The sequence below is a fragment of the Pseudoalteromonas sp. 20-MNA-CIBAN-0454 genome (assembly GCF_040308685.1).
Classification (GTDB): domain Bacteria; phylum Pseudomonadota; class Gammaproteobacteria; order Enterobacterales; family Alteromonadaceae; genus Pseudoalteromonas; species Pseudoalteromonas nigrifaciens.
In genome coordinates, this window is sequence record NZ_JBEOOB010000034.1 from 1 (window position 1) to 42,977 (window position 42,977).

At 39.7% G+C, this 42,977-nt stretch carries 37 protein-coding genes; 18 read left to right on the forward strand and 19 right to left on the reverse strand.

What is annotated here, in order from left to right; all coding sequences use genetic code 11:
- Positions 1–83 precede the first annotated feature (83 nt).
- From AAEZ22_RS14785 to AAEZ22_RS14795, 3 genes are all read right to left on the reverse strand, one after another.
- Positions 84–608 carry a hypothetical protein gene (locus AAEZ22_RS14785; protein ID WP_179807791.1) on the reverse strand — a complete coding sequence of 175 codons (525 nt, stop codon included), beginning with the start codon at positions 606–608 and terminating at the stop codon, positions 84–86.
- A gap of 308 nt (positions 609–916) precedes the next feature.
- Positions 917–1,057: a hypothetical protein gene (locus AAEZ22_RS14790; protein WP_179807792.1), complete on the reverse strand. Its 141-nt coding sequence runs from the start codon at positions 1,055–1,057 to the stop codon at positions 917–919.
- 55 nt (positions 1,058–1,112) lie between these two features.
- On the reverse strand, positions 1,113–1,652 hold the full coding sequence (locus tag AAEZ22_RS14795) for a hypothetical protein (protein WP_275942347.1): 540 nt from the start codon (positions 1,650–1,652) through the stop codon (positions 1,113–1,115).
- Here AAEZ22_RS14795 and AAEZ22_RS14800 point away from each other — a divergent pair.
- The 4 genes from AAEZ22_RS14800 to AAEZ22_RS14815 all read left to right on the forward strand — a co-directional run bounded on the left by AAEZ22_RS14800 (position 1,613) and on the right by AAEZ22_RS14815 (position 2,937).
- The gene (locus AAEZ22_RS14800; protein WP_275942346.1) at positions 1,613–1,714 is read left to right on the forward strand and encodes an ATP-binding protein; all 102 of its coding nucleotides are present in this window, start codon (positions 1,613–1,615) and stop codon (positions 1,712–1,714) included. The genes AAEZ22_RS14795 and AAEZ22_RS14800 overlap by 40 nt on opposite strands.
- A 107-nt stretch (positions 1,715–1,821) precedes the next feature.
- Positions 1,822–2,025 carry a hypothetical protein gene (locus AAEZ22_RS14805; RefSeq protein WP_179807794.1) on the forward strand — a complete coding sequence of 68 codons (204 nt, stop codon included), beginning with the start codon at positions 1,822–1,824 and terminating at the stop codon, positions 2,023–2,025.
- A gap of 78 nt (positions 2,026–2,103) precedes the next feature.
- Positions 2,104–2,472 carry a hypothetical protein gene (locus tag AAEZ22_RS14810; RefSeq protein WP_086993876.1) on the forward strand — a complete coding sequence of 123 codons (369 nt, stop codon included), beginning with the start codon at positions 2,104–2,106 and terminating at the stop codon, positions 2,470–2,472.
- A 105-nt stretch (positions 2,473–2,577) separates the two neighbouring features.
- Positions 2,578–2,937, forward strand: coding sequence for a hypothetical protein (locus AAEZ22_RS14815; RefSeq protein WP_226898090.1), 360 nt, complete (start codon positions 2,578–2,580; stop codon positions 2,935–2,937).
- Positions 2,938–3,506: 569 nt separating this feature from the next.
- On the opposite strand, the gene deoD is transcribed toward AAEZ22_RS14815, so the two are convergent.
- Positions 3,507–4,208, reverse strand: coding sequence for a purine-nucleoside phosphorylase (gene deoD / locus AAEZ22_RS14820; RefSeq protein ID WP_179807795.1), 702 nt, complete (start codon positions 4,206–4,208; stop codon positions 3,507–3,509).
- 13 nt (positions 4,209–4,221) lie between these two features.
- A complete protein-coding gene (locus tag AAEZ22_RS14825; RefSeq protein WP_179807796.1) occupies positions 4,222–5,439 on the reverse strand; it encodes a phosphopentomutase in 1,218 nt (405 codons plus the stop codon).
- Between the two features lie 191 nt (positions 5,440–5,630).
- On the opposite strand from AAEZ22_RS14825, the gene udk reads away from it, so the two are divergent.
- Positions 5,631–6,260: a uridine kinase gene (udk, locus tag AAEZ22_RS14830; protein ID WP_011329721.1), complete on the forward strand. Its 630-nt coding sequence runs from the start codon at positions 5,631–5,633 to the stop codon at positions 6,258–6,260.
- A gap of 17 nt (positions 6,261–6,277) precedes the next feature.
- The gene (locus tag AAEZ22_RS14835) at positions 6,278–7,501 is read left to right on the forward strand and encodes a NupC/NupG family nucleoside CNT transporter (RefSeq protein WP_058374678.1); all 1,224 of its coding nucleotides are present in this window, start codon (positions 6,278–6,280) and stop codon (positions 7,499–7,501) included.
- Positions 7,502–8,488: 987 nt separating this feature from the next.
- On the opposite strand, the gene AAEZ22_RS14840 is transcribed toward AAEZ22_RS14835, so the two are convergent.
- From AAEZ22_RS14840 to AAEZ22_RS14875, 8 genes are all read right to left on the reverse strand, one after another.
- Positions 8,489–8,698 (reverse strand): cold-shock protein, encoded by a 210-nt coding sequence (locus AAEZ22_RS14840; protein ID WP_002959120.1) that lies wholly within the window; start codon positions 8,696–8,698, stop codon positions 8,489–8,491.
- A 256-nt stretch (positions 8,699–8,954) separates the two neighbouring features.
- Positions 8,955–9,479, reverse strand: coding sequence for a GGDEF domain-containing protein (locus AAEZ22_RS14845; protein WP_427570343.1), 525 nt, complete (start codon positions 9,477–9,479; stop codon positions 8,955–8,957).
- A 42-nt stretch (positions 9,480–9,521) separates the two neighbouring features.
- Entirely contained in the window at positions 9,522–11,039 is a 1,518-nt protein-coding gene (locus AAEZ22_RS14850; RefSeq protein ID WP_089369036.1) for an RNA-guided endonuclease InsQ/TnpB family protein, read from the reverse strand.
- Between the two features lie 827 nt (positions 11,040–11,866).
- Positions 11,867–12,919 carry a hemin-degrading factor gene (locus AAEZ22_RS14855; RefSeq protein WP_350546309.1) on the reverse strand — a complete coding sequence of 351 codons (1,053 nt, stop codon included), beginning with the start codon at positions 12,917–12,919 and terminating at the stop codon, positions 11,867–11,869.
- 45 nt (positions 12,920–12,964) lie between these two features.
- On the reverse strand, positions 12,965–15,052 hold the full coding sequence (locus AAEZ22_RS14860) for a TonB-dependent receptor domain-containing protein (RefSeq protein ID WP_350546306.1): 2,088 nt from the start codon (positions 15,050–15,052) through the stop codon (positions 12,965–12,967).
- Positions 15,053–15,198: 146 nt separating this feature from the next.
- Positions 15,199–15,612: a biopolymer transporter ExbD gene (locus tag AAEZ22_RS14865; RefSeq protein ID WP_011329713.1), complete on the reverse strand. Its 414-nt coding sequence runs from the start codon at positions 15,610–15,612 to the stop codon at positions 15,199–15,201.
- On the reverse strand, positions 15,605–16,156 hold the full coding sequence (locus tag AAEZ22_RS14870) for a MotA/TolQ/ExbB proton channel family protein (protein ID WP_011329712.1): 552 nt from the start codon (positions 16,154–16,156) through the stop codon (positions 15,605–15,607). The genes AAEZ22_RS14865 and AAEZ22_RS14870 overlap by 8 nt, the downstream gene beginning before the upstream one ends.
- Positions 16,157–16,170: 14 nt before the next feature.
- Positions 16,171–16,923 carry an energy transducer TonB gene (locus tag AAEZ22_RS14875; RefSeq protein ID WP_350546303.1) on the reverse strand — a complete coding sequence of 251 codons (753 nt, stop codon included), beginning with the start codon at positions 16,921–16,923 and terminating at the stop codon, positions 16,171–16,173.
- A 67-nt stretch (positions 16,924–16,990) separates the two neighbouring features.
- Between AAEZ22_RS14875 and AAEZ22_RS14880 the strand changes: the two genes are divergently transcribed.
- The 6 genes from AAEZ22_RS14880 to AAEZ22_RS14905 all read left to right on the forward strand — a co-directional run bounded on the left by AAEZ22_RS14880 (position 16,991) and on the right by AAEZ22_RS14905 (position 24,662).
- The gene (locus tag AAEZ22_RS14880; RefSeq protein ID WP_197182369.1) at positions 16,991–17,845 is read left to right on the forward strand and encodes a heme/hemin ABC transporter substrate-binding protein; all 855 of its coding nucleotides are present in this window, start codon (positions 16,991–16,993) and stop codon (positions 17,843–17,845) included.
- 68 nt (positions 17,846–17,913) lie between these two features.
- The gene (locus AAEZ22_RS14885; RefSeq protein ID WP_197182370.1) at positions 17,914–18,969 is read left to right on the forward strand and encodes a FecCD family ABC transporter permease; all 1,056 of its coding nucleotides are present in this window, start codon (positions 17,914–17,916) and stop codon (positions 18,967–18,969) included.
- Positions 18,970–19,755: a heme ABC transporter ATP-binding protein gene (locus AAEZ22_RS14890; protein WP_089369029.1), complete on the forward strand. Its 786-nt coding sequence runs from the start codon at positions 18,970–18,972 to the stop codon at positions 19,753–19,755. It begins immediately after the preceding gene.
- 196 nt (positions 19,756–19,951) lie between these two features.
- Positions 19,952–21,751: a glycoside hydrolase family 3 protein gene (locus AAEZ22_RS14895; protein ID WP_197182371.1), complete on the forward strand. Its 1,800-nt coding sequence runs from the start codon at positions 19,952–19,954 to the stop codon at positions 21,749–21,751.
- An 11-nt stretch (positions 21,752–21,762) separates the two neighbouring features.
- Positions 21,763–22,491, forward strand: a complete 729-nt coding sequence (locus AAEZ22_RS14900) for a 5-oxoprolinase subunit PxpA (protein ID WP_182684203.1) — start codon at positions 21,763–21,765, stop codon at positions 22,489–22,491.
- A gap of 152 nt (positions 22,492–22,643) precedes the next feature.
- Complete coding sequence (locus tag AAEZ22_RS14905) at positions 22,644–24,662, forward strand: S9 family peptidase (RefSeq protein ID WP_179807805.1); 2,019 nt, start codon at positions 22,644–22,646, stop codon at positions 24,660–24,662.
- A 1,094-nt stretch (positions 24,663–25,756) separates the two neighbouring features.
- Here AAEZ22_RS14905 and AAEZ22_RS14910 read toward each other — a convergent pair.
- Entirely contained in the window at positions 25,757–27,358 is a 1,602-nt protein-coding gene (locus tag AAEZ22_RS14910) for an isocitrate lyase (RefSeq protein WP_011329704.1), read from the reverse strand.
- 238 nt (positions 27,359–27,596) lie between these two features.
- Between AAEZ22_RS14910 and AAEZ22_RS14915 the strand changes: the two genes are divergently transcribed.
- Positions 27,597–29,780, forward strand: coding sequence for a malate synthase G (locus tag AAEZ22_RS14915; protein WP_197182372.1), 2,184 nt, complete (start codon positions 27,597–27,599; stop codon positions 29,778–29,780).
- A gap of 224 nt (positions 29,781–30,004) precedes the next feature.
- On the opposite strand, the gene AAEZ22_RS14920 is transcribed toward AAEZ22_RS14915, so the two are convergent.
- The 4 genes from AAEZ22_RS14920 to AAEZ22_RS14935 all read right to left on the reverse strand — a co-directional run bounded on the left by AAEZ22_RS14920 (position 30,005) and on the right by AAEZ22_RS14935 (position 34,848).
- Positions 30,005–30,730, reverse strand: coding sequence for a YebC/PmpR family DNA-binding transcriptional regulator (locus AAEZ22_RS14920; RefSeq protein WP_011329702.1), 726 nt, complete (start codon positions 30,728–30,730; stop codon positions 30,005–30,007).
- Positions 30,731–30,861: 131 nt separating this feature from the next.
- Positions 30,862–31,473: an HAD family hydrolase gene (locus tag AAEZ22_RS14925; RefSeq protein WP_011329701.1), complete on the reverse strand. Its 612-nt coding sequence runs from the start codon at positions 31,471–31,473 to the stop codon at positions 30,862–30,864.
- Positions 31,474–31,903: 430 nt separating this feature from the next.
- On the reverse strand, positions 31,904–32,398 hold the full coding sequence (locus tag AAEZ22_RS14930) for a DUF6702 family protein (protein WP_086995497.1): 495 nt from the start codon (positions 32,396–32,398) through the stop codon (positions 31,904–31,906).
- Positions 32,398–34,848 (reverse strand): M1 family metallopeptidase, encoded by a 2,451-nt coding sequence (locus tag AAEZ22_RS14935; RefSeq protein WP_197182373.1) that lies wholly within the window; start codon positions 34,846–34,848, stop codon positions 32,398–32,400. Before AAEZ22_RS14935 ends, AAEZ22_RS14930 begins: the two co-directional genes overlap by 1 nt.
- 471 nt (positions 34,849–35,319) lie before the next feature.
- Here AAEZ22_RS14935 and AAEZ22_RS14940 point away from each other — a divergent pair, with 471 nt between their 5' ends.
- From AAEZ22_RS14940 to AAEZ22_RS14955, 4 genes are all read left to right on the forward strand, one after another.
- Positions 35,320–35,562: a hypothetical protein gene (locus tag AAEZ22_RS14940; protein ID WP_011329698.1), complete on the forward strand. Its 243-nt coding sequence runs from the start codon at positions 35,320–35,322 to the stop codon at positions 35,560–35,562.
- Positions 35,563–35,654: 92 nt separating this feature from the next.
- A complete protein-coding gene (locus AAEZ22_RS14945; protein ID WP_338411798.1) occupies positions 35,655–36,902 on the forward strand; it encodes an exonuclease SbcCD subunit D C-terminal domain-containing protein in 1,248 nt (415 codons plus the stop codon).
- Entirely contained in the window at positions 36,899–40,552 is a 3,654-nt protein-coding gene (locus AAEZ22_RS14950) for an AAA family ATPase (protein WP_197182375.1), read from the forward strand. The genes AAEZ22_RS14945 and AAEZ22_RS14950 overlap by 4 nt, the downstream gene beginning before the upstream one ends.
- Positions 40,553–40,625: 73 nt before the next feature.
- A complete protein-coding gene (locus AAEZ22_RS14955) occupies positions 40,626–41,285 on the forward strand; it encodes a class I SAM-dependent methyltransferase (RefSeq protein WP_086995509.1) in 660 nt (219 codons plus the stop codon).
- Positions 41,286–41,388: 103 nt separating this feature from the next.
- Here the strand turns inward: AAEZ22_RS14955 and AAEZ22_RS14960 are convergent, their stop codons facing one another.
- On the reverse strand, positions 41,389–41,841 hold the full coding sequence (locus AAEZ22_RS14960; RefSeq protein ID WP_011329694.1) for an Lrp/AsnC family transcriptional regulator: 453 nt from the start codon (positions 41,839–41,841) through the stop codon (positions 41,389–41,391).
- A 104-nt stretch (positions 41,842–41,945) separates the two neighbouring features.
- Here AAEZ22_RS14960 and AAEZ22_RS14965 point away from each other — a divergent pair, with 104 nt between their 5' ends.
- On the forward strand, positions 41,946–42,590 hold the full coding sequence (locus AAEZ22_RS14965) for a LysE family translocator (protein WP_011329693.1): 645 nt from the start codon (positions 41,946–41,948) through the stop codon (positions 42,588–42,590).
- The last annotated feature ends 387 nt before the right edge of the window (positions 42,591–42,977 follow it).

Sequence of the window (42,977 nt, forward strand, 5' to 3'; positions counted from 1 at the left end):
GTGATGATGATTTTACCGACCTAATGCCGTGGAATGTGCAGCTAGACTTCGATTATAGCTAAGCGCACTGCTTAAATTCGCGCTTACTTAATAACCAGCCAATCTTTTGAGAGTTTTATAAACATTTCTTTTTCATTCATATTAATAATGAATTCATAATAACGTTTAGAAGACGAAGCACTTTCGTCACTTTCCATAAATGAATACAGCCTAGCATTAATTTTTTTGTTTTTTGATTCGAACTCTACTCTTCTTAACTTTAAATCATCGCCATAAGCGATATAAACTGGTTTTAGAGTGTAGTTTGCTAAGCTGCTCTTACTGCCCTTTAGATTTATGTTTATAACTTCTACGCCCGTGTAAGGGATTTTCCGGCTCAAATCCCCAAATGTATCTATAACCCCGGTTTCATATTCAGCATCTATTTCTTTATCTGACTCAGCATTTTGGATAATAGCTTGTAGTGTACTTTTTTGGAGGTTGTTTAATTCAAACGATTCCACACGCTTGCTTTGAGAGTATTTATTAACGTGAAGATCAGAATTTTGAGCCTTCGCCTGGAAGCTAATCCCGCAGAGTAAAATTAAAGTGAGAGAAACTTTGCTCATAAATTATATCCTTATATTAGATGTAATTTCAATTCAACAATAACGACTTCCGATTAAAAAGCAAACAGTCTTTAACTGCTATATTTTTGCATGTTGTTTAGAAATAAATGAAGTAGGAAGCGACAGCTTGTAAGCGAGGCACATTAATAATTTTATTTTTATCACAATGTGAAGTAAGGTGAATACTACGGAATGCAATAAGTTTGGATATGAGCATGCAAAAGCACCAACGATTATAAGCCTACACCACATATCACTAGTTCCTAAAGGCAAAGGCTCTTGGTTTATGCAAACCGCAAGCCTTTTTTCTATGTATTACTTTTCGCTATTTTAATAAAGCTGACTTGATCGACATCACCAAAATCATCTTCATCGTAATCATTTTGCCACGCTTCAATATGCTCATCACTAATAACACACTCTTCAATATCCATGACTGAAATTGGCATTTCAGCAACAGCGATCAATTAGCATAATTGTCAATATACGCGCAGAATTGAGCGCTTACAAATAGGGGGCATGCCAGTGGTGATCGCTGAATAATTGCAATTCAGAAAAGTCTTTCGGGCCCCCATGAATGATCACTGCTACAGGAGCTTGGGACAGGTTTGACTGGTTTTTGCTGAAACGCAGTACGCCTTGCAACGATAAGCCGTCTTCAGAGAACCAATTGAATCTTTTAGCTAGGCCAAAATCAAGGCCTGTGAGTTGCGTATGATTACCCGAAGCATTGATCATTTTTTGCTTATTGAGATTAAAGCAAAAGACATCGGGGAAATGTTTGGCACTTTGACCTATGAAAACAAGCGCGTTATCTGTAAGTTCTGCATCTATTCTGCTACTGAGCCCATTGATATCGAGCAATGTGATATGGTGTCTATCGAGCCACCCTAACTTTGCTGTGAGTCCATCGACAAAACGAATGTAAGCGCACTGCTTAAATGCGCGCTTACACATCAAACAAATCATTTGAGCAATGGGATGAACTATTTGAAGATTCAACAATGACTGTCGCGGCAATCGATCGTTTGGTTCATCATGCAACGATTATTCATTGCGAAGGTGACAGTTACCAGCGCAAAACAGCGCTCAATAAGAGCAAATGAAATTCGGTGTCAACCGGCCAAGTTAATTGACGCTAGATAACTTTTAAACGCTACGCTAAAATTGTGGTTCGTGCACCCCCTAAATTGGGTGCAAAAAGGAGCGAAAAATGACGCCGAAAAAAGATGATATTACGCAATTATGCGATGCAATTAATTCGGATTTAGAGAGTGAAAAAACACGTCAATTTTATGCTGATTTAGAGGGAGACGAACTAGCGCCAGCAGACAAAAAAGAGGCCCTCGAAAAGTGGCTCGCTGAAGGGAATAATTTAGAGCTTCCTGTGTGGGTATCGAAGAAAAAACAGTCGTGAAGTGCAACGTTATTTCACACTGTCAAATGCTCACTATTTGTTCTAAACTTTAGTCTATATACACAAGGAGAAAGCGCTATGCAGGTATCTAATAATTTTATGGATGTATTTTTTGGTTATAACGGTAGAGTTGGCGATGTTAAGGGAGCAAAAGAAGGTATTGCAGAGTTTGAGCAACGAGCTAAAAATGCTGAATCTCCAGAAGAAAGAGAACGATATGCTCAAGCAGCTGAGCAATTAAAAACAGAAATCCTTCCTAAAATGCAACAAGAAATGGAGCAGTTAGGAAAGCAATTAGGATTAAATTCAGGTCGGATAGGACAGGTAATAGAAATAGATAAAGAGAATAATTCTGTACCTAATTTAGCTGTTAAAAAGAATGATAGTGGTGTACTGTCCTTTATGACTTCTTACGAATCAGGAAGTTATTATCACAACAAAATATAAAGGATTAGTTTATGTTAAAAAAAATATTGTTTACATCAGCTTTAGTTATAAGCTCTTCTGCAGTAGCAAATATAAAAGTTAATGTTGAGAATGACTCTAAAGATTATGATGTCACATTTACGAGTAAAGACGTTCAAACATCCACGTTATTCACCAGAGCCATTAGAAACTCTTAGTGCTAATTCAGCTGACCGATTTTATGTATTTAGTAATTACCCTGATGTAGTTCGCTTAGTAGATTTTGAATATAAATTTAGTGATAGTTCAGTAGCTCCTCGTTGTCACTTTCGCTTTGTTATCATGAAAGATTATCGAAGTGGTAAAATGTTACCTCAAAAAGTAATTGCTGAGAATGAGGGTGGATCATATAGAGATAAGGCTATTTGCTCAGGTAAATTAGATTCTTTTAACCTTAACACTGGAGAAGCTGAAGTTACTTTTTCTATAAATCGTAGAAAATATTAATTTTAGATTTTACAAGTCCATTTTTAATTGGGCACTTTTTTTAAATTCAAATGAGAGGGCTGCGACTGAGCGGCCTTTTTTTATTGTTTCAAAGTAAGCGCACTGCTTAAATGCGCGCTTACGTTATTCCTCTAAAAGCGCAGCGCCTCATACCCTCTTTGTGAATAAAATGGGCTTAAATGTTTTTGCAAAAAGAGAAGACAATGAGAGTAAATGAGTAGACATAAAACACATTGTTCTTGGCTTTGTTATTTTTTTAAAAGCGCAGCGTCTCATACTCTCTTTGTGAATAAATGGGCTTAGATGTTTTTGTATAAAGAGCAGAAGGTGTGAAAGTATACAAACAGGTTTTAGCGCATTACGCCAGTAAGTTGCTTGGCTGCAAAATAATATCTGGCTTAAACTTAATTTGTAGATGCAGAGCTAACTCACGTTAAAAACTAAAGTTTAAGCATAAAAAAAGCCGCATAAATGCGGCTTTGGGGTTTAGTCTCACTTCACTTTGGGCGTGTCTCCAAAATTTAGTGAATACGTTACCAAGGAACTGTTTTACTTAAATAGCCAATTACTTAGATAGACTCTAAAGCAATTTTAACCATTTCGTTAAATGTGCTTTGACGCTCGTCAGCAGGAGTTGCTTCGCCAGTGATCACATGATCACTTACTGTGAATAGCGCCATTGCTTTTGCGCCATATTCGGCTGCAACGCCATATAAACCGGCTGTTTCCATATCAACAGCAAGCACACCTAATCTATCTAAATCTTTATAAAAGGTGTCGTCGGCTTGATAAAATGTATCGGTAGTAAATACGTTACCTACTTTTGCTTTAATACCAAGATCTTTTGCAGCATTTACGCCGTTTAAAAGCAGGTCAAAGTCAGCAATTGCTGCAAAATCAGTACCGCGTACACGGGCACGATTTACATTTGAATCGGTACATGCACCTTGTGCAAAAATAACATCGCGTATTTTAACGTCGCTACCAATACCGCCACACGTGCCAATACGAATCAGGTTTTTAACCCCAAAAGTAACAATTAGCTCACGCGCATACAAAGACATTGATGGAATGCCCATGCCCGATCCCATAATGCTTACAGGCTTACCTTTGTAAGTGCCTGTAAAGCCAAGCATGTTACGTACACTGGTTACTTGTTTTGCGTCATCTAAAAAGTTTTCAGCAATATATTTTGCACGTAGCGGATCGCCTGGCATTAATACTGTTTCGGCGAAATCACCTACGTTTGCATTGATATGCGGAGTACTCATTAATCTTTCCTTTTTATTTAGATGTAGTTAGCTTATCTATAAAGCCATCACCGTATTCAAGCGCAGGTAAGTTAAACCATTGTGCTAAGGTTTGACCTATGTCTGCAAAACTATTGCGCTCACCAAGTGGGGTGTCGGTCATACCCGGTTGGTAAGCAATTACTGGTACGTATTCACGGGTGTGCTCAGAACCTGGAAAGGTTGGATCGCAGCCATGATCGGCAGTAATAATTAGTAAATCATCGGCTTTTAGTGCGTTTAATATAGTTGGTAAATAATCGTCAAACTCTTTTAACGCTTTTGCATACCCAACAGGATTACGACGATGACCAAACATTTCGTCAAAGTCGACCAAGTTAGTAAATATTAAGCTGTGATCGGGCGCACTTTGCATTAATTCGTTGGTTTTTTTCAGCAAGTTTATTAACCCTGGTGCTTTATGCTTTTGGGTAATACCTTGATGCGCGTATATGTCTGAAATTTTGCCAATACTTATTACTTCGCCACCGTCTTTTGCTAGTACGTCTAGCAATGTAGGGGCTGGCGGTAATACCGAGTAGTCACGGCGATTGCTGGTACGGGCAAAATCTTGATTATTTGAACCCAAAAATGGCCGCGCAATCACTCGTCCTATATTCATTTCATCTAGTAGCGACCGTGCAGTTTCGCAAACCTGATAAAGCTTTTCTAGGCCGAATGACTCTTCATGCGCGGCTATTTGAAACACGCTGTCAGCTGAGGTGTAACAGATAGGTTTACCTGTTTTAACGTGCTCTTCACCTAGCTGCTCTAAAATAGTGGTTCCTGATGCATGGCAGTTGCCTAATATGCCTGGGATACCGGTACGAGCAATAAGCTCGTCAATAAATTCTTGTGGGAAGCTTGGCTGAGTTTTAGGAAAATAACCCCAATCAAATAAAACGGGTACTCCCGCCATTTCCCAATGGCCTGATGGCGTATCTTTACCGCTCGAAAGCTCTTTAGCGTATCCCCATGCACCTTGCGATGCTGAACGATTTGACACTAAACAAGGCTCTTTACCGGCCGCTTCGCAGGCATCTATTAACCCTAACTTTGATAAGTTAGGTAGCGATAATGCTGTGCCTGTTTCGTCATAATATGCTTTTAGCAGATGTGCTAAAGTATTCGCGCCAATATCACCAAATTTATCTGCATCTGGTGCTGCGCCAATTCCTAAACTGTCTGCCATTAGGATAATTGCTCTTGCCATTGTGACCTCCCGTTATTCAATATGGTTACTTTATCTGCTCTTCGATTTTTACGCACAGGACATAAGTCCTGTTTCATATAACCTAAACATTATAAATTTACGCCCTTAAGCGAAGCAAAAGAGATTAATCGTGTCTTTTTTGCTATTGTGATCTACCAACAATATATCTTCCTGTGTGGGTGAGAACTTTAGTGACACGAACTATTATAGCCATTGCTGGCGCATCAGCGTCGGGTAAATCTCTTTTTAGCCAAACAATTTACAATGAATTGGTTAATGAACTTGAACCAGGCGCTATCGCCATTATCGAAGAGGATGCTTATTATAAGGATCAGTCGCATTTACCGTTTGCACATCGTACGCAAACTAACTACGACCATCCTGATGCATTTGAATATAAGCTAATGCATGAGCATTTAACACAACTTCGTAACGGCCACGCTGTAGAAGTACCTATTTATGATTATGCACAACATACTCGCAGCGAAACAACGCGGTATGTAACTGCAGCTAAAATATTAATCGTAGAAGGCATTTTACTACTTAGCGATAAAGCGCTTAATAAAGAATTTGATATTAAGGTGTTTATAGACACTCCCTTAGACATTTGCTTAATGCGTAGAATGCAACGCGATATGGAGCAAAGGGGCAGAACATTACAATCTGTTGTTGAACAATACCAAGCAACTGTTAGACCGATGTTTTATCAATTTATAGAACCGTCAAAGCATAATGCAGATCTAGTTGTCACTCGAGGCGGCATGAATCGCGTTGCGATTGATATAATAAAAAGTAAAATTAAACATATTCTTCAAGAATAGTAACGGGAAACATTTGTATGACAACTTTTATGAGCGTAGTTGGCATGTTTGTGCTGCTAGCTATTGCGTTTGCGGCGTCAACTAATCGCAAAGCAATAAAGCTTAGAACGGTAGGTATCGCATTTGCGATGCAAGTAATTATTGGTGGTTTTGTATTATTTTTTGATGCAGGCAAAAATGCATTAGCAAGTGTATCTTCCGCTGTTTCATCGGTTATTGGTTTTGCTAACGACGGTATAAGCTTTTTGTTTGGACCTTTAGCATCGCAAGATACATTAGGGTTTATTTTTGCTATTCAAGTACTGCCGGTAATTGTGTTTTTCTCTGCGTTAGTGGCCGTGTTATATCATTTAGGCATTATGGCGTGGGTTATTAAGATTTTAGGTGGCGGCTTGCAAAAGCTGTTAAAAACCTCACGTACTGAATCGTTATCGGCCACTGCTAATATTTTTGTTGGCCAAACAGAAGCACCGTTAATTGTTAAACCTTTTATTGCCACTATGACCAAGTCGGAATTATTTGCCGTAATGGTAGGTGGTTTAGCAACGGTAGCAGGCTCTGTTATGGCCGGCTACGTAATTATTGGTATTGACCTTAAGTATTTAATAGCAGCTAGCTTTATGGCGGCTCCTGGTGGCTTTTTAATGGCCAAAATGATTGTGCCAGAAACCGAAACGCCTAAAGACAATTTAGCTGACTTAGATTTAGATGATGAAAAGCCCGTTAACGTTATTGATGCAGCCGCATCGGGTGCTGCAAGTGGTATGCACTTGGCACTAAACGTAGGTGCAATGCTACTTGCTTTTGTAGCATTAATTGCATTGTTAAACGGTTTATTAGGCGGTATTGGCGGCTGGTTTGACTACCCGACATTAACGCTGCAAGAAATTTTAGGTTATGTATTTGCGCCTGTTGCATGGTTACTTGGTGTGCCATGGAATGAAGCAATACTAGCCGGTAGCTTTATTGGTCAAAAGTTAGTAGTGAATGAATTTGTTGCTTACTTAGACTTTATAAATTATCGCGATACGTTAAGTGCGCACACTCAAGCAATTGTTACTTTTGCACTGTGTGGCTTTGCTAACTTATCATCGATAGCCATTTTACTAGGTGGATTAGGCGGTATGGCGCCTAGTCGGCGAAAGGATATCGCTCGCTTAGGGCTCAGAGCAGTGTTAGCAGGATCTATGGCTAACCTTATGAGCGCCGCAATTGCTGGATTTTTCCTCTCGCTAGCTTAGAAACTTAATGAGATGAACCACTGTTGCAAAACAATAGGATAGTGCTTTAAGGGGTTAAAGCTCTATCTGACTTGAACGATACTTCATCAAGGGCCGCAAGGCCCTTTTATCGTTTTGGGCTTGTGAAGAGGTTTATAAATGAGCTTAAAGGCTAATCTTTGAATAATATAATAAAATGAAAAACCACCTGCCAACCACCACCTTTAAACACTAAAATGGTATTCACCACAGATCAACACCAGATAACAGTCCCCTGCCATAAGCGCAATGTAAAGCAGTAAAAAGCGTGCGAGGTAAACTCCCTGCGGCTCTCCTATAACCATTAACTTGGGTGGGATTATAACTACTCGCTAATAATTAAGAAGTTGATAGTTGACTGGCAGACAGCTCAAGCCTGAGTGCTGTCCCTTTTCGTATTTACGGCTAAAGCTAAACATTGAGTTTGCTTAGTTACTCTATTGAGCTTGCATCAAACACCTGACGCCTAAAACCTGAAATATAAAACCTGTTTTTACCTCATGCTGGCATTTCATCTGTAGGGTTTAAATCACTACTTTGTGATCTCATCACCTTTTACAAATACGTTTTTCGTACTACGAGCATGTGGCAGGTAACAAGCTACTCGCCCAGGGTAAGTTTATACCCAGCACCAAAAGCACAGTAAAAAGCGCGAGGTAAACTCCCGCCAGCTTTTGCAGCCATTAATTTGGCTGGCGTTCTAACTGCTCACTGATTGGTTAATTGATAGTTGATTGATAGCTCAAGCCTGAGCGCTGCCTTTTGCATTTACGGCTAAAGCTATACACATTGAGCCTGGCACCTGTATTTTATATAAAGTTGCATTCAAAAAATCGGCACAGAGTTTGGTTAGTTAAGTTTAATGCGTTGAAATACAATACTGAGGGGGGAGTTACCGAGGAATATCAAATTTTAGGCACAAAAAAAGCGCCTTAAGCGCTTTTTTTTCATTTTACTTAAAAAGTAAAATTATACAGCTGTGATGTTATCAGCTTGTGGACCTTTTTGACCTTGTGAAAGAGTGAACTCTACACGTTGGCCTTCAGCTAAAGTTTTGAAACCTTCGCTTTTGATTGCTGAGAAATGTGCGAAAACGTCTGGGCCATTTTCTTGCTCGATGAAACCAAAACCTTTAGACTCATTAAACCACTTAACTGTACCTGATACGATGTTAGACATTGTAATATCCTGATATAAAAATAAAAAATATGCTCATGTGAGCGGGTGTAGCAAAAAATGAGATGGTACTTTAAAAACTTCAGGACGGTACTACAAGTATTACTTATACAACATCGAAATGGAGATTTATAGATTACATGCTTTCTTTCTAGCTGCGGCCCACTATATAGAAATTTTAATTTGTGTCAAGTTTATTATTTAAATAATTTTAAAATATTAAACCTTATTTAAGTTAAGGGCCTTGCAGTTACTCTATTTAATTAGCAATAACACTACGATTACGGCCATGCTCTTTTGCATAGTACAGTGCGTTATCGGCTTTTTTAAATACTTGATCAATATTTGTGCCGTGCTCTGGGTAACTAGCAATACCTATTGATATGGTTATATAACCAATGGTATCTATATATGACGACTCAACTGCAAGGCGCAGCCTTTCTGCTATTTTAAATGCACCTTCACTGTTTTGATTAGGTATTACAAGCACAAATTCTTCGCCGCCAATGCGCGCAACAATATCATCTTTGCGAGCAACACTTTGAATAAGCTTGGTTAATGCTTTGAGTGCTTCATCGCCTTTGTCGTGGCCATATGTATCATTTACGCGTTTAAAAAAGTCGATGTCTATTTCTAAAATGGTAAATAACGTTTGTTCGTGGATTAGTTTATCAAGCCATGCTTTTAAACTTCTGCGATTATGAATCCCCGTTAGAGGATCTGTTTGTGCATCGTGGCGTAACTGCCCTATTTGCAGCTGTAAAATACTTTCGCCTTTTAGCATTGCTGTTCTGAATTGCTGACTATGAACTACTCGTAGCTAAAACTATCGAGTTTCCAAGACGCCAGTAACACTGGCGTCCATTGTTGTAAGAGAGTTTCTTTGTACAAGGCTTGCCGTCGATGACGGTCTTACGTCAGCTTGCGTGCGTGAGCACACAAGGGACACATCAGTTGATGCAGTCTCTAACTCCCCTGATTTTTCAGTTGAGGCCAGTTCGCTCCCCAACGGCGGTGTTACCGCCTTTTTACGTACTGCTGTTTTCTTACGAGTTTTTGCTTTCTGGGCAAACGTAGACTCTTGTATGTAAGGTACAGCTCGTTGCGCTACGACAATGCTGGCATTGTCGTCCGCATGAAAAGTTCCGCAGCCATTTAAACAAATTAATGTATCTTGCTGAGGTCTTATCGTATTTTTTTCACCGCACATATGGCACGTCTGCGACGTGCCTGCGGGGCTCACTTCGACTACGGCCTTACCGTAGTCGTTCGCTTTATACTTGATGAAGTCACCAAGCTTTCCTAAAGCGACATTTAATAATGAGCGATTTAAACTGCTCTTGGCATTCGCGTTGTTACGCGCATAGCCACGGCCATGCTTGCCGCGCTTTGGTTTAGCACGCTTGGTCATGTTTTTGAGTTTTAAGTCTTCCAAAGCGATTATAGACTTCGCCGAAAGCACGACCTCTTTCGAGGTCTGGTGCAAAAAGTCGTGCCTAATTCGCGCAGTCTTGGCGTCGAAGTTAGCTATCTTATCTGCTAGCTTTTGCTGCTCATTAGACTCAACACGTCTAGTGTTTTTGTTATTGTTTTGGCGCTTTTTACGCGCCAAAATACGCTGATACCGAGCCTTCTTTTGCACTAATCGCTTTAGCCTTTCAGTCGTCTCAGGGCTATAGGCTTTGCGCAAACCGTCGCTTGTTGCAATAGGCAGCTTAACGCCACGGTCGATACCTGTGATTTGGGATAGTAATTCGTCATCACTGAGGCTTTGTGCAACAAAGCCTTTCAACAGTTCCTCATTCGTTGCAGACTCAACACCGTCGTTATACGACCCTGAGAGGTAGAAGCGTCTACCTTGGCGCGATATACGGAACTGCTTTGCGAGCTGGTCGGGTTCGTAGTCGAGCTTTATAGAAAACATACGTGCGGGCTTCTTCGAAGCCTTCTCGTAGAATGTCAGAAGTGCCCGACCTTCGTTTAGCGGCTCAAGGATGAACATTTCCTTTGTTACTACACAGCTACGCTTGCGATTACGCCCTTTGGGCTTAGGAAACTTCCGAAGCCCACTTCGGCACGCATTAATATCACTAAATAACATACTTGCAGCGTTTCGAAGTATTTGTGGTGGTATTTCTTTTAAGAAGGAAAGCTCAGGTTTAGCCTTAATACCTGCATACTTCTGATCAATATCCGAGCCTTTGTCGGCTCGGATAAGTTCGAGGCTTTCCTCAATTCTCTGATTACGCATGACATTCGATCCACCAATCCACCGCGCAAAATGAGTAGCTGCTTTACTACTCATTTTGTAAGTTATTTCGATATTAAAGCCACGAATTGCCATTAATTAAATGCCTTGAACAGTCACTAAACACAGAATATTATAGCGCTATACAAAAAACAATCATGAGTTTAATATGCACGAATGGAGAACTGGCAGGAACTGCGTTTATAAGAACCAAGTACACCTAGCATTCGTTGCAAAATACCGCTGTGACGTGTTCGCTCGCAGCGTAAGCCACCCTCTGAACTAGCTGTAAAATAGAGTAAAGCTGTAGCAAAACACAACCACTAAAACCGCAGGGCTTAACTCGTAGCTAAAGCCGACGAGAATGCACCCTGCAAATGTTCAAGAAAGCTATCTGTTGCTGAAGCAAGCTTATTAGCATAAGCGTAATTACTGTGTAACGTGTAGTTGATTAACTGCTCTTTTTGCACTTGGTAAGTAGCATAAAAACTACTTACTAAGGTGCAAATAGAGGCAAGTAAAACAAGTAATAGTATAAGAAACCTGAGGTTTAATGTTGGTAATAGTTTGTGAAACACTCTGTCTATACCTCACGTACAACTTGCATGCATAATATATTCAATACATTTTATACTACCTGCTTTAAAACCAAGAATCTAACCAACTTTAATAATGTGAAGTACTAATTAACCTAAGCTTTGGATAACAAAACTATCTCAAGTAGCTATTTACAACGCTAACTGCGTTGAATTTACTTGCAATAGGCCAGCTATTGACGCGTAAACTCGCTAAAAGCCTCTGGCTAGAGAAAATAAATTTAAATATAAGTATGATTCAATACGTTAATAAATCTCTTAACCAGAGTTCCGGTTAATTATTGCCTACCTATCGGTAGACAATAATTATAAATGTGTTTTATCAAGTTAACTTTTATAACTGTCGCTCAATTTATTACACAGTGCTATCCACTGCTTCGGTTGCTCTTTACCTTCAACTCTTCGGCCAAATAAGGTCATAACTGTGTTGCTGCTCTCATCAAAAAACTCTATTGAGTGCACCACAGTATTACCGTTATCTGTTGGCTTTTTAACGACAAAAGCACGCGCTAAATCTTCACTTTTAATATGTAAATTAAAGTCTTCATCAAGTACGTTATACCAAGGGCCTACTTGCTTTAAGTTATTGAGTGTTCCTGAGTATATTTGCACCGCGGCGTTGTTATTTACAAAAATCATTACCTCGCTTTGCTGCTCTTTTAACGTGCTAAATATTAACGGTAAGCTTGCGGTTGGTATTTCTTGTGCCCAATTGGGCTGTGCAAGTTCAAGTGCTTGTATTCTGCCTACTTTAAACTCGGTTAATAATGCTGGAAAATGATGCACATCTTGCAAGTTTTCCCATGCGGTTAAAAAGCCCGCTACATTTATATTTTCTTGCGGTGTGGTCTCAAGCTCTTGGGTTTTGATTGGCTCTACCACTAATGTAGTGCTTTGCTCTGGGTCGCTATATTTACTAATTAGCGCCTGATACGCAGTTAAATTAGTTTTATCGGTATTAAATATTTTATGAACAGCTCGGCCATGTTTATCAAAGCACTGAATGCTCACCATGTTATTTAACTTAACAGCAAATACACTGGCCCATTGCGATAAAAACAACCTTAAATCTATGCCTCCTGGGTTAATTGCTATTCCCATTTTTTTATTATTACGCTGTGAAGTATATAGTTTTTCGTAACAGCCTTTAATTTCACTCACTGCAACGCCGTTGCGTGTAAGTGCCATTACATGCTCTAGTTTTTTTAACCCTTTGAGAATGTTTTCGATTTGATTAATATTTAATTTAATTGCTTGCTGCCCTACTTGAGAGGCAATAAGTTGTGCTTCTGTGGTGCCAAGTTGTACGGCGGCATCTACACTGCGAATATTGGGCTGCGCTACTTTTAATGTTTGATATTGGTTAACTAAGGTATTCATAATTTACTCCTAAAAGGTAATGGCCTAAGTGACCATTACGGCAACTTAAAATTTAAAACTAATTTGCGTTTTAATATTACGGCCAACACCATAGTCGCCAATGGCGCCTGTAGTACCCGCTATAACTTGGTATTCTTTATCAAATAAATTATCTATTGCTAAGCGGGCATTCCAGCTGTCGTTAATATCCCAACTGGCGTTTATACCTGCTAAAACATAACTTTTATGTTGCTGCTCAATGCCTGATACAAGTACAGTGCGATCATTAACATGTTGAATATTAAAGCCTGTTTTTAGCACGTCGTTAAAAAAGTTTAACCCGCTACTTAGTGCAAATTTATCTGCTGGTAAATACCAAAGTGGTTCATTGTTTTGGTTTTCACCTGATATTCGACTATAAGAAAAGTTGGCATAACCTAAGGTATGTGCATAATTAATTTCAAACTCAATGCCGTCTCGTTGGTTTTCGCCACTATTGTTATAACGCGCTGCGGGTTCGGGATTAGTGGCTATATTGGTGTTTGATTGAATTTCGTCATCTATTTTTACTTTAAAATAAATAACACGGGCAGTTAAAGCATCTCTGTTTGTAAATATGTTTTGGTTTTGGTAACTCGCACCTATTTCTTTATTGGTGCTGTTTTCTACTTTAAGTTCGAGTGCCGGATCACGGCCACCATATTGATCATAAAGCTCATCTATTAATGGGGCTCTAAATCCTTGCTGATAACTTGAAAAAACAGCTAGCTGGTTATTAATTTGATAGTGAGCGGTTAATGCAGGCACTACTTGAGAGTGATCAACATCGGTATCTAAATTATTAAATGAGTTGGCAAAGCTAGAGGTTGCTGTGGTTTTATACTTTTCATAACGTAGCCCTGTGGTAAGCGTTAATGCCTGCCAAGTAAATTCGTCTTGTAGGTAAACGCCTATGCGTTTTTGAGTGCCTCCGGGCTGTGATGTTATTTCGTTTTGTATTGCTTGCTCTGCATAATCAATACATTGATAAGTTTGCATGTCTAAATTAAGGCATGGATAACTTAACTTGGTTCCCACTCGATCTTTTTCAGAATACTGCATGCCATAGGTTAAAGCATGCTGTTTAATTAAAGATGTATTCGCAATATCAAGTGTGGTTATGTTGTATTCGTAGTTAGACTCTAAGCCAATAAAATCTTTTAAAGTGCCTGAACCATCACTTTCAATAACCTGACTTTGGGTGCGCCCTAAGCGCGCTGTTAAATTTACATAAGGATTATTGGCGGGGTTAAGCTCATAGCTTAAATTAGTAACCGACTGTTCTATTTCTCTATATACCGTACCCCATGCGCCAGGATCGGTAGTATTAAACTCGGTGCGCTGATTGTCTTCACTTTTTGTATACGACAATCCAATTAAGGAGTCTTCGTTTAAGTAGTACTCTGCTTTTAAAAGCAGCGACTCGGCCTCAATACCCGAATTATCGAGCGTTTCACCATTTGATAACTTAAAGTCGCCACTACTGCGTTTTACATACGAAGTAAGTATATCTAATGAGTCGGTAGGGCGTGCATAAGCATATACGGTACCGTTATTTTCATTATTATTGCCATGGTGACCTAGCTTAACTTTAACGCCACCTTGCTCACCCGGTGCTAAAAAGTCGCTGGCATCTTTAAGTTCCATTTCTACCACACCACCTAAAGCACCACCGCCATGCAAAACAGTACTTGGTCCACGTTTAACATTTACAGAGCGATAAAGTTCAGGATCTGAAAAAAAACTCCCCATTCGATACTTTTCAAATGTTTGAATTGCACCATCTACGCTTATTAACACATCTTCTGCGTCACTAAAACCACGCACATTAAACTTTTGCCCCATATTACGTGGGCCACCGGTTGCAGTAACGTTAGGAATACTAATAAGGCTGTCGAATACGCTACTAGCAAGTACTTGCTCTATTTGTTCTGCGTTAATAACATTAACGGCTTGAGCTGAATTTAATGCAGACTTTGCGGTACGGGTTGCCGTTACGGTTACTGCATCAAGTGCTGTAACCGGCATATTAGTGTGGTTAGGGTTTTCAAGATCAGCTGCCATTAAGGGCGAAGACAGAGTGGCAAGGCAAGCTGCCAGTTTGGTAATACGCATTATTTACTCCATTTAATAATTATATTTTGTTTACTCTTTTGCTCTACTTATATTGAATGCAAAAAAGTTACATAGCGCTTTGGGTTAGCCCCTACTGCCTAAAGCACTTTGACTATAACAAAATAAACACCAAATGATAATAGTTATCAATCGCTTTTAACTAAAATATTTGCAACTTGATACTTTTCAGCAGAAAGTTTAGCTAATAGCTTTACTAATTCGCCGCTAGGTACTTGCTGATCAACCGCTAAATACAGAGGTAAGCTTTTTTTACTGTTTTTTAAGGCGTTAATCGCTTCATTTAACGAAGTAAATGATTCTTTTTCGAGGGCGTATTGAAGCTTATTATGCTCTAACCGAATACTAAGCACCTGTACATCTGCTTGTTGTACCGGTGTGCTGGTGTTTTTACCTGTATCGGGAAGCGTTACATCAAGCATATTTAACTTAACCGCTGCTGTAAGTAATAAAAAAACCAATAAAATAAATAACACATCAAGCAAAGCGGTTAAGTCTGGCACTAATTGCGCCGCTGTATTACGCGGTGGCAAGCTAAGCATAAGGTGAGTCACTATAGGTAAACTTATAATTTAAATGATTGATGATTCTTGTAAAATCATTTTGTAACCCTTCTAGTATGGTGTTTAATAAGCCGCTAACTAATAAACATGGAATAGCAATAACTAATCCAGCCATGGTTGAATACATAGCTTCCCACAAGCCATCAGCTAGTAAAGCAGGCGTAACCGCTTGATTAGTTTCGGCAATGCGTTTAAACATAACGACCAACCCCCACACAGTACCAAGTAACCCCATTAAAGGGCTTAAAGAGGCCAATAAACTCAATATGTTTAGCCGTTTTCGCCAATCAATTAAGCAGTCTTGTAAATACAATTGGCACCATTGAAGACGTTGCTCACTGTGCAGCAACTGCTTAGCTTGCAGCGTAATTGCAAATTGACTTGTACCTAGTTTATGTTGCTTTAATTGCCACTTAGCAATAATTAAAATAGTGCTGCGCTCCAGCACAATAGCCAAAGCTATAATTGACACCAATAGTAATGGCCAAGCCATAATACCTACCGCATTAAAAGTTGACTGCATGTTATTACTCTTTGTTATACGTTTAACGAAAACCGAATTGGCACGCTAAATCGTGCTTTTATCGGGTGGTTATTTTTAACAACAGGATGAAACTGCCACTGCGCTACATTATTTAAAGCAGCTTTGTCGAGCTCAGTAAATCCGCTGCTTTTTAACACAGTTAATTTTGCTATATGCCCCTGCTTATTCAACTCAATTTGCAATAACGTAACCCCTTCGTAACCTCTTTTTTTAGCCCGTAACGGATACGTTAACATTGGCTTAGGGGCTTTAAATAAAGGTAATTCAGTTACGGTAACTAATTGATTAGTAGCAGAGTGTTGGTTACTTAGTTTTGTTGTACTAGAACTGGGCGCAGCAGGCTTTATTTTATTTTTGTTTGCTGGGGCGTTTTTTACAGACTTTTTATGCTCAGTATTTTTAGCTGTGTTAACCGGTTTGGCTTTAGCTGGTTTTTTTGGCGGGTTATCTATTATTTTTTTTATATTTTCAGATGTTTTTTTTACTACTTTAAGGTGCTGCTTGGTGCCCGAAAACTCAGTACTAACATTATCGTTTTTAACTACAGACGTTGTTAGTTTTGGCTCAGCTGGTATTTTTTTAGCTACTTTACTGGCGTTAACCTGGGTTGAGTTAATAATATTAATTGCCACACGATCGGCTTTTTGCCCCTGCGAAAATGTCATAGCTTTAGGGGAGACAGGTTGCATAAACAACCCAATATAATGAGCAACTGCTGACAGTAATATAAAAATAGTAAACTTCATAGCTTTTAAATCTAAATGATAACTGTTATTGTTCGTGTTTATTGATAGTATCAACATTGGATTTGTTATGAAACCCCTATACACATATTTAATTACGCTTACCCTGTTAACATTTGCTTGTAGCAGTAATTCAGCTCCATTCTCGGCACAAAGAATTGTTGTTTCGGGAGGCTCAATAACTGAAATTATTTATGCCTTTAATGAGCAGCATCGTATTGTAGGTGTAGACAGCACCAGTGTATTTCCAAGTGCTGCGACTAAAAAACCGCAGATAGGGTACGTACGAAAAATAAGTACAGAGGGGATATTATCGCTCAGCCCAGATTTACTCTTAGGCGAAGCCGACACAGGACCTCAAAAGGTAGTAGAGCAGCTAAAAAGTACGGGAATAAACATGACCATACTTACACAAGAAGATAACTTTTTAGGTATTGAAGCTAAAATAAAACACATTGCACGTTTACTCAATGTACCTAAAAAGGGAGAGCAACTTGCAAATAGTTTGGCAATAGACAGAGCTGCTTTAAACACTGTTTTACAACAAAGTACTTATAAGCCGAGAGTACTTTTTATTCTTAATGTACGCAGCGGGCAACCTATTGTAGCCGGGGCAAATACCTCTGCAAATGAATTAATAAATGCCGCTGGAGCAATTAATATTGCAGCAGAGCACATACAAAATTGGAAACCGCTTTCAACTGAAGCGGCCCTTGCTCTTAATCCAGACGCAATTATTACTATGGGACGACACGGCGACACCCCTATGGAAAACGTCTCAAAACTAGCACATTTTAAGTTCTCTAATGCAGTTAAAAATAAGCAAGTATATAGCTTTGATGGCAGTTATTTATTAGGCATGGGCCCACGTACACCACAAGCGGTAGTTGAGCTTGCAAGTGTTTTACACCCTAATGCTAAATAACCTACAGCGTATAAGTTTCGCTTTGCTAAAACCTCTCAACCTAACATTGAGCTAAGTGAGTAATAACTATGCTGGCATTAGGAAGTACGCTATTAACCGAACAAAAACAGCGAAAAATGGCCATTCCCTGTTTATTTTTAGCCTGTGTTTTTATGTTTTTTATTGCACTAAGTAAAGGGGGCGTAAATTTAAGCTTAAGTGAAATAGTCGCAATAATTAACCAGCTTGAAACTGATAGCTTAAAAAACGCTATTATTTGGCAAATACGCTTACCACGCATAGTGTTAGCCATGGTGGTAGGTGCAGGGTTAGCCGCGTGTGGCTGTGCTATGCAGGCAATTTTTAGAAACCCATTAGCCGATCCGGGTTTAATTGGTGTGTCGAGTGGTGCAGCACTTGGCGCTGTAGCCACTATAGTATTAGGCAGTAGTTTATTTGCTAACTTTAGCAGTACCTTGGGCGTTTATGCGGTACCGGTTGGCGCATTTATTGGCTGTATTAGTGTATGTGTATTTATTTATAGATTAAGCGCTCACAGTGGTCAGTTTACAATTATTAGCTTATTACTAGCTGGTATTGCTGTTAATGCCATTGTGGGATCGCTCATTGGTGGGCTTACATTAATTAGTAACGAGCAACAACTGCGCGATTTAACATTTTGGAGTATGGGTTCTTTAGCCGGTAATCACTTTGCAATGATGCTGCCCTCTTTATGTATTATTGTTTTGAGTGTGGTTTTATTACTACGCCTAGCAAAACCTCTTAATTTATATTTACTAGGCGAAGCGCAAGCTAAACACTTAGGTATTAATGTAACGCGGCTTAAAAAGCAGGTATTTATTTGCACGGCATTGTGCACCGGAGCAGCTGTCTCTATTACCGGTATTATTGGTTTTGTTGGTTTTATTGTGCCGCATATTGTAAGGCTTGTTTTAGGGCCCGATCATCGTTACTTAATGCCAACAAGTATTTTAGGCGGCGCGCTGCTATTAAGCTTTGCTGATTTATTTGCACGCACTGTAATGCTCCCTGCAGAGTTACCTATTGGCTTAATAACCAGTGCTATTGGTGGCCCTTTCTTTTTAATTATGTTGCTAAAAACTTATCAGCAACGGAGCTTATAAATGCTGTGCGCTAATAATGTATCGGCCCAAATTGGGCAAAAAAAACTACTCAAGCATATTAACTTTTATGTAAAACCTAACGAGTTAGTGGTAATTATAGGCCCTAATGGGGCGGGTAAATCGTCGTTATTAAAAGCTTTATGCGGCGATATAAAAATTAATAATGGCGATATTACGCTTAATGACCGCTTGCTTAGCGACTACTCAATAGCAAGTTTGGCTACATTACGCGCTGTGCTTACGCAAAATTACGAACTCGACTTTCCATTTAGCGTAGCTGAAGTGGTTGATATGGCGCACTTTGCCCATCAAGCAGACTATAGTAAACAGCAGCTTATGCATTTTTCAGAGCAAGTAATGCAAGCACTTAGTGTAACGCACTTAAAAACCCATACCTTTACACAACTCTCTGGCGGAGAAAAACAACGCGTACAACTTGCGCGGGTATTATGCCAAATTCAGCCTAGCCTAGTTGCCAATAAAACACCTTACTTACTAATTGACGAGCCCACCTCTAGCTTAGATATTTTTCATCAATACGATGTAATGGCTCAAGCTAAAAGTATTGCTAGCCAAGGCGCAGGAGTAGTTGCCGTGATCCACGATCTATCGCTTGCTGCCAGTTTTGCAGATCGAATTTACATGCTTAATAATGGCGAGGTAGCAGCATGTGGTACACCAAAAGAAGTGCTTACCCCTGCGCTACTTAAACGGGTATATAATATTAACGCCAGGCTTGAAAATAACACCAGCGAGGCTATGCCACACATTCAAATGTGTTACTAAAATACTTAACTAATATCAGCGTTTATTCAGCTTTAAAAATCAATAAGACTTAAACGCACCGCTATTGCGTATCGGCTTTGCAGTTGCACTAAAAAATAGATAAGCTGCATGCACTTATCTATTTTATTTAGCTTTGGAGTGTGTTTTGCTAAATAAGTATGCTGTATCGTCTATTGCTTTTTTAATCGGGTGTTTAATGCCATTACAATCTTCTATAGCTCAACCTGCGCTTACGCTTGAACAACAACTTGGCCAAAAGCTATTACTCGACTTTCGCTATTTTTGTCACCAAGGTGCAAGCAAACAGTGCCGAACGCCAATGACTCAATTACCCAATGAACTGGCAAACGCCATTAGTAAATACAATATTGGCGGGGTGATTTTATTTTCTGAAAATACCCAATCTATTGAACAAATAATTACCCTTAACCAACAATTACAACATGCTGCAAGTAAATCGAGTTCAGCATTACCTTTGTTTATTTCGGTTGATCAAGAAGGCGGCCGTGTTGCACGCCTACCGCGCGATGTAGCAACCTCGTTTACCGGTAATATGTCGATTGGTGCTACTTTTGAAAAACACGACAATTATTTTGCCGCGCAAACCTCTAAAGTAATGGCCACCGAGCTAAGTGCTTTGGGTATTAACGTTAATTATGCGCCTTCAATCGACGTAAATATGAACCCAGATAACCCCGTTATTAATGTACGCTCGTTTGGCGAGGATCCTAAGCGCGTTGCAACTTTAGGTGCAGCTCAAGTTGCTGGATTTGAAAATAACGGCATTATTAGTTCGCTTAAACATTTTCCGGGCCACGGCGACACTAACGTAGATAGCCATACGGGCTTACCTAGAGTTAACCATTCAAAAGAGGTTATTTACCAACAAGACCTAGCCCCTTTTAAACAGATTATTGCCACGCAAAGCCCTGGCATGATCATGACCGCACATATTCAGTACCCTGCGCTTGATAGCAGTACCTTTACCAGTGTAGATGGTAAAAGCATGATTAAGCCCGCAACTATGTCGCGTAAAATAATTACTGATATTTTACGCCATGAGCTTAATTATAATGGCGTAGTAGTAACCGATGCACTTGATATGGCAGGTATTAGTCACTTTTTCAATCCTACTCAAGCGGTTATAAATACCTTTGCTGCAGGGGTCGATATTGCCTTAATGCCAATAGAAATTCGCAGCATAGATGACTTAACCAAACTTGATCAGCTCATTACAGATTTAGTTACAGCGGTTAAAACTAAGCAACTTAATCAGCAAGAAATAACTGAGTCGGCGCAGCGTATTACAGCGCTTAAAAGTAAGTTTAAACTTAACACCAGTTTTAACGCCATTAATGCGCTAGTTAACGCCAAGCATGTTATTGGTAGTAAAGCGCATCGCAATATTGAAGCTCAACTTGCGGTAGAGGCTATTACACAAGTTAAAAACACTCACAATACACTGCCACTTACACTTAAAGCCGGGCAACATATACATATTATAATGCCCGACACCCGCAAATGTATGGCACTACAACAAGCCCTGCAAAGCATTAGTAAACATACGCTTAACTATACTTGTAGCAGCTTGCAAGGCTTTGATCCGCAACAAGCGCACACAGACATTAATAAAGCCGATGTTGTTATAGCGGGCAATGCAACGCCAAATCAAAGTGCGGTAGAAATTGGCGGTATGGATGATTTAAAAAACGATCCTCAATTTGCACTTAGCAACGCACAGCAACCAAAAGCACTTGAGTCGTTATTAAAAGTGGCCAAAAAGCAAAATAAAAACACGGTATTTATTAGCCTAAGAGCGCCTTACGACATTGCTGAGTTTAGCGATTATGCGCATGCTGTACTTGCATCGTATGCCTATAATATTGATCACGATAAAAACGATATTGTAACAGGCCCCGCATTTACCGCTTTAGCACACGTACTGTTAGGAAAATTGCCAGCTAATGGCACTTTGCCTGTAACAATAAAAAAGTAAGGAGAACTTAAATGCTATTAAATTGCGATTTAGGTGAAAGCTTTGGTGCTTGGAAAATGGGCTTAGATGAAGAGGTTATGCCGCACATTAATATGGCTAACATCGCTTGTGGTTTTCATGCGGGTGATGCCGATGTAATGGCAAATACGCTCAAGCTGGCAAAGCAGCATAAGGTACAAATTGGCGCTCATCCTAGCTACCCAGATCAACAAGGTTTTGGCAGACGATCTATGGCACTTAGTGCAAGCGAGCTTACAAATTGTCTGCACTATCAAATTGCTGCGCTAGAAGGTATGGCCAAAGTACAAGGCTTAAGCCTTAGTTATGTTAAGCCCCATGGCGCACTTTATAACGATATGATGCTTAACGAGCAGCTTTTAACTAGCGTAATGAGCGCGGTAGCACACTACCCTAGCCCATTAAAATTAATGATTTTAGCAACGGCTGATGCTAAAAAGCATCAAAAAATGGCCGACACTTTAGGGTTAAAATTAATATTAGAAGCCTTTGCCGACAGACAATACACCGACGAAGGGCTTTTAGTGTCAAGGCAGTTAGCAGGTAGTGTGCATAACGAGCAAGCTTTAATTGAGCAAGTAAAGCAACTGTTAGCTGATGGCAGCGTAACTACGCGTTCAGGTAAAAAGTTAATTTTAGATGCCGATAGTTTATGCGTTCACGGCGATAACCCTGCCGGTATTGCACTCATTCAACAAATAAAATTATTGTGTAAACGGTAAAGCATTATTTAATATGTTCAGTTGTAAACCCCCTTTACAGCTGAACCGTTTTACAGATTCAGTCTACCCACGCAATTACTTCATCGCCCTAGCTATTATTTTTAAACTCTCTAACATATAACTATTATTATTAACAACCACAGGGATTTGAAATGAAAACATTTTTTGCGCTTAGTCTATTAATAAGCACAGGTAATCTTGCCTTTGCCAATAGCAGCACCCTACAGTTAGAAGATGTATTTACGCTTGAATACGCTAACCAGCTAGACATTACCAAAGACGGTAAAACAGTTTATTTTGTACGTAACAGAATGGATATAAAAACCGACCGTAAAATAGGTAATATTTGGACAGTAGATTATAAAACACGACAAATTCAACCGCTTACTTCTGGCGTACATATGGATCATTCGCCAAAGTTGTCGCCGGACGGCTCTCGTTTAGCGTTTATTTCAAACCGTGACGGTAGCAACCAAATTTACATGAAATGGCTTAAAACTGGCGCGGTTAGCAAAATAAGTAACCTTACAAGTACGCCAAAAGCGCTAAGCTGGAGCCCAGATGCTAAGCAACTCGCATTTAGTATGTTTGTTGCCACCACATCAAGCTCACCCATTAACTTACCTGGTAAACCTGAAGGCGCTACTTGGGCAGAGCCAGCTAAATATATTGACGACGTGTATTATCGTGCTGATGGTGCTGGTTACTCTAAAAAGGGCTTTGAGCAATTATTTATTATTGACGCAAATGGCGGCAATGCTAAACAACTTACCTTTGATGAATTTAATAACGGCGGCGAAGTTAGCTTTAGTAAAGATAAAAAAGCGTTATATTTTTCGGCTAATAGGCATAACAATTACTTGTTAAAGCCAACTAACAGCGAAGTATATAAACTTAATTTAATTACGCTTGAAGTAACCGCTGTAACCGATAGAAACGGCCCCGACCGCCAACCTCAAGTATCGCCTAATGGCCGCTACCTTGCGTATACCGGTTACGATGACAAACAAACTAATTACGAAAACACCCAATTGTATATTCGCGACCTACGTTCGGGTAAAACAACTAATTTAACTGCCGACTTAGACCGCAGCGTAGCTAAAATAAAATGGAGCGGTAACTCTAAAGGCATTTACTTTAGTTACGCTGATCAAGGGCAAACCACGTTAGCGTACCAACCTCGTAGCGGTTCACGTAAAGTTATTACCGAAAAAATTGGCAGCGTTTCCTTTGGTCGTCCTTATTCTGGTGGCGACTTTGATGTGAGCGAAGATGACGAAATTGTGTTTACCCTAGCCGACACGCAGCGCCCAGCCGATGTAGCGGCAATTAAACGTGGTAAAGCACAGCGCTTAACAAGTTTAAATGACAACTCGCTGGGGCATAAACAACTAGCCAAGGTAGAAGAGCTATGGCTTAAATCGAGTCACGATCAACTGCCAATTCAAGCTTGGGTAGCCTACCCGCCTGGTTTTGACAGTAATAAAAAGTACCCATTAATTCTTGAAATTCATGGTGGCCCGGTAGCCAATTACGGCCCGCACTTTAGCGCCGAGGTACAATTATATGCGGCTAAGGGGAACGTTGTATTGTATATGAACCCTCGCGGGAGTGATTCTTACGGCAAAGAGTTTGCACAAACTATTCATCATAATTACCCAAGTAACGATTATGACGACTTAATGACTGGAGTAGATGCTTTAATTGCCAAAGGTTTTATTGATGAGTCTAAATTGTTTGTTACCGGAGGCTCTGGTGGCGGCGTACTTACCGCGTGGATAGTTGGCCATACCGATCGTTTTGCCGCAGCCGTGGTTGCTAAACCTGTAATTAATTGGATCAGTTTTGTACTAACTGCCGACTTTTACCCGTTCTTTGCTGACTATTGGTTTCCGGGTAAGCCGTGGGATCATATAGAACATTATATGAAACGCTCGCCAATTAGTTATGTCGGCAATGTAAAAACACCCACTATGCTACTAACTGGTGAATCTGATTTCCGTACACCGATTTCAGAAACCGAACAGTTTTATCAAGCATTAAAGCTACAAGGTGTTGAAACCGCTATGGTACGTATTCCCGATGCATCACATGGTATTACTGCTCGTCCGTCTAATTTAATGGCTAAAGTTGCCTATATTCAATGGTGGTTTGATAAACACACTAAATAACCAAACATACCGCTTGGTATGTAAGTTAAAGCCACTTTTTTAAAGTGGCTTTTTTGCATTACCAATAAGTGTAAAGGGGGTTTACAGTAAGTAACCTAAACTCAGGTTAGGTATTTTTAATAGTAACGCAACGGCAAACCACAAACGCCGCGGCAAGTTAATTAACCTGAACTCTGGTTAAGAGATTTACTAACGTATTGAATCATATTTATATTTAATTTTATTCTCTCTAGCCAGAGGTTTTCAGTGAAAACAAGGCGAATTTACGCGTCAATAGCTGGCCTATTGCAAGTAAATTCAACGCAGTTAGCGCTGAAAATAGCTGCTTGAGATAAGTTTATTATCCGGAGATCAGGTTAATATAGCCAAAAAGTACTCACTACCCCTTTAGGGATATAGTCCACTTTAACTATATTCACCTACACGCTAACATCAGCAATATAGAGATAAAGCCATCTAAATGCTTACTAATACTTAAGCTATCTTAATGCCTAGCTTAAGTATCGGACTTAACTATTATTTGAGTTGGTAAAATTTCGGTTTATACAATTAAATACCCACTGAGTTGGTAAAAAACCGGTTTGAGCTAGTGTTTATAGGCCCTCAGTTAGTAAAAAAGTGTTTTGTGGATTGCTCAAGTTAGTAAAAAATCGGTTTATTATAAGGTGAGTGTTCACTCAAAAAGCTAAAATCAGTCACTTATGGCCTTTATTTACAGTTTATAAAGCCATAAAAGTGCTAAAAAGGTTAAATAATGGGCTTTACACTAAGCTTGGTTAAACTCTGATCCGTAATTATAGCCAGCTAGTTAAATACTGATCTGTTGTGGGTAGCTACTTAACTGAACTGGTTAAAAGGTTTACTAAAGTATTAAACTGTAATGATAATTTTATTTTCTTTAATCAGAGGTTTTTGAGGAGTGGGGAGGAAACAAGGCAGCTTTACGCGCCCATAGCTGGCCTATTGCAAACAAATTCAATGCAGTTAACGTCAAAAAGTGACTAAAGCTAGCTTTATTACCCACAGACAGGTTACTTAATTATACGCATAAAAAAAGGGCCTTTCGGCCCTTTACGTAACACTATCTAGTTGAATTAGAATTGGTTCATGGTGTTATCTTCACCACCGGCTTTAAGCGCATTATCACCAGAGAAGTACTCTTTGTGTGTATCGCCAATGTTAGAGCCTGCAAGGTCTTGGTGCTTAACAGACGCTTGTTCGCGACGAATCTCTTGACGCTGTACATCACGTACATAAGCCAGCATACCTAAGTCACCAAAGTAACCTTCTGACAAAATATCCGTACTTAATGCTGCTGTATGGTACGTTGGCAATGTGATTAGGTGATGGAAAATACCGGCTTCACGTGCACCATCACGTTGGAAGTTTTGTACTAGTAAATCGGCTGCTACTGCAAGCTCGGTAGCATCCATTTCTGGTGCCATAAGGCCTTTATTGTCACCCAAGCTTGGGTAAGCGCTAAGGTCACGGCCCGCTTCTTGCCATTCTTGATACACTTGCTCACGAAACTTAAGTGTCCAGTTAAACGACGGTGAGTTGTTATAAACAAGCTTAGCATCTGGCACTTGCTCTTTAACACGATTAACCAGCTCAGCAATTTGCTTAACATGTGGTTTTTCGGTTTCAATCCACAGTAAATCTGCACCCGACTGTAGGCTAGTTACACAATCTAGTACTACGCGGTCTTTTTCTGTGCCTTCGCGGAACTGGAATAAACCATTATCAAGGCGCGTTGGTTTGCAAAGTTGGCCATTAAGCTTCATTGCAGTGTCGCCTTCATTTAAATCTTCAACACCGTTAATTGGCGTAGTTTCTAAAAATGCATTGTACTGGCTAGCTAAGTCACCTGGAGTTTGTGAAACCGGTACTTTTTGCGTTAGGCTGGCGCCTAGTGAATCGGTACGCGCAACAATAATACCGTTATCAATGCCCAGTTCTAAAAATGCGTAACGTACTGCGTTAATTTTAGCTAAAAAGTCTTCGTGCGGTACGGTTACTTTACCTGCTTGGTGGCCACATTGCTTAGCGTCAGACACTTGGTTTTCGATTTGAATTGCACAAGCACCTGCTTCAATCATTTTTTTAGCGAGTAGGTAAGTTGCTTCTTCGTTACCAAAACCGGCATCAATATCAGCAATAATTGGCACTACGTGCGTTTCAAAGTTATCAATTTTATCTAGTACCGCTTGTACGTCGCCGCCATTTGCTTTAGCTGCATCTAGGTCATTAAATAAATGGTCTAGTTCACGTGCATCGGCTTGCTTTAAAAAGGTGTAAATTTCTTCAATTAGTGCCGGAACTGAGGTTTTTTCGTGCATACTTTGATCCGGAAGCGGACCAAACTCTGAACGAAGTGCCGCAACCATCCAGCCACTTAAGTATACATAACTACGCTTAGTTGTTTTTTGATGGCGCTTAATAGCCATCATCATTTGTTGCGCAGTAAATCCATGCCAACAACCTAAAGACTGAGTGTACTGGCTTGTATCTGCGTCGTATGCGGCCATGTCTTCACGCATAATGTCAGCAGTAAACTGTGCAATTTCTACCCCAGTACGAAAGCGATTTTGTAAACGCATACGTGTTGCATATTCAGGGTTAATGGTTTTCCATGCACTACCTTGTTTTTTACAAAGTGTTGCTAATGTATCTGTTTCGCTTTTATATGTAGTCATAATTAAAATCCTTTGAACGGGGTAAATTATTATAGTGTTATGAGAGTGACTGCTTTAGTTGCTCTGCAGCGCTTAATTAAACATTAGGCTTATTTTTCAGATTTAGTAAATTTATAGTTGTTATTGCGGCTATACATATCATGAATGAGCAAAATGCACTCAACCCCTCTTTTTTACGTTATGGTTACACTACGCACACTAAAATTTACAATATCGCGACCGTTTAAGGATTATTAAAATGCCCCATACTCTCACTCACTCAGGACTCAGCGTAGACAACCAACTAGCTGATTTTGTTAAAAACCAGCTATTACCTGGTACACATTTAAATGAGCAGCAATTTTGGCAGCGCTTTGCGCATATTGTACAAACATTAACGCCAGTAAATAGAGCTCTACTTGCTAAACGCGAACAGCTACAACAGCAAATTGATGAGTATCATCTGGCTAATAAAAGCTGGGATAAAGCCCAGTACCAGACGTTTTTAACCGACATAGGTTACCTTGTAAACGAACCTGAAAATTTTAGTATTGAAACAAAGAATGTTGAGCCCGAAATAGCACAAACAGCGGGACCACAGCTAGTAGTGCCGGTAAGCAATGCACGCTTTGCACTTAATGCTGCAAACGCACGTTGGGGTTCGTTATACGATGCCCTATACGGCACTGATGTACTAAGCGAAGAAGATGGTGCCGAAAAAGGCCGTACTTATAACTCAGTTCGTGGCTTTAAAGTAATGGCATACGCGAGACAGTTTTTAGATAAAGCCTTGCCACTAGAAAACGGCTCGCATATAGAGAGCACTAATTATTCTGTTGTTGACGGTGCGCTGTCAATTACTCTACGCGACAGCTCACAAACCAAACTAAAAAAGCCTGAACAATTAGTGGGTTACCAAGGTGAAGCACAAAATCCTAGCGTTATTTTGCTCAAAAATAATGGCCTACACCTTGAGCTACATATAGATCACCATCACCCAATAGGCCAAGCAGATAAAGCTGGCTTAAAAGATGTAGTACTTGAAGCTGCACTTACCGCTATTATGGACTGCGAGGATTCTATAGCTGCGGTTGATGCAGAGGATAAAGTACAAGTTTATAAAAACTGGTTAGGTTTAATGCAAGGCAACTTAGTTGAATCGTTTAAAAAAGGCGATAACACAGTTGAACGTACCCTGCAAAGCGATCGCCAATATACGGCGCTAAATGGTGAAACCCTAAGCTTAAAAGGCCGCAGCATGATGTTTGTGCGCAATGTAGGCCACCTAATGACCAATCCAGCAATTACCGACGTAAGCGGTAACGATGTGTTTGAAGGCATTATGGATGCCATGTTTACTGCAACAGCGGCGCTGCATGATTTAAATTCTAGCAGTGCGCTTAAAAACTCCAGTGCGCAAAGTATAAATATTGTAAAACCTAAAATGCATGGTCCTGAAGAAGTGGCATTAACTAACACGCTATTTAACATGGTTGAAGAAGCACTTGGCTTAGAAAAAAACACCATTAAAATGGGCATTATGGATGAAGAGCGCCGTACTTCAGCTAACCTAAAAGCCTGTATTCATGCAGCAAAAGAGCGTGTAGTATTTATTAATACCGGATTTTTAGATAGAACAGGTGATGAAATTCATACCTCAATGCACGCCGGTGTGGTACTGCCTAAAGCCGCTATTAAATTAGAGCCGTGGATCAGCGCCTACGAAGATCGCAACGTAGACATTGGTTTGGCTTGTGGCTTAAGCCATAAAGCACAAATAGGTAAAGGTATGTGGGCTATGCCCGATAAAATGGCATTAATGATGGAGCAAAAAATAGCTCATCCTAAATCAGGTGCTAATACCGCGTGGGTGCCCTCCCCCACTGCAGCAACTCTGCATGCCATGCATTATCATGATGTAGATGTATTTAGCGAGCAGCAAAGCATTGCTAAGCGTGCTATTGCCAGCCTAGATGAGCTACTTACCCCGCCATTAATGGACGAGCCTGAGCTACTTAGCAAAGAAGATATTAAAACCGAGCTTGAAAACAACGCCCAAGGTATTTTAGGTTATGTAGTACGCTGGATTGACCAAGGGATTGGCTGCTCTAAAGTGCCCGACATAAACCACATTGGCCTTATGGAAGACAGAGCAACACTGCGTATTTCAAGCCAACATATGGCTAACTGGCTGCATCATGGTATTTGCAGCGAGCAACAAATTAGATCAACCATGGCCAAAATGGCAAAAGTGGTAGACGGCCAAAATGAACACGACAGTGCTTATAAGCCTATGGCAATTAGTGAGCAATCACTTGCTAATAATATTGCCTACCAAGCTGCACTAGCCTTAGTGTTAGAAGGAGCTAAGCAACCAAGTGGCTACACTGAGCCTTTATTGCACAGCTACCGCTTAAAATATAAAGCGCAGCAAGGTACTTAACACTTAACTTCAAGTAATAAAACACCCTAGTTAGCATACAAAAACCAGCCAAAGTGCTGGTTTTTATTTATTTGCCAAAAATACCAGCCAATATTAATAACTAAGGTGAATGGCTAACATTCATCTTAGTAGCCGTTATTAGTTTTTAACCACAAAAAAGCGCGTTTTGCTTACACAAAACACGCTTTTTCTAAAATTATTACCGCTTTAATATACAGCTTTAATTAGTTTTTGATGATTGCGTTGTGATAAATATTTTGTACGTCATCACAATCCTCAAGCATAGTGATGAACTTATCAAAGTTAGCAATTACTTCTTCATCTGTAATTTCAATATGCACTTGCGGGACAAAAGTAATTTCGTCTACTTCAAAATTAATGCCTTCAAACGCCTCTTCAAGGGCTGTTTTAGCTTTAAAGTATTCTGTATGTGGGGCAAACACCGATACTTTACCGTCTTCTACTTCAACATCGGTTACATCAACGTCAGCCATCATTAGTGCTTCTAACACAACTTCGTCGTCATCGCCTGAAAAACCAAGCACAGCAAAATGATCAAACATATGCGCTACACAACCCGGTGTACCAATTTTTGAATCTGTTTTAGTAAAAGGCAAACGTACATCTTTAATAGTACGATTTGGGTTATCGGTTAAACAGTCAACAATAACCATACAATTTCCAGGGCCATAACCTTCGTAACGTGCAGTTGAGTAATCCTCCCCTGCTCCACCGGCGGCTTTTTCAATTGCTTTTTCGATAACATGCGCAGGCACTTGATCTTTTTTTGCCTTTTCGATTAAGCGGCGCAAAGTTTGGTTTACATCTGGGTCAGGTTCGCCGTTTTTAGCTGCAACGTAAATTTCTTTGCCGTATTTTGAATTTACTTTAGTTTTTGCGTTAGCCGTTTTAGCCATCGAACTTTTACGAACTTCAAATGCTCTGCCCATCATGTACCTCTAATGAATACGTTAAACTTGTCGACATTTTACCAATTCAAAACGTATTGGGCTAGCACCACGTTAATATATAACGTTTATAACACCACACTAATTACATAAAAAAATAAACAAAGCGCTATTTAACATAACACAACTTTTTGTGCGTAATTGTCAATTAAAGTAACTAACTGCGTAAAATCATGTAATACATAATCGGCCTGGCTAGCATAACTAGGAGTAACATCGGGGGCGTATAAACATGCACGCATATTGGCATTATGCGCTGCCTGAATATCATATAAAAAATCGCCCACATACAATAAATTACTTGGGCTCATATTCCACAAGGTAGCAATATTATTTAATGCACTCGGATCGGGTTTTGCTGGCGCGTCACTTCGGGTAAGTACTATTTCTATTGGCAGTGGATTATTTTGTAACTTAATAGCGGCCGCTTTGTCAAAATTGCGTGTAACTATCGCCATTGGAATGTTTTTAGCTTTAAGGGCATTTACAGCCTCACTCACACCGGGTAACATTTTGGCATGTTGAGCGTCGAGTAACTCATGCTGATGTACAATATTCATTGCCTCTTCGCGCATATATGCTGAAGGCAATTGGGCAATATAATCGAGTAAGTCTTGCTCACACGGGCACCCTATTTGCGCTTTAATTAATGAAAAATCTAATTCTGATGACACTAAAGTGCCATCTAAATCAAAAATCACACCTTTAATCGCTTCAATCTGCATTTATATATCCTTCCTTGTATTTAATACCCATTGAATTAAACCCTATATAAAAATAACTTCATCGTTTATAAAACTAAATCACTGATGAATAACAAAATTTATATACCTAACCTGACCTCTGGTTAAGAGATTTACTAACATACTAAATCATAGTTATATTTAAATTTATTTTCTCTAGCCAGAGATTTTCAGTGAAAATAAGGCGAATTTACGCGTCAATAGCTGGCCTATTGCAAGTAAATTCAACGCAGTTAGCGCTGAAAGTAGCTGCTTGAGATAGATTTATTATCCAAAGTTCAGGTTACCTAGCTTGCTAAAAAGCACACTAATATACAAGGTATATTAACGTAATTTAGTATTAAGTCGATCAGAAAAACGGGAATGAAAATAACAAAAACGCGCACAGTGACTGTGCGCGTAGTTTGTAGGATTATTGTTGCTCAAACCTTGCTTCAAGCCAAGTATCGTCTTGAGTAAAGTTTAAGGTTTTTATTTTTCCTTGTCCTTCAACGTTAACCATATTAACTTGCGAAGGCCATAAGTCGCGCAGTGCACCGTTACTCATTTTAATTCCTGCAATTTTTACCGGAATTGGCGCTTCTTGGTAAACCCAAAAAAACTTGCCATCAACTTGTGCTCCTACAAAGTTAAGCGGCAGTGGTTCACCGTTTAACGTTTGTAGCGCAACATGCGACTCTACATACTTAGCAAAGCGTTGTTGATCTATTTTATTGCTAATAATATCAACCTTACCTTTAAATAAGTGCGCCACAGCATGCTCAGTATCGTGCAAATAAAAACGATGCATTAGCTCAATATTATTAGTACGTTTATTAAAAAGCACAGTAGTAACAGACGACTTTAATTGATGCGCCATGCTAGGCGCAGCAATTAATAAACCAACAATAATTAGCAATATGCGCATTATTGTTGCTCCTCACTGCTGTTATTTTCGTCGCCTTTAGGTTCGTCTTTTTTAAGCTCGGTTTTAATATCTTGCATAATATCGCGGCTTACTTTTGCTTTGCTCTTTTCTTTTTTAAATACTTCTATGCGTGATGGAATAATACGACGTGGGTAGTTATTATTTTCAATATCTACGTCAGCCGTTTCCCAGCGCGGATCGATAGTAACCGACACCAGCGATTTATTTTTGTCAGTCACTATTAATTTTTGCACATTTTTATAATTACGACGCCAAATTTCGGCCGCAATATAACGCTCTTCTTTGCTGCCATCTTCAAAAGTCAGCTCTAATAAAATAGGCATTACTAAGCCGCCTACGTTAGAAAACTCCATTACGTAGTAGTTTTGGTCTTCTTTTATTGCACGCTCAAGCGTTTTACGCTCCCACGGCTCTAAGCCCTTTAAAAACTTGTTGTACGCGTTGCGTTCTTTATTAGTAACGGTAAAACGGTCGTTTTCGTCATAAAAGTCGGTAACATCGGGATTTTCTTCTACCCAGGTTTTTTTACCTTGTGCGCGGTTACGCTCTACAAACAGCGAAGTTGGCTTATTTGCTTCAATATCGCGCAATCGACTAAAATCAATATCAGGGTTTTTAGTGTCTAAACGCAGTTGATATACCTTATCTAAAGCAATATCTACGTGATCTGTGGTAAAAAACCAACCACGCCAAAACCAATCTAAATCAACACCCGAAGCTTCTTCCATAGTACGAAAAAAATCAGCAGGGGTAGGGCGCTTATACTTCCAGCGCTGAGCGTATTCTTTAAACGCAAAATCAAACAGCTCTCGGCCTAAAATAACTTCACGTAAAATATTAAGTGCTGCAGCGGGTTTAGTGTACGCGTTAGGGCCTAAACGCAATACGCTGTCTGACTGGGTCATTATAGGCACTTGAATTTCTGACTTCATATACGCCACTATATCGCGCGGCTCAACGCCCCATGGAATGCTCGGATCCCACTCTCGCCCTGCAACACCGTCTAAAAAGCTATTTAAACCTTCATCCATCCAAGTCCATTGGCGCTCATCTGAGTTTACTATCATCGGAAAGTAAATATGACCCACTTCATGGATCACTACACCGAGTAAAAATCGTTTTTCTGCTTGAGAGTAAGTACGAGTTCCATCATCTTGCAGCTTAGTGCGCGGGCCATTAAAGGTGATCATTGGGTATTCCATACCACCAACAGGGCCATTTACTGACTGCGCGGTTGGGTATGGGTAATCAAATGAATACTTTGAATACACTTCCATAGTGTGAATAACAGCTTCGGTTGAATATTTTTTCCATAAATCGCCCCCTTCTTTAGGGTAAAACGACATAGCCATAACCAATGGCTGCTCATCACCGCCTTGCTGATAGCCTTTAGCATCCCACATAAATTTGCGTGACGACGCCCAAGCAAAGTCGCGTACGTTATTAGCTTTAAAGTGCCACGTTTTAGTTTTATCTGTACTGGATTTTTCGTTATCGAGCGCTTCTTCTTCACTAACAATAAACACAGGGCGTTTAGCATTTTCGGCTTGCTTTAAACGTTTGCGTTGCTTGCTCGTTAATACGCTACTTGCGTTATTAAGCTTACCCGTTGCCGACACGATATGGTCCGCAGGTACGGTAATTTCAACATCGTAATCACCAAACTCTAAGGTAAATTCGCCGCCACCTAAAAATGTTTTATTAGTCCAAGCTTCGTAATCAGTATAAGCAGCTAAACGCGGAAACCACTGCGCCACTAAAAATATATCGTTACCATCTTTTTCAAAGTGCTCATAGCCCGAGCGTGCGCCTACTGCATCTTCTTCAACTAAGTTAAACGCAAAGTTCATGCTAAATTCGGCTTCTTTACCTGGCTTTAACGGCTTATTTAGGTCAATGCGCATTAAGGTATCAACTACGGTTACACGTAATTCGTTGCCATTGTCATCTTTTACATTGCTAATTGTATATCCAAGCTCGTTGTCGCTCATAAATTGTTGGCGACGTAGGTCGCCTAAACTTAACTTGGCGGGTTTATCGGCTGGTAAACTTGTTAAAGTACTTTTAAACGTTTGCGTAGTTTCTGCAATTGAATCATTTTTAAAAACGTTTTGATCTAACTGTAACCATAAGTACTTTAATGTGTGTGGTGAATTGTTTTTATATTCTATTTTTTGGCTACCGCTTATACGGCGCTTTTTTTCGTCTAATTGTACGTCAATATCGTAATTAACGCGTTGCTGCCAATAATTTTCGCCAGGTTCTCCGGCAGCACTTCTATAAACATTTGGTGTTGGCAATGCTTCGTCTAGTTGACGAAACTTATCGATATAGCTGCCTTTGGTTTGCTCAATAGCAGACGCTAAAACAGTGCTCGACATTGCTATTGGCAATATAACCGCACTTAGCGTATAAATTATTTTTTTCATTATTAAACCTGTTAGATTTTAGTGTGCGCACTTTGACAAAATTATCGTTTTTCTTCAATAAAATAACGATAAAGTGCGACTTTTTCAGGCTAGTTTTCACTATTTTTTTACAATTAAAGCGCATTATTCTTTTAGATAAAATTAATTAAACGTGAATTAAAATAATAAAACTGTAAAGGGGCTTTACAGTTTGTCGTTTTAAATAAAAATAATTGCCAAATATCAGCTAAAAATAACGGCTTACAGCTACTAAATCTCCCTCTGTATTTTGGCTTCAAAGGTAGCCAAATGTAATTATTTAGCAAAAAAGTTAATCCCTTTGTATGAGAAACCGCCAATAGTGAAGTTTAAGGTTGATCTTTGTATCCATTTGTACTTAGAATCGCCCACTTTTTTCATTTGAGGGTAATTTAATATAATTATTTTCAAATATGTTTATTAATATTTTAGTGTTGAAAAGTGTGGTGGTGTATGGATTTTTATGTTCTAAAAAAGCAGCAAAAACTAATTGCTATTCCAGCAGACGCGCAAAACTGTAAGCAGTATTTAAACTCAGGTTATTTGTATATTGACAAAGTGGCCGCTTGTAACGAAAAAAATGCATTGAAAGCGTTACAAGCTAAAAAAGCCAAAGCAATTAAACTGCCGTTATTTATGGCACTTTTAGCCTTGCCTCTTATTTATGTTGGTTGGTTTAGCTTAGGAGCTAGCTAAAGCCCATTCACCCTAGCAAGATGAGCCTATAAGGTTGCATCTTTAACTGCCTTGGGTATATTGGCGCTCTTACGATTTTTTAAGAGCGCTACATGAAAGTTCTGCACACTTCTGATTGGCACCTTGGCCAACAATTTTATGAATATGACCGTCGTCATGAACACCTTGCTTTTTTCACTTGGCTGTTAGCCACTCTCGTTGAGCAACAAATAGATTTACTGCTCGTTGCTGGCGATATTTATCATACTGCAACCCCCAGTGCTAGCGCCGAGAATCAACTCTATCAATTTATTAAAGATGCCAAAAAGCAGTGCCCTAATTTACATGTAGTAATTATTGCTGGGAACCACGACTCTGCAAATCGTATTTTAGCCGCGCAACCGTTACTCGCTCAATTTGATACCCATGTTGTAGGGCGTTTTGAGGCAACAGCAGCGGCTGATACCGTAATCACTATTAACACTAACAAAAAATGCGCTGTAATCGTTGCCATGCCATTTTTGCGCGCAAGCGATGTAACTACACTCAGCCAAACCAAAAGCGGCCCTAGCTATGCCCAAGGCGTTAAAAAGGCATATGAACTTGCCCTTGAGCATGCAGCTACTTTACAAAGTGAAAATACCCCGTTAATTGTTATGGGGCACCTTCATGCTAAAGGCGGCGATATATCGAGTGACTCTGAGCGCAACTTAGTAATAGGCGGCGAAGAAGCCATATCTGCCAACGTATTTGGTAAACAAGCACACTACGTTGCGCTGGGGCATTTACATAAAGCGCAGCAAGTTGCTAAAAATGAATGCATTAGATACAGCGGTACGCCAATTCCTATGTCGTTTTCAGAGCGAAATTACAGCCACCAAGTAAATGTAGTTGAATTTAATAGCGATGAAAAACAGCAAATTAGTGTAACTGTAAACCCCCTTTACATTCCTCGTTTAGCCGATGTAATAGTTTTACCAAAAGGGGAGTGCGTACCATTAGCTGAGCTATGCGAGGAAATTAAAGCCCTCGACACCACAGCCAATACAATAGCACCCTATTTACGGGTAAAACTTAAATCTAGCGATACCGACACCACCTTCAGAGAACAAATAGAACAAGCTCTTGAGGGTAAACATATTCGTTTTTGTGGCATAGAGCGCGTGCGTGAACAAGCAGCTAACAATGAAGGCGGCGCAGTATTTGAAGATTTAACTGAAGTTGAAATGCTCAACCCACTTAATTTATTAGAACAAGCATTTGCAAACGACAAAGATATGCACGGTGAAAGCGTACCCGACGCACTAAAAAATCTATTAAACGATGTTATTAACGAACTAGAGGAGCAACAGCAACTATGAAAATAACCGCAGTGCGTATTCATAACTTAGCTTCTATTGTTGATGCCGAAATAGACTTTTTAGCAGCCCCGCTAAAAGACGCCGGATTATTTGCAATTACCGGCGATACCGGCGCAGGTAAAAGCACTATTTTAGATGCTATTTGCTTAGCTTTATATGCTAAAACCGCAAGGTTAGGTGGCGATAGAGGCAATAAGGTAGAGTTTCAAGGCGACAGCATTAGGCTTAATGACGCACGTAACTTACTTAGACGAGGAACGTCTAATGGCTATGCTGAAGTTGACTTTGTAGGGCAAGACAAAGAAAGTTACCGAGCGTGTTGGAGCGTTAATCGCTCGCGAGGCAAAAGCGACGGCAATTTACAAGCAGCACAGCATACGCTTCATTTATTACCTGATGATACGTTAATTTCATCAGATAAAAGTAAAACAGTAAAACAAATAGAAGCCAAAATAGGGTTAACCTTTGATCAGTTTTCGCGCGCGGTGTTATTAGCGCAACACGAATTTGCCGCGTTTTTAAAAGCCACCGGCGATGAGCGCGCACAGCTTTTAGAATGCTTAACCGGTACCGATAAATTTAGCCGTATTGGTGTACGTATTTTTGAGCGTAATAAAGAACTAAAAGAAAAGTTTGAATTACTCCAAGCGAGTTTAGCAAGTTACACATTACTAAGTGAGGATGAATTAGCCGCTAAACAAACTTCGCTTAATGAATTAAAACTGCAAATTGAACACACTAAAAAAACCTTAACAACTACAGAGCAAAATTTAAATTGGTATAAACAAGCCAATACGCTTGAGCAAGCACTTAAACAAGCACAGCAAAACCAGCAACAAGCGCAAAACGAGCTTAATGCTATTGCTCAGCAAAGTGAGCAAGCTAAACAAGCACAAAGCGCACTTGAAATTAAAGATAACCGCAGTCGCTTTAAAAGTTTAACAGCTCAAAATATTGAGTTAAGTACGAAAGTAAGTGACTTAAAAAGTATAGATCACACTGCAATAATTACTGCGCATACTAATACGCTTAGTAAGCACCAAGAGATATTACAAACAGCTAAAGAACAAAAACAAACTGCTGAGCCTATTATTGCTAAAGCGCGCGAGCTCGACAGTCAATTAGCTATTCAAGCACAAACCATTGCAAGCCTTACCCAGCAAAGCGAAAAAGAGCAATTACAATTAAACGATTTGCAGCAGCAATTTAAGCAAAGCCAATCTGTGCTTGATGAAGCTACAAAATTAAGTGCCCAGCATCAACAGTGGTTAACTACGCACACACAATTAAAACCTTTAGCCAATGATTGGAATTACTATCAGCACAGTTTTAATCAGTTTTTAAACGCAACTGAGCAATTTAAAACAACGGCACATCAAAACCAAAAATTAGTGGCTGAGCAGGCTAAGCAAGCGACGCTTTTAACCACGCAAAATGCAAAGGTTGAGTCACAAGAACAGCTACTTGCTAGTGAGCAAAAAAATCTTAACCAATTAAATGAGCAGCAACGCCAATTTAATATTGAACAGTGCGATGCAAAACTTAAAAATATTGATTACTTAAAAGATCAACGCGAGCGCTATAAACAGTTTAATCATGAACTAAAATACAGCACACAACAGCAAACACGCGTTGCAGAAAAACTTATCCAAAGTGAGCAAGCGCAAAACGCATTATTACAAAATTTGGCTTCGTGCGAGCAAACGCTTAAGCACAACGAATACACGCTTAGCCAAGCACGCCTTCGCGCCAGTGAAAATGTAGAACACTTACGTACACAACTTGCTCCTAACGAGCCATGTTTAGTGTGCGGTGCAACTGAGCACCCATATGCAAGCACTCAAAACCAGCAATTAAATAACTTAATAGCCGATTTTGAAACAGCGTATAACAATGCAAAACAGCAACGCGATAGCGCCCAAACCCAGCTGCATCAGCACCAAACACAACATGCTGTGTTAGTGGCCGAGCAAACGCAACATGGCCAAGCAATACAAATTGCACAGGCTAAGCAGCTAGAAATTAAAACGACCATGCAAGACGCTCGCACCGAGCTTAACGAGTTAACAACCGAGAAGCTTGATGAAACCTACAAGCAACTCAGCGAGCAAAAAGCCCAGTATTTTGCAGTACAAACACAGCTGCGTACCTTACAAGAAAAAGTAAATCAGCAGCTTAATGCTTTAAAAACCGAGCAACACGCGCAGCAGCAATTACAAAACCAGCATGTTGAGTTAACTAATCAGTTAAACCAATTAAGCAGTAAACATAACGAGCTAAGCGTACAAATAAACGAGCTAAGCGCAGCGCTTAACGCGCAATTTGAACACAGCGATTTTTGGCAGCAGCTGCAAAGTGAATCGCTTACCCTACGCGATTTAAACAAACAGGTTAAGCAATACCAGCAAACACTAACGCAGCTTGAGCAAAGCCAAAAACAGCTCGACAGTGCAAACCAGCAACTACAGCAATTAACGCCATTAATGACTAAAAGTGAGCACGCACTTAAAGCATTAAATGACGATTTAGCCAAAGCGCAGCAACAGCAAAATATTACGCAAAGCCAGCGATTAGCTTTATTTAATAATGAGCAAATAAGCGCAAGCGACTATCAAGCCAAACTAGCCATGCAGCTTGAGCAATGCCAAACACAGCTAAATGCCAGCCAACAAGCGCACGATAACGCAATTAAACAGCGCGACGAGCATGCCATAACACTTAAAAATGTTGAGCAACGCTTGCAAGAGCACGCCCAGGAGCTAACCTGCCTTGAGGCACGTTACTTAGAGTGGTTTACTGACTTTAAAGCGCAACATAGCGATGCAACACACGAACAGGTCACTATTTTACTAACCTTAAGTAGCGAGCAAATTAAAGCGCACTTAAAACAGTTTGAACAAGTATCACAAACGCTAACCGATACAAATGCAGCACTTAAACAGCAACAAAAATCGTACACTGAGCATCAAAATACTGACAAGCCTTCAAAAAACCACGATGAGTTAACTGAGCAGCTAAATGTATTAAATACCCAGCAAACAGAGCTACAAAATAGCTTGCTCGCCACTAATACCGCTATTGAGCAGCACAACCAAAATGCTAAAACGCTCAAAGGCAAACAAGCTGAGTTAACTACGCTTAAAACGCAAGTTGATCAGTGGCATTTACTTAATAAAGTATTAGGCGATGCAACCGGTAAAACCATGCGTAATTTAGCGCAAACGCAAACTTTAAAAATACTGCTGCACTATGCAAATAGTCATTTAAAAACCCTTAATAAACGCTATGAATTAACCGCTATTGAGCACTCTTTAGATATTGCTATTATTGACCGCGACATGGCCGATGAGCAACGCTCTGTAAATACGCTCTCTGGTGGTGAATCATTTTTAGTCTCTTTGGCGCTGGCTTTAGGGCTTGCTTCATTGTCGTCAAACAAAGTACAAATCAATTCTTTGTTTATTGACGAAGGGTTTGGTACGTTAGACAGCGAAACGCTCAGTGTTGCAATGGATGCACTTGATTCATTACAAGCACAAGGGCGAAAAGTAGGTGTTATATCGCATGTAAGCGAAATGAGTGAGCGCGTAGCAACACAAGTCCATGTGGCTAAAAAGCCGGGCGGTTATTCTAGCGTAGAAATTGTGTGATATTAATTTATATTGATAACACCCATTGTATTTATGATCCCCAAAAAACTTGGGGTCTATAAAGGAAGTAATAATGCCAACATTTACAGATGATCAAGCAACACAATACGATAGCCGCATTACGCGACTAGTACCAGGCTACGAGTTATTGCATCAACTAACTAATGCGCAACTGCAAGCCACATTAAAAGATAACGCACATATTTTAGTGGTAGGGGCGGGGACTGGCAAAGAGGTAATTGAATTAGCTAGCATTAATCCAACATGGAAGTTTACCGCACAAGATACCTCAAACGACATGCTTAGTGTTGCTAGCGATAAGTTTGCTGAGCAAGGAATAAGCGATAGAGTAACTGTACATTGCGGGCCTTTAGAAAAACTTAAAACTAAAGCCGATGCAGCCTTATGCTTATTAGTGCTACAGTTTGTAGAAGATAATGGCGATAAAAAGCAAGTTCTTAAAAACATTAAAGCAAGTCTGAACAAAGATGCTGCGCTGTATATTGCTGATTTAATGCGCCCAGAAACCTTATTTGAGCGTGATGCCCAGCTTTTAACTTGTGCAAAACTAGGCTTAGGTGAGGCTGGACAAACTCATATTCGTCATAGCCTAGAAAATGAATTTTATCCGTTAGATCGCATGCGTTTTAGCGAGCTACTGCATGAGTGTGGATTTAGCACTATTCCTAAATTGTACTTTAAAGCGCTAGGTTTTAGCGGCTATGTAATTTAGTAACTGCTTAACTTAGTAACTTAGTAACTACACCACTTAGTAGCTAAGCTTTAAATATTAAACAGCCCCGCCTAGCGCAGGGCTTTTTTAATGGGGTATATAATTAAAAATGCAGGTTTCGGGCTCGAACAATATCTTTCATCACAATGGTTGAGGTTAAACGTTGCACGCCTGGCAGCGCCGATAGTTTATCATCGTATAATTTTTGAAACGCGCCTAAATCTCTAGTCACCACATGTATTAAATAATCAGGTGTACCAAACAAACGCTGCGCATTAGTTATTTGTGGAATATCTTCAACTGCTAATTCAAGTTTAGCCAACGATGCTTTATCACCTTCTTTAATAGTAATAAAAACCAACGCAGAAAAATTAAGCCCTACTTTTTCTGGAGAGATCTCCGTCCTGTAGCCCACAATAGCTTTGGTTTTTTCTAATTCTTTAACTCGGCGGTGACATGGCGAAACACTAAGCCCCACGCGATCTGCAAGTTCTGAAAGAGTGAGTCGGCCATCAACTTGCAGCTCAGCAAGAATTTTCCGATCTATGCTATCCATATTCAATTATTTCCTAATAATGGCGTTTAATAAGGTAAAATATAGTATTTTTTCCCCATAAGAAAGCAATAAAATAAGCTCCCAATTATTTTAGGTTATTGTTGATGGATATTAATGTTATTTTTTCTTTTTGGCTGGTGTCAATATTGTTTGTACTTACCCCTGGTGCTGATTGGGCGTATACCATAAGCGCAGGAATTGCGGGAGATAAAATTATTCCGGCAGTTTCAGGGCTCTTGTTAGGCCACCTTATTGCCGCGCTGATTGTAGTGGTAGGTTTGGGTGCTATTTTAGCTTCACATGTGATGTTAATGAAATTTTTAACCTTATTTGGCGCACTGTATGTTGTTTGGATCGCGGTTTCGCTTTATAAAAACCCGCCAGTACCCGCAGTATATAATGGCGCTGCTAGTGAATTAGGCGAAACACCATTAAAGTGGATGAAAAAAGGCTTTATTATTAGCGGGTTAAATCCTAAAGTAATGCTGCTATTTTTAGCATTATTGCCACAATTTGTATTTCCGACCTTTTCATTTTCGATCACCGAGCAGCTGTTAGTATTAAGCGTAATTCATTTAATTGGCTGTGGCTTTGTATATTGGTTTATTGGTGTTAGCGCCCGAAAAATATTAAGCAATAACCCGGCACTTGCGATTAAATTTGGTCGACTTTCTGCCATTATATTATTTATTTTAGGCTCTTTAATGCTGTTTGATAGCGCACAAAAGCTACTAGTACACTTACAGTAATACACGCATAAAAAATAAAGCCTAAGCAGTACTTTAAACACCGCTTAGGCTTTTTTATTACTAATATTATCTTGCCCTCAAATATATTTAAAAACGTAGGTCGGTTAAGCGAAGCGCCACCCGACGGGCGAATATCAGCATTACTTCAGATCATTGTTATATCAACTTAAAATAGTTCTCACTTAACACTCAAAGCCAAAAAATTAAAATGACACCCACTCTAATTATTAATCCCTTCAGTCTTTATCTAAACAAACATTGCTAGGCTTAAAAGCATCCTTAATTTTTAAAATCCCTCTGCTTATTCAAACAAAAAATTAAAATGACACCCACTCTAATTATTAATCCCTTCAGTCTTTATCTAAACAAACATTGCTAGGCTTAAAA

What these genes read in the sequence shown, in the direction of transcription:
- AAEZ22_RS14785 (WP_179807791.1), bottom strand. Translation starts at nt 608, where the DNA reads ATGAGCAAAGTTTCTCTCACTTTAATTTTACTCTGCGGGATTAGCTTC.
- AAEZ22_RS14790 (WP_179807792.1), bottom strand. Translation starts at nt 1,057, where the DNA reads ATGCCAATTTCAGTCATGGATATTGAAGAGTGTGTTATTAGTGATGAG.
- AAEZ22_RS14800 (WP_275942346.1), top strand. Translation starts at nt 1,613, where the DNA reads ATGACTGTCGCGGCAATCGATCGTTTGGTTCATCATGCAACGATTATT.
- AAEZ22_RS14805 (WP_179807794.1), top strand. Translation starts at nt 1,822, where the DNA reads ATGACGCCGAAAAAAGATGATATTACGCAATTATGCGATGCAATTAAT.
- AAEZ22_RS14810 (WP_086993876.1), top strand. Translation starts at nt 2,104, where the DNA reads ATGCAGGTATCTAATAATTTTATGGATGTATTTTTTGGTTATAACGGT.
- AAEZ22_RS14815 (WP_226898090.1), top strand. Translation starts at nt 2,578, where the DNA reads ATGATGTCACATTTACGAGTAAAGACGTTCAAACATCCACGTTATTCA.
- deoD (WP_179807795.1), bottom strand. Translation starts at nt 4,208, where the DNA reads ATGAGTACTCCGCATATCAATGCAAACGTAGGTGATTTCGCCGAAACA.
- AAEZ22_RS14825 (WP_179807796.1), bottom strand. Translation starts at nt 5,439, where the DNA reads ATGGCAAGAGCAATTATCCTAATGGCAGACAGTTTAGGAATTGGCGCA.
- AAEZ22_RS14835 (WP_058374678.1), top strand. Translation starts at nt 6,278, where the DNA reads ATGACAACTTTTATGAGCGTAGTTGGCATGTTTGTGCTGCTAGCTATT.
- AAEZ22_RS14840 (WP_002959120.1), bottom strand. Translation starts at nt 8,698, where the DNA reads ATGTCTAACATCGTATCAGGTACAGTTAAGTGGTTTAATGAGTCTAAA.
- AAEZ22_RS14845 (WP_427570343.1), bottom strand. Translation starts at nt 9,479, where the DNA reads ATGCTAAAAGGCGAAAGTATTTTACAGCTGCAAATAGGGCAGTTACGC.
- AAEZ22_RS14850 (WP_089369036.1), bottom strand. Translation starts at nt 11,039, where the DNA reads ATGGCAATTCGTGGCTTTAATATCGAAATAACTTACAAAATGAGTAGT.
- AAEZ22_RS14855 (WP_350546309.1), bottom strand. Translation starts at nt 12,919, where the DNA reads ATGAATACCTTAGTTAACCAATATCAAACATTAAAAGTAGCGCAGCCC.
- AAEZ22_RS14860 (WP_350546306.1), bottom strand. Translation starts at nt 15,052, where the DNA reads ATGCGTATTACCAAACTGGCAGCTTGCCTTGCCACTCTGTCTTCGCCC.
- AAEZ22_RS14865 (WP_011329713.1), bottom strand. Translation starts at nt 15,612, where the DNA reads ATGCTTAGCTTGCCACCGCGTAATACAGCGGCGCAATTAGTGCCAGAC.
- AAEZ22_RS14870 (WP_011329712.1), bottom strand. Translation starts at nt 16,156, where the DNA reads ATGCAGTCAACTTTTAATGCGGTAGGTATTATGGCTTGGCCATTACTA.
- AAEZ22_RS14875 (WP_350546303.1), bottom strand. Translation starts at nt 16,923, where the DNA reads ATGAAGTTTACTATTTTTATATTACTGTCAGCAGTTGCTCATTATATT.
- AAEZ22_RS14880 (WP_197182369.1), top strand. Translation starts at nt 16,991, where the DNA reads ATGAAACCCCTATACACATATTTAATTACGCTTACCCTGTTAACATTT.
- AAEZ22_RS14885 (WP_197182370.1), top strand. Translation starts at nt 17,914, where the DNA reads ATGCTGGCATTAGGAAGTACGCTATTAACCGAACAAAAACAGCGAAAA.
- AAEZ22_RS14890 (WP_089369029.1), top strand. Translation starts at nt 18,970, where the DNA reads ATGCTGTGCGCTAATAATGTATCGGCCCAAATTGGGCAAAAAAAACTA.
- AAEZ22_RS14895 (WP_197182371.1), top strand. Translation starts at nt 19,952, where the DNA reads ATGCCATTACAATCTTCTATAGCTCAACCTGCGCTTACGCTTGAACAA.
- AAEZ22_RS14900 (WP_182684203.1), top strand. Translation starts at nt 21,763, where the DNA reads ATGCTATTAAATTGCGATTTAGGTGAAAGCTTTGGTGCTTGGAAAATG.
- AAEZ22_RS14905 (WP_179807805.1), top strand. Translation starts at nt 22,644, where the DNA reads ATGAAAACATTTTTTGCGCTTAGTCTATTAATAAGCACAGGTAATCTT.
- AAEZ22_RS14910 (WP_011329704.1), bottom strand. Translation starts at nt 27,358, where the DNA reads ATGACTACATATAAAAGCGAAACAGATACATTAGCAACACTTTGTAAA.
- AAEZ22_RS14915 (WP_197182372.1), top strand. Translation starts at nt 27,597, where the DNA reads ATGCCCCATACTCTCACTCACTCAGGACTCAGCGTAGACAACCAACTA.
- AAEZ22_RS14920 (WP_011329702.1), bottom strand. Translation starts at nt 30,730, where the DNA reads ATGGGCAGAGCATTTGAAGTTCGTAAAAGTTCGATGGCTAAAACGGCT.
- AAEZ22_RS14925 (WP_011329701.1), bottom strand. Translation starts at nt 31,473, where the DNA reads ATGCAGATTGAAGCGATTAAAGGTGTGATTTTTGATTTAGATGGCACT.
- AAEZ22_RS14930 (WP_086995497.1), bottom strand. Translation starts at nt 32,398, where the DNA reads ATGCGCATATTGCTAATTATTGTTGGTTTATTAATTGCTGCGCCTAGC.
- AAEZ22_RS14935 (WP_197182373.1), bottom strand. Translation starts at nt 34,848, where the DNA reads ATGAAAAAAATAATTTATACGCTAAGTGCGGTTATATTGCCAATAGCA.
- AAEZ22_RS14940 (WP_011329698.1), top strand. Translation starts at nt 35,320, where the DNA reads ATGGATTTTTATGTTCTAAAAAAGCAGCAAAAACTAATTGCTATTCCA.
- AAEZ22_RS14945 (WP_338411798.1), top strand. Translation starts at nt 35,655, where the DNA reads ATGAAAGTTCTGCACACTTCTGATTGGCACCTTGGCCAACAATTTTAT.
- AAEZ22_RS14950 (WP_197182375.1), top strand. Translation starts at nt 36,899, where the DNA reads ATGAAAATAACCGCAGTGCGTATTCATAACTTAGCTTCTATTGTTGAT.
- AAEZ22_RS14955 (WP_086995509.1), top strand. Translation starts at nt 40,626, where the DNA reads ATGCCAACATTTACAGATGATCAAGCAACACAATACGATAGCCGCATT.
- AAEZ22_RS14960 (WP_011329694.1), bottom strand. Translation starts at nt 41,841, where the DNA reads ATGGATAGCATAGATCGGAAAATTCTTGCTGAGCTGCAAGTTGATGGC.
- AAEZ22_RS14965 (WP_011329693.1), top strand. Translation starts at nt 41,946, where the DNA reads ATGGATATTAATGTTATTTTTTCTTTTTGGCTGGTGTCAATATTGTTT.